This is a genomic window from Halopseudomonas sp. (assembly GCF_036961105.1).
In the GTDB taxonomy this organism is placed as follows: domain Bacteria; phylum Pseudomonadota; class Gammaproteobacteria; order Pseudomonadales; family Pseudomonadaceae; genus Halopseudomonas.
Genome location: NZ_JBALWW010000001.1, coordinates 114,520 through 172,190, shown reverse-complemented (window position 1 = coordinate 172,190; position 57,671 = coordinate 114,520). Strand labels below are relative to the sequence as shown.

Sequence of the window (57,671 nt, the reverse complement as noted above, 5' to 3'; positions counted from 1 at the left end):
GCATGAATGCCAATGTGCAGATGCTGGGTAACGGCGCGCTCGTAAAACGCTCCCGCGGCGCCCGGCAGCTTGATCTCGCTGTGTAGCGGTTTGTCGGAGACACACAGCAGCGTGCCGTAGGGCACCCGCAGCCGATAGCCCTGCGCGGCTATGGTGCCGCTCTCCATGTCGACTGCGATGGCCCGTGCCATGTTGATCAAGGGCCGCTCCTGCGCCCAGCGCAACTCCCAGTTGCGGTCGTCGTAGGTCAATACCGTGCCGGTGCGCAGCCGGCGCTTGAGGTCATCGCCCTGCTCGCCAGTCACTTCGGCAGCAGCCTGTTGCAACGCCTGCTGCACTTCGGCCAGCGCCGGCAACGGAATATTGGGCGGCAATACCCTATCGAGAATGCCATCGCGGCGCATATAGGCATGCGCCAGCACGTAGTCGCCGATGGTCTGAGACTGGCGCAGGCCACCGCAGTGACCAATCATCAGCCAGCAGTGTGGCCGCAGCACAGCCAGATGGTCGGTAATGTTCTTGGCATTGGATGGCCCTACGCCAATGTTGACCAGGGTAATCCCCTCGGCCGGGTTCTGGGCCTGCAGGTGGTAGGCCGGCATCTGGTAGCGATGCCAGAGTACAGATTCGATAAAGGCCTGCATTTCCCCTTCGGCCATACCGCGTTCGATCACCACATTGCCCGGCAGCACCATGCGCTGAAAACGTGAATCAGCCTGCAACATGTCGAGCCCGTGGCGGATGAACTGATCCACATAGCGGTGATAGTTGGTCAGCAGAATCCAGGGCTGCACATGCCGCCAGTCACTGCCGGTGTAATGCACCAGGCGGCGCAGCGAAAAGTCGGTACGTGCGGCATCAAACAGCGCCAGCGGCAGCGGGTCGATGTTTTCCCAGTCGTAGAGACCGTCGGCGGTACCGTCGTTGGCGGCAGAGAGGTCAGTGCTGGGAAAAACACGCGCCAGCTCGGCGGCGGTCACCCCGGAGGCGCCCAGCTCGTCGCCCTGCTCGACTACGTAGGGGTAGGGAATATTGGCCTGACTGGAGCCCACTTCAACGGTGACGGTGAAATCGCTCATCAGCGGGCGCAACTGGTCCAGCAGGTAATTGCGAAAGGCCGCCGGTTGGGTCACGGTAACGCTGTAGGTGCCGGGCACCTGGACCTTGGCGAAGGCGCGGGTGGTACTGGGCACTTCGCCCTGGCAATGGTAGGTCAGGCGTAGCTCCGGGTAACGAAAGGCGCAGCGGCCAATATCCGGGTGGACCCGGCTGTGCAGGTACTCCTTGAGCGCCTGGCGCAGGGCACCGGTGGCCTGATGATGCAGGGCGGCAAGGCGATCAACGGCCTCTTCAGGGCTGGAAACTACAACAAAGTCATCTGGGCAGGCTTGCATGCTGTACCTCGGCTGTTCGCATGAGGCTATCTTGCCTGCTGTAGTGCACCCGCGCCAAGCAGCAAAGAGATGAACAGGCCAACCCGCAGTGGTGATATGGCTGGCGCGGCGACAGCGCAACGCGCCCTCATCCATGGGCTTGAGGGCAGCTAGATTTGCAGCGTTGCCCCGCTCACCTGTGCCAATACCCCTGTGGTTTGGCGCTGGCGCCAGTGCGCTGGCGAGCAACCTCTCCAGCGCTTGAACGCACGCGAGAAGCTGGCCGCCTCGGTGTAACCCAGCTGCTGGGCGATAGCCTCCAGTTGCAGATCGGTATCGCGTAACAGTCGCTCGGCCAGACTGCAGCGCACCCGCGCATCCAGTAGCCTGAAAGCATGACCTTCCGCGGCCAGCCGCCGATGCAGGCTGCGCTCGGAAGTACCAAGCAACCTGGCCGCCTGGGCTGCCCCCATACTGCCACCGGTACGGCTCATCAACAGTTGCATGACCTGACGCGCCAGCGGCGTGTGTACGTCAGCCACACTGGCGCAGAGCTGTTGGCACAAACTCGCACAGGCTGCCTGCGTCATGGCGTTCGCCAACGGCAAGGGAGCATGCAGGTCTGCCTCGGCGATCAGCATGGCGTTGCGCCCCGCCTGCAGATCGATGCGGCAACCAAAATACTCGGCGTAGCGCTGCTCCGGGGCTGGCTGCAACAGATTCAGCTCAATACGCAAAGGCACGAAGGGACGCTGCAGCAGTTCACTGAACACCCGCAACCAGGCCGCCAAACCACGTTCGATAACCGTTGCCCGGGCATCGGCCGGCAATACCCGTTCGTCGAGCGACAGATAAAGGCCCAGAGTATCCGGCACCAGGCTTACCGGGCAGATCGACAGCGACAGCGCACGAAAACGGCTACTGACCTGCAGTGCATCGGCCAGTGAGTTACTGGCCAGCATGGTATATCCGAGCAGACCGAGGCTGGTGAGATGGTAGTGCTCACCCAGTAGCAGCCCCAGCCCCGGCTGCGGACAAGCGGTTACCAGGTTGCGAATGACCGCCAGCTCCTGCCAAAGCTCGATGCCCTCACCCGCCTGCAACCCGCGCTCGCTGAGACCGCTGGTCTGCAGGCAGATCTCGCTTGCCACGCCCAGATGATGGGCAGTCGTCAGCAGATAGTGCACATTGGTGTTATCGCGGCGCTCTCGCCAGTTCATCACTACTCCCCGAGTCACGGCCCGATGGCAGAAATTATCATTTTTTGGCAGTTTTGATCATGGCTGAGCGCCATGGCTTGGCGCAAGCTTTGTGCATAGCCCCCAACAACAATCACAGAGGTGAAGCCCATGCCTGAATTTTTCTACACCCACGGCGGCAACAATAAGGCCCGTCCCAGCGAGTATTTCAGCGTCAGCCCGGTGGCTGGTTCGCTCGGCGCCGACATCCACGACATCGATTTGAACAATCTCAGCGAGCCAGGTCAGGCGGCGCTGCGCCAGGCACTGATGGACCACGGCGTACTCTTCATTCGCGACCAGCAACTGAGCGTGGCGCAACTGGAGGCGGTAACGCAGCGCTTTGGCGACTTCGGTATCGAGCCTTACGTCAAACCCATGGCGGACCACCCGCATGTGGTGCATGTGGTCAAGGAGGCCAGCGAACAGACGCCCATCGTGTTTGGCGGTGCCTGGCACTCCGACTGGTCATTCCAGGAGCGCCCGCCTGCCTTCACCCTGCTGTATGGCAAGGACGTACCGGCGAGCGGCGGCGACACCCTGTTCAACAACATGTATCTGGCCTGCGAGTGGTTGTCCGATACCCTGCGCGACACGCTGCGCGGACTGGACGGCGTACACAGTCCCGAGTTTGGTTACGGGCCCAACGCCAAGCATAACGCCGGGCTGGAAAGCATGAAGATTGTCTACGGGGAAAGCGTGGAGAACGACGTGCGGAGCCATCCGCTGATTACCCGTCATCCGGAAACCGGCCGCGAGGTGCTGTTCGCCAATCCAGTCTATACCCTGGGCATTGCCGGCATGAAGGCGGAAGAGTCACGGCCCCTGCTCGATTACCTGTTCAGCGTTGCCACTGCCCCGGCGTTCACTTGCCGCATGCGCTGGACACCCGGCACCCTGGCGATCTGGGACAACCGCTGCGTCTGGCACCAGCCGGTATCGGATTATTTTGGTCAGCGCCGTGAGATGTTCCGCACCACTGTAGTGGGCGACAAACCCGCGCGAGGAGCAACCGCATGAGCCAGAAGGAGGCCAATCCACGACGCGCGGCCGAGCTGCTGCTCGCCGCCCGCGCCCAGCGCCAGCCCTGTGACGCCGTGGCAGCAGACTGTGGCATCAGCAACCTGCCCCAGGCCTACGCCGCGCAGCAGCAATGGCAAGCGCTGAGCCTGCAACAGGGCGATCGTGTCATTGGTTACAAGCTTGGCGTAAGCAATCCGGCGGTACAGGCCAAACTCGGTCTGTCGGGGCCGCTGGAGGGCGTGTTGATGGCCAGCGGCTTGCGCGAGGCAGGGCAACAATTGAACTCCCGGGACTTTATCGCCCCGCGTGCCGAGATCGAGGTGGCCATGATCTTCGCCCACGAGCTGCACGACCCGCAGCTTGACCGCGCGCAGCTGGTTGCCGCGCTGCAGAATGTGGTGCCGGCACTGGAAATCTGCGATTCGGCGATCGCCGGCTGGCCCAGCAGCCTGTTTGATGCGGTAGCTGACAATCTCTCATCCGGCGCCTTTCTGCTTGGTACGCAGCGCAATGATCCGAGCAATCTGGATGTCAGCCAACTGGCTGCGACGCTGGAGATCAATGGCAAGCCGGTAGCCGAAGGCAATACCGGCAGTTGTATGGGCGATCCATTGAACGCCTGTTTATGGCTGGTGCGCGAGCGCTTGCGCCAGGGCGGGACTGTCAAGGCAGGCGATATCATATTGACTGGCGCTTTGACCGGGTTGCATCCGGTTGCTCCGGGAGACCGGCTAGTACTGCGTATGGGCGGACTGGGGGAGGTGAGCTGTAGCTTTAGCGCTTAGCTGGAGGCTGGAGGCTGGAGGCTGGAGGCTGGAGGCTGGAGGCTGGAGTGTATGCCGATAGCTGAAGCTAAAAAGAAAAAACCCCGCCGAGGCGGGGTTTTGCAGAATAGATCCTGATCATCCGTAATGGCATTGCCTCTCCGAGGCGCTGTCCCTATTCCCTGTTGTTTGGTTCGCTTCCTGCGATGCTCCTAGCGCGATTGATAGTACGCAGGTTCTCAGGAAGTGCCCATAAGTCATTGTCATCACAGCGTGTAAGCATTTACTTACATTTGAGCGGCCCGGCTCACATAGAGCCGGGCACTGGCTCAGAACTGTGACGCATCCAGCTCGAACAGCGGGTCGCTACCGGCGCGTACCGACTCGCTCAGAGAATGAATGCGCGGCAGCAGGCGCTTGACGAAGAAGCGCGCCGTACCCAGCTTGGCGCTGTAGAAGCCGCTGGCGTCGGCGTCCATCTTGGCCAGTGCGACCTTGGCCATTTTCGCCCACATGTAGGCATAGGCGGTGTAACCGAACACGTGCAGATACTCGACCGAGGCGGCGCCTACTTCGTTGGGGTTACTCTGGCTGCGCTCAATCACTTCGGCCGTCAGGGCTTCCAGGTTGCTCAGCGCCTTGGCCAGCGGCTGGACGAACTCGGCCAGTTCATCAGCGCCGTTGTCTGCCACAAAGCTGCGCACCTCATCGGCAAACACCTTGAAGAAGGCGCCGCCGTTGGCTACGGTCTTGCGGCCCATCAGATCCAGCGCCTGGATGCCATTGGTCCCTTCGTAGATCTGCGCGATGCGCGCGTCACGGACCAGCTGCTCCTGCCCCCACTCACGAATGTAACCGTGGCCGCCGAAGACCTGCTGGCCGTGTACGCAGTTCTCGAAACCGATATCGGTGAAGAAGGCCTTGGCCACCGGTGTCAGCAGCGCCACCAGGTCTTCGCCTTTCTTCTTGGCGGTGGGTTCGTCCGAGTATTTGCTGATATCCAGCTGCATACCCACGTAGGTAGAGAAGGCACGGCTACCCTCGGTCATGGCCTTCATGGTCAGCAACATGCGGCGCACATCGGGGTGCACAATGATGGGGTCGGCGGCCTTCTCGGGCTGCACGGCACCGGTCGGCGCGCGGCTCTGGATACGCTCACGGGCGTAGTCCACTGCGCTCTGGTACGAGGCTTCGGAGCAGCCGATACCCTGAATGCCGATGGACAGGCGCTCGTAGTTCATCATGGTGAACATGGCGTTGAGGCCCTTGTTCACCTCGCCCACCAGATAACCACGCGCAGCGTCGAAATTCATTACGCAGGTGGCCGAACCCTTGATGCCCATCTTGTGCTCGATCGAGCCGCAGGTCACCGTGTTGCGCTCGCCGAGCGAGCCGTCGGCGTTGACCATGAACTTGGGCACCAGGAACAGCGAAATGCCCTTGGGGCCAGCCGGTGCATCGGGCAGCTTGGCCAGTACCATGTGGATGATGTTGTCGGTCAGGTCGTGCTCGCCACCGGTGATGAAAATTTTGGTGCCACTGACCAGGTAGCTGCCGTCGGCCTCGGGTACCGCCTTGGTACGGATGATGCCCAGGTCGGTGCCGCAATGCGGCTCGGTCAGGCACATGGTGCCGGACCACACGCCCGCATACATGTTGGGCAGGTAGGCCTGTTTCAGTACTTCACTGCCATGGGCGTCCAGCGCCAGACAGCAACCGGCGGTCAATGCCGGATAAAGCGCAAAGCTGTTGTTGGCGCCGTAGACCATCTCCTCAACCTGCACGCCCAAGGTCTTGGGCATGCCCAGTCCGCCGTATTCGGGGTTGCCGCCCAAACCGACCCAACCGCCCTCGGCGTAGGTCTTGAAGGCTTCCTTGAAACCAGCGGGCGTGGTGACCACGGTGTCGTTCCACTGCGCGCCCTCTTCATCGCCGCTGCGGTTCAGTGGAGCAATGGTCTGCGAGGTGATCTTGCCGGCTTCTTCCAGCATGGCATCGGCGGTTTCCGCATCAATGGCGCCTTCCAGACCCGGCAGGCTCTGCCATAGTGTATCGGCGTCGAATACTTCATTGAGTACGAAGCGGATGTCACGCAGGGGGGCTTTGTAATCGGCCATGCAAAATCTCCTCATCAACAGGTACGCCCGGGCCATACCGGAACAGGACGAGGATTGTAGCGCGACAACAAAAAAACCTATAGCGTCTTTTTGTGACTTTTAAATGCAAGATAGTCACCAAAAGACATGCCCCGCGCGACAGCCCACCTGATGCAGCGTGGCAGGCGATGCCTCAAGTGCATTCCTTCCTTTGCCGACAAAAGCTCAAACCGGCGGCGCCTGGGACCACCGGGTTCCATCCTGGCAGCGACGGCGCGGGTGCACGGTTGCACCTGCTGGTCGAGATGCCACTCGGCCTTCCCAGGAAAGGGCAACCCCGGCCACCTCATGAACAGGCGTATCACGAATATCCTGCTGCTGAACGGACATAAAAAAATCCGATGCCAGATATCTGGCATCGGATTTTCCAGGAAGCCCGACTGGGGCTCAAATGAACAACATCACCGCTCAGTCGGAGCTTCTGTCCCAGCTTGTAGCTTGTAGCTTGTAGCTTGTAGCTTGTAGCTTGTAGCTTGTAGCTGAGCTTAAAACTGCTCGGCAGTCATTTCCATCAGGGTATCCGCACCGGCATCCAGCGCTTCTACGTGGGCCTGCGCACGGGGCAGCAGACGCTTGAAGTAGAAGTTCTGAGTAGCCAGTTTAGCCTTGTAGAAATCTTCTTCGGTAGTGCCTGCGTCCAGTTTCTGCTGGGCAACCACGGCCATTTTCAGCCACATGAACGCGTGGATGACGTAGCCGGAGAACATCAGGAAGTCCATGGAGCTGGCGCCCACTTCTTCACGGTTCTGCATGGCGCGGCCGGCGATGCGCTGGGTGATCTCGCCCCATTGCGCGTTCAACTGGTTCAGCTTGGCAATCTCGCCAGCGAACTGGCTGTTGCCTTCGTTGGCCTGGCAGAACTTGTGCACTTGTTTGGTGAAGGCCGCCAGCAACTTGCCCTGGCTGCCGAGCACCTTGCGACCCAGCAGGTCGAGCGCCTGAATGCCGTTGGTGCCTTCGTAGATAGGGGCAATGCGGCAATCGCGCATCTGCTGCTCCTGGCCCCACTCGCGAATGTAGCCATGACCACCAAACACCTGCATACCCAGGCTGGTCACTTCCAGGCCGGTTTCAGTCATGAAGGCTTTACAGATAGGCGTGAGGAAGGCCAGTTGGGCTTCCGCCGCTGCGCGCTCGTCTTCGCTCGTGCTGTAATGCGCCTGATCCAGCAACTGCGCGGTGTAATACGTCAGCGCGCGATTACCTTCGTTGAAGGCTTTCATGGTCAACAGCATGCGACGTACATCCGGGTGCACTATGATCGGATCGGCGGCCTTTTCAGGCGCAGCCGGACCGCTCAGTGAGCGCATCTGCAGGCGATCCTTGGCGTAGGCCAGGGCCGACTGATAAGAGGCCTCACCGTGACACAGACCCTGCATGCCGGTACCCAGGCGGGCATGGTTCATCATGGTGAACATGCAGTTCAGGCCTTTATTGGCCTCGCCGATCAGATAGCCGGTGGCATCGTCAAAGTTCATCACGCAGGTGGCGGAGGCCTTGATACCCATCTTGTGCTCCAGCGAGCCGCAGATCAGGCTGTTGCGCTCGCCTTTCTCGCCGTTCGCGTCCAGCACGAACTTGGGCACGATGAACAGCGAAATGCCCTTGGTGCCAGCCGGCGCATCGGGCAGCTTGGCCAGCACCAGATGGACGATGTTCTCGGCCATGTCGTGCTCGCCGCAGGAGATGAAAATCTTGGTGCCGGTAATCTTGTAGCTGCCGTCGGCTTCCGGCACGGCGCGGGTCTTGATCAGGCCCAGGTCGGTACCGCAATGTGGTTCGGTCAGACACATGGTGCCAGTCCAGGTGCCGGGGGTCAGCTTGCTCAGGTACTGATCCTTCTGCTCCTGCGTGCCGTGCGCGCGTATGGCTGCGGCGCAACCGTGCGACAGACCGGGGTACATGCTGAAGGAATAGTTTGACGACGCTACCATCTCGCCGATCACCAGACCCAGGGAGGCGGGCAGCGCCTGGCCGCCATACTCGGCCGGACCGGTCATCGAGCCCCAGCCGTTGTCACAGTACTGTTGATAGGCCTCCTTGAAGCCCTTGGGCGTAGTCACTACGCCGCTCTCGATGTGGCAGCCTTCTTCGTCGCCGGTGCGGTTCAGCGGAGACAGCACGTCACGGGTGAACTTGGCGCCTTCTTCCAGAATGGCATTGACCAGATCCGGCGAGGCATCTTCCAGGCCATAGGCTTCATAGCCGGCGGCAAAGTCGAGCACTTCGTCCATCACAAAGTGCATGTCGCGCAAGGGGGCGTTGTATTCGGGCATATTGGCTCTCCAAAGGGCGGCCGGACCCATACCGGCGGCGGCTATTCATACAGGTGTTTGAACACTAGGGATGTGCAGCCTCAAGGTCAAGAAATCACGGCGACCATTACATCGCTTGATGCAGGGCCATAACACAGAGAACATGACTGCGCAGTCATGCGTTAGCATGGACACACGACTTTTAGCTGCGTAGGCACGCAGAAGGAGCATCCGTGGTACAGCTCGCAGACCTTGAGTTCGACAATCGCTTCGCCCGGCTCGGCGACAGTTTTTCCACTCGGGTGATTCCCGAACCGCTGAGCAATCCGCGCCTGGTCGTCAGCAGCGCCAGCGCGCTGCAACTGCTGGATATGGATGAGGGTGAAGCGCAGAGCGAGCTGTTCACCGAGTTGTTTGCCGGTCACAAGGTCTGGCGCAGCGCCGAACCGCGCGCCATGGTGTATTCGGGCCATCAGTTTGGCGTCTACAATCCCAAGCTGGGCGACGGCCGTGGGCTCTTGCTGGGCGAAGTGGTGAACCGCGCGGGCGAACACTGGGATTTGCATCTCAAGGGCGCCGGCAGCACGCCCTACTCGCGCATGGGTGACGGCCGCGCGGTGCTGCGCTCTTCGATCCGCGAGTTTCTCGCCTCCGAGGCTTTGCACGCCCTGGGCATCCCGACCAGCCGGGCGCTCTGCGTAACGCTGGGCGACAACCCGGTGTACCGCGAGCGCGAAGAACGCGCCGCCATGCTGTTGCGGCTTTCACGCTCGCACATTCGTTTCGGCCACTTCGAGTACTTCTATTACACCCAGCAGCACGATGCACTGCGTCAGTTGCTGGATTTCACCCTGAACACCTGCTATCCCCAGTGCCTGGGCGAGCCACAACCCGAGCTGGCGATGTATCGCCAGGTACTGCAGCGCACCGCAGAAATGGTCGCCTGGTGGCAGGCCTATGGCTTCTGTCACGGGGTGATGAATACCGACAACATGTCGATCTTGGGTATCACCTTCGATTTTGGCCCCTACGCCTTTCTGGATGCCTTCGATGTACGGCATGTGTGCAACCATTCCGACCACGAAGGCCGCTACGCTTTTCACCGTCAGCCAGCCATTGCGCAGTGGAATATGGCCTGCCTGGCGCAGGCGCTCACTCCCTTTATAGAAGTGGAGACGCTGAAGGCCGAGATCGCGACCTTCATGCCTGCGTTTGAGCAGCACTACCTGCGATTGATGCGCCGCCGCCTCGGCTGGCTGGGCGCAGAAGATGCCGACAAGGCCCTTATCGATCAGTTATTGCAGCTGATGCAGGATAGCGGCAGCGACTTCAACCTGAGCTTGCGCCTGCTGGCTGAAGGCAAGCCGGAGGTGCGTGACCACTTTATCGACCGCGCAGCCTTTGATCAGTGGCACCACGAGCATCATTCCCGCTTGGGCGGCGAGAACCAGTCAACGCAAGCGTTGCAGGCCAACCCGGTCTACGTGCTGCGCAATTATCTGGCGCAGAACGCCATCGCAGCCGCGGAGCAGGAGGATTTCAGTGAAGTGCGCCGGCTGCATGAGCTGCTCACGGCGCCCTTCAGCCGGCAGCCGGATGCGCAGAACTACGCTGCCGCGCCGCCGGACTGGGGCAAGCATCTGGAGATCAGCTGCTCTTCCTGAACAGCACTGAAGGGATGGCCTGTATATGCCGCTTGGTTATATAAAAATCAGTTTTAGTACTTGGACAAACTTATAAATCCCTCCTAATGTGGCGCCCAACCGGGTTCCGCTCGCTGGAGCCCCATACCTCACACGAGATTCGGGTAACCATGAGCTGGGATTCATTGCCATTGATCGGCGTTGCGCTGCTGTTGTGCTGGGTGTTCTACGCCTTCGCGCGGGAGAAGTTCAGCCCCGACGTCGTGGTCGGCATTGCCGTTGCCATACTGCTGGTCAGCCATCTGCTGTCGCCAACGGACGTGCTTGGCGTGCTATCCAACAGCGCCCCTATCACCATTGCCTGCATGTTCATTCTGTCAGCGGCACTGGAGCGCACCGGTTGCGTCGAGACACTTGGCAACTGGCTGTCACGCATGGGTGGCGGTAGCCCCTGGCGGACGCTGTTCAGCCTGATGATGACCGCAATGCTGCTGTCGACCTTCATCAACAACACACCGGTGGTCGCTATTCTGACGCCGGTGGCCATCGCCTTGGCTACCCAGGTCGGCAGTAAGCCCTCGAAAATGCTGATTCCGCTGTCCTATGCCACCATCCTGGGCGGCACCATGACCATGATCGGCACCTCCACCAACATTCTGGTCGATGGCGTTGCGCGGCAGATGGGCATGGAACCCTTCGGCATGTTCGACATCACCCTGCCCGGCGCCATACTGGCGTTGATCGGCATGGCCTTCATTCTGCTGATCGGCCACCGCCTGCTGCCGGAACGTGAAAGCCTGTCGCGCCAGCTGCGCCCGGATCAGGCGCGTACCTTCATGACCGAGCTGTTGGTACCGCACGACTCGCCGGTAATCAACCAGACCATCAGCCAGGCCAGCCTGAACGGCAACAGCGGCATCAGCGTGCTGAAGATCTTTCGCGGAGATGACGAGCTCTCTACGCCGCTGAACGATACCCTGTTGCGCGCCGGTGATCGCCTGGTGCTGCACACCAACATGCGCGACTTTGTCGAGCTGCGCGAGAACGGCCTGCTGGCGTTCAACCGCGACAGCAGCGCCAACTTCGAGACCATCTCGACCCGCGATGTAATGCTCGCCGAGGCCATTGTGGGCCGCAACTCGCGCTACAGCCACCGTCCCATGCGCGATCTCAACCTCACCGCACGCTATGGCATTCATGTGCTGGCCATTCACCGCCAGAACGAAAACATCCAGGACAACCTGGATGAATTTCAGCTGCAGTTCGGCGATGTGATGCTGGTGGAAGGTACGCCCGCGCAGATCAAGAAATTTGCCGATAACGGCGAGCTGATCAGCCTCAACTCGGTGCAGGAGCGCGCCTACCGCCGTAACAAGGCGCCCATTGCCATCGCAGCGGTAGTCGCCGTGATGCTGCTGGCCGCGCTCAAGATCATGCCGATTGAAGGCCTGGCCATGATTGCCGCTGCGATGGTGGTAGCCACTGGCTGCCTGGATACCGAAGACGCCTACAAGGCCATCGACTGGCGTATTCTCACGCTCATCTTCGGCATGCTGGCGATCAGCATAGCGATGAACAAGGTTGGGCTGGTCGATAGCGTGGTCGCCCAGGTGATGACGCTATCGCCGCTGCTGGGGCCGCTGTTCATGCTGTCGTTCCTGTATCTGCTGACGTCGATACTCACGGAGGTGGTCAGCAACAATGCCGTGGCGGTGCTGCTCACCCCCATAGCCATCGGCATTGCCCAGCAGCTGGGTGCGGATCCGCGGCCCTTCGTGGTGGCCGTGATGTTCGCCGCCAGTGCCAGCTTCGCCACGCCCATCGGCTACCAGACCAACACCTTCGTCTACAGCGCCGGCGGTTACCGTTTCAGCGATTTCATGCGCATTGGCGTGCCGCTCAACCTGCTGATGTGGGGCGCCAGCACACTGATCATCCCGCTGATCTGGCCGCTGTTCCCTTGATCGCATCCGGCAATCGCGTGAGGTAAAAGCCAAAAAGGCACCCGAAGGTGCCTTTTTGGTGGGCGCACTCGCTCACTGCGCTTCGATATGATCGTGCAGGGCCATGAACTGTTGCGTCAGCTTGTGCCGCCCGTCGAGGAAGATCAGCGGCGTAGACGCCTGGTGCGATTCACGCATGCGCACCGAGCTGTTGAGGTACACCGGCAGCACGGGCAAGCCCTCGGCGATCAGTTCATCGAGAATCTGCTGCGGCAGAGCGGCACGTGGCTGGAACTGGTTCACTACTATACCTTCTACCTGCAGATCCTCGTTGTGCTCTTCGCGCACATCCTCGAGTTCGGCCAGCAAGCCGTAGAGTGCCTGACGCGAGAAAGCATCACAGTCGAAGGGAATGAGCACCCGGTCGGCGGCAATCAGTGCCGACATGGTGTAGAAGTTGAACGAGGGCGCGGTATCGATGTAGATACGCTCGTAACTGTCTTTCAGATCCTTGAGCAACTTGCGCAGCTTCTGAATCTTGTAGCGTGACTCCAGCTTGTGCTGCAGGTCGGCCAGCTCGGGGCTGCCCGGCATCAACCACAGGTTCTCGAACGGCGTTTCCACCACGAACTGCTCGGCTTTCTTGCCAAACAGCCCGCTGGAGAGCGTCTGCGAGAAAAAGTCGGCGATGGTGGTATCAACATCCGCCATTCCCTCGCCCAGCAGGTAGTGGCTGGAATTGGCCTGCGGGTCCAGGTCCACCACCAGCGTCTTGTAACCCGCAGCAGCGCTGACCGCCGCCAGATTACAGGCGATACTGGATTTGCCGACGCCGCCCTTCTGGTTGAAAACCACCCTGCGCATACGTATCTCCTTCTACCTGTAGCTGTTGGTGAGCAACCCGCTCAGTATCGGGCTGCGCAGAGCGGCGGCGCAACCTTTGTCAGCCTACGATAGCAGCCGGATCATGATAAATGGCTGACATCTCGTGCACGGCCTCAATAAAGGCGCCGGCGTGCGCGGGATCCACTTCCGGGGTAATGCCATGCCCCAGGTTGAACACGTGGCCGCTGCCCTTGCCGTAACTCGCCAGAATCCGCGCCACTTCGGCACGAATGGCCGCCGGCTTGGCGTAGAGCACCGTGGGGTCCATGTTGCCTTGCAGCGCCACCTTGGCGCCTACCCGCGAGCGTGCCACGCCGATATCCATGGTCCAGTCCAGGCCCAGCGCATCGGCACCGGTCTCGGCAATACTTTCCAGCCAGAGACCGCCATTCTTGGTAAACAGGATGACCGGCACCTTGCGACCATCGTGCTCGCGAATCAGACCGGCCACAATCTTGCGCATGTAGGCCAGCGAGAACTTCTGGTAGGCATCAGCCGACAGATTGCCGCCCCAGGTATCGAAGATCTGCACAGCCTGGGCGCCGGCCAGGATCTGACCGTTGAGGTAGCTGATGACCGAATCGGCCAGCTTGTCGAGCAGCAGATGCATGGCTTCCGGCTGATCGTAGAGCATTGCCTTGGTTTTGCGAAAATCCTTGGAAGAGCCACCTTCGACCATGTAGGTAGCCAAGGTCCAGGGGCTGCCGGAGAAGCCGATCAAGGGTACCCGGCCATTCAGCTCGCGCCGGATGGTGCGCACCGCGCCCATGACATAGCCCAGATCCTGCTCGGGATCGGGCACGTTCAGCGCTTCAATATCAGCTGCAGTATTGATGACCTTGCGAAAGCGCGGGCCTTCCCCGGTCTCGAAATACAGGCCCTGCCCCATGGCGTCGGGGATGGTGAGAATATCGGAAAACAGAATGGCAGCATCCAGCGGGTAACGCTCAAGCGGCTGCAGGGTAACCTCGCAGGCCATCTCGGGATTGGTACACAGGCCCATGAAGTCACCGGCACGCGCCCGTGACGCGCGATACTCAGGCAAATAGCGTCCGGCCTGACGCATCATCCAGACGGGGGTGACATCAACCGGCTGGCGCTGCAGGGCACGAAGAAAGCGATCATTCTTGAGTTCAGACATGGGGAGGGTATCCAGTAACCGGGTCAGCCGGCATTGTACCGGGAATGGCCGCAAAGATCAGGGGCGTAGAAACGACAATGGCGCCCATCGGCGCCATTGTCACAAATCCAGACCTAGCCGAGTTAGAGCTCGAGATACTCGAGGATGCCTTCAGCTGCCTGACGACCTTCCCAGATTGCGGTGACCACCAGGTCAGAGCCGCGCACCATGTCACCACCGGCAAAGATCTTCGGATTGGTGGTCTGGAACTTGTACTGCCCTGCCTCTGGCGCCACTACGCGACCCTGACTATCCATGTCGATCTGCTTGTCGGCAAACCATTCTGCCGGGCTGGGACGGAAACCAAAGGCGATAATCACCGCGTCTGCCGGCAACACCTGCTCGGAACCGGGAATCGGCTCAGGACTCCGACGACCGCGTGCATCGGGCTCACCGAGACGGGTTTCTACCACCTTGACGCCCTCAACCCGATCTTCGCCAACAATGGCGATGGGCTGACGGTTGAAGAGAAACTTCACACCCTCGTCCTTGGCGTTCTTCACTTCCTTGCGCGAACCCGGCATGTTGGCTTCATCACGCCGGTAGGCGCAGGTAACCGCGTTCGCGCCCTGACGGATAGAGGTGCGGTTACAGTCCATGGCGGTGTCGCCACCACCCAGCACTACAACCTTCTTGCCCTTCATGTCGACAAAGTCCTGTGGCGACTTTTCGAAGCCCAGGTTGCGGTTAACGTTGGCAATCAGGAAGTCCAGCGCATCATAAACGCCCGGCAGATCTTCACCCGGGAAACCGCCTTTCATGTAGGTGTAGGTACCCATGCCCATGAACACGGCATCGTATTCAGCCAGCAGTTCGTCGATGCTGACGTCCTTGCCGACTTCCGTGTTCAGGCGGAATTCGATACCCATGCCTTCGAACACTTCGCGGCGACGTGACAGCACGGTTTTTTCCAGTTTGAACTCCGGAATACCGAAGGTCAGCAGGCCGCCAATCTCGGGATAACGATCGAACACCACCGGGCTGACACCGGCACGCGCCAGCACGTCAGCACAGCCCAGACCCGCTGGACCGGCACCGATGATAGCTACTCGCTTGCCCGTCGGCACGACGTTGGACAGATCCGGCCGCCAGCCCATGGCAAAGGCGGTATCGGTGATGTACTTCTCGACATTACCGATGGTCACAGCGCCAAAGCCATCGTTCAGGGTACAGGCACCCTCGCACAGACGATCCTGCGGACATACGCGGCCACAGACCTCGGGCAGCGTGTTGGTCTGATGCGACAGCTCGGCGGCTTCGAGAATATTGCCCTCGGACACCAGCTTCAACCAGTTGGGAATGAAGTTGTGCACCGGGCACTTCCATTCGCAATAGGGATTGCCGCACTCCAGGCAGCGGTGCGACTGCTCGGACGCTTCCTCCGGCTTGAACTGCTCGTGGATCTCCACGAACTGGGTCTTGCGCACGCGCAGCGGACGCTTCTTGGGGTCTTCACGACCTACATCGATGAACTGGAAGTCGTTACTCAAACGGTCTGCCATATCTAAACCTCATCAGTGCAGCGCAACATCACGTATCACGCTGCCGAATCTCTATCGCTGACCGGGCGGCTTCGCCTGCCCGGTCGCTGGAACCCCGTCTATTACTGCGGGTTGGCTATGGTGCTGCTCAAGAGTGCACGCAGGCTGGCAGCCTTGGGCTTGACCAGCCAGAAGCGACGGATGTAATCGTCCAGATTCTCCAGCACCTCGGCGCCCCATGCGCTGCCGGTCTCGGCCACATACTCGGTCAGCACCTGCGTCAGGTGGCTGCGGTAGACTTCCATCGACTCGCTGCTGATCCGGTGCAGTTCGACCAACTCGTGGTTCAGCTTGTCGAAGAAACTGTTGTCCCGATCCAGCACGTAGGCGAAACCACCGGTCATGCCAGCACCGAAGTTGTGACCAGTGCTGCCCAGCACGCAGACCATACCGCCGGTCATGTACTCGCAGCAGTGATCACCAGCGCCTTCAATGACTGCATGGCAACCGGAGTTGCGCACGCCAAAGCGCTCGCCAGCGCTACCAGCCGCAAACAGTTTGCCGCCGGTAGAGCCATACAGGCAGGTGTTGCCGATGATCGAGGTCTGCTCCGAGCGGAAGGGGCTGCCCTGCGGCGGCACTATGACCAGCTTGCCACCGGTCATGCCCTTACCCACGTAATCGTTGGCATCACCTTCAAGATACATGTGCAGGCCGCCGGCGTTCCACACGCCAAAACTCTGGCCGGCCGTGCCCTTGAAGCGGAAGGTGATAGGCGCGCCGACCATGCCCTGGTTGCCGTGTACCTTGGCGATCTCGCCGGATACGCGAGCACCAATGGAACGGTCACAGTTGGTCAGCCGCATTTCGAACTCGGCACCGGTGCGACCATCAATGGCAGCACGGGCCAATTCGACCATCTTCTCGGCGGTCTGACCCTGATCGAACGGCGGGTTGCGCGGCTGCTGACAGAACTGCGGCTTGTCGGCCGGCACGTCCTTGCTGAACAGCAGGGGCTCAAGATCCAGGTTCTGCTGCTTGCTGGTACTGCCAGGCAGAATTTCCAGCAGATCGGTCCGACCAATCAGCTCCTGCAGGCTGCTGACACCCAGTTTGGCCAGCCACTCACGGGTCTCGGTGGCAACATAGGTGAAGAAGTTCATCACCATTTCCACGGTACCGATGTAGTGATTGTCGCGCAGGTGTTCATTCTGCGTGGCAACGCCGGTGGCGCAGTTGTTCAGATGGCAGATACGCAGGTATTTGCAACCCAGCGCGATCATCGGCGCGGTACCGAAGCCGAAACTTTCGGCGCCCAGAATGGCTGCCTTGATCACGTCCAGGCCGGTCTTCAGGCCGCCATCGGTCTGTACCCGCACCTTGCCGCGCAGATCGTTGCCACGCAGCGTTTGATGCGCCTCGGACAAACCCAGCTCCCAGGGCGAGCCGGCATAGCGGATCGAGGTCAGCGGCGAGGCACCGGTGCCACCGTCGTATCCGGAAATGGTAATCAGGTCGGCGTAGGCCTTGGCCACGCCGGCGGCGATGGTACCAACGCCCGGTTCGGATACCAGCTTGACCGATACCAGCGCGGCCGGGTTGACCTGCTTGAGGTCGAAAATCAGCTGCGCCAGATCCTCGATCGAATAGATATCGTGGTGCGGCGGTGGCGAAATCAGCGTAACGCCGGGCACGGCGTAGCGCAGGCGGGCAATCAACTCGTTGACCTTGCCGCCGGGCAACTGCCCGCCCTCGCCGGGCTTGGCGCCCTGAGCCACCTTGATCTGCAATACGTCAGCATTGACCAGGTACTCCGGGGTCACACCAAAGCGGCCGGAGGCGATCTGCTTGATCCGCGAGGTGCGCTCGGTACCGTAGCGCGCGGGGTCTTCACCGCCTTCGCCGGAGTTGGAACGCGCGCCCAGGCGGTTCATCGCCTCGGCAATCGCCTCGTGGGCTTCAGGAGACAGCGCGCCCAGGGAAATACCCGCCGAGTCGAAGCGCTTGAAAATCTGTTCCAGCGGCTCGACCTGGTCCAGGGCGATCGGCTCCTGGGTATCGCTCACCTTGAGCAGATCGCGCAGCGAGGCCACCGGACGGTTATTCACCAGCGCCGCGTATTCGAGGTACTTATGGTAGCTGTCGCCCTGCACTGCGTCCTGCAACGCCCGCACTACATCGGGGTTGTAAGCGTGGTACTCACCGCCAAACACGAACTTCAACAGGCCGCCCTGCTGAATCGACTTGCGCGGATTCCAGGCTTCCTTGGCCAGCAGTGACTGCTCGGCCTGCAGATCCTGATAGCGGGCGCCCTGTATGCGGCTGGCCACACCCTTGAAGCAGACGTCCACAATTTCATCCGCCAGACCTACTGCTTCAAACAGCTGTGCCCCGCGATAGGAGGCAATGGTGGAAATACCCATCTTGGACAGGATCTTAAGTAGCCCTTTGGAGATACCCTTGCGGTAGCTTTTGAAGACTTCGTACAGGTCACCGATAACCTCACCGGTACGCAGCAGATCGCCGAGCACTTCGTAAGCCAGGTAGGGATAGACAGCGGTGGCGCCAAAACCAAGCAGCACGGCGTAATGGTGTGGATCGCGTGTGGTGGCGGTCTCGACCAGAATGTTGCACTCTGAGCGAATGCCCACGGCGGTCAGATGGTGGTGCACTGCACCCACGGCCAGCGCAGCGTGCACTGGCAGCTTGCCCTGCTGGATGGCGCGGTCGCTGAGGACGATCAACGACTTGCCTTCGCGTACCGCGGCTTCCGCCTGGGCAGCGATATCACGCACGGCTTCGCCCAGCGGCATAGACTCATCCGCATTCAGGTCGATGGTGTGCACGGCGAAGCCCGGGCGCTCCAGATGCATGATGGTACGCCACTTCGCCGGCGAAATGACGGGTGAACTGAGGATCGCGCGATTGGCGTGATCTGCGGTTTCTTCAAATACGTTGCGCTCGGCGCCGAGACAGGTCTCCAGCGACATCACGATGGCTTCACGCAGCGGATCAATCGGCGGGTTGGTTACCTGCGCGAACTGCTGACGGAAGTAGTCATACACCGAGCGTACACGTCCGGACAGCACAGCCATGGGCGTATCATCACCCATGGAGCCGACCGCTTCCTGGCCGTTCTCAGCCAGCGGGCGCAGCACCTGATCGCGCTCTTCAAAGGTGACCTGGAACATCTTCATGTACTGCTTCAGGCGCTCATCCGACAGGAAGTCGGAACCGTGGTCACGGTCATCCAGCTTGGCCTGAATGCGCAGGGCGTTCTCTTTCAACCATTTGCGGTACGGATGACGCGACTTGAGACGGTCCGCAATGTCATCGGTATGCAACACTTCGCCGGTTTCGGTATCCACCGCCAGAATCTGGCCAGGACCAACGCGGCCCTTGCTGATCACGTCTTCGGGCTGGTAGTTCCACACGCCGATTTCCGATGCCAGGGTGATGTAACCGTTCTTGGTGACCACGTAACGCGCGGGGCGCAAGCCGTTGCGATCAAGCAGACAGACCGCATAGCGACCTTCGGTCAGCACGATACCGGCCGGACCGTCCCAGGCCTCCATGTGCATGGAGTTGTATTCATAGAATGCACGCAGGTCGGCATCCATCGTCTCGACGTTCTGCCAGGCGGGCGGCACGACCATGCGAATGGCGCGGAACAAATCCATGCCACCGGTGATCAACAACTCCAGCATGTTGTCCATGCTGGAGGAGTCGGACCCGGTGGTGTTGACCAGCGGAGCCAGGCTTTCGAGATCGGGCATCAGGTCGTTGGTGAACTTGTTGCGGCGCGCGTGTGCCCAGTTGCGGTTGGCGGTAATGGTGTTGATTTCACCGTTGTGCGCGACCAGACGGAAGGGCTGTGCCAGCGGCCACTTGGGCAGCGTGTTGGTAGAGAAGCGCTGATGGAAGACGCTGATTGCAGTCTCCATGCGCTCGTCACCCAGATCCGGATAGAACTTGTCCAGATCCGCGGGCATCATCAACCCTTTGTAAGAGATGACCTTGTGCGACAGGCTGGAAACATAGAAGTTGGCGTCCGCCTGCATGGCAATTTCAGCCTTGCGGCGCACGTAGAACAGCTTGACGCCGAACTGTTGCTCGTCAAGGTCTTCGCCGGAGACAAACAGCTGCTCGATACGGGGCATGCTGCTCAAGGCCAAGGGGCCGAGCACGCTCTCATCCACCGGCACCTGACGCCAGCCAAGGCTGGTAAGCCCCTGATCAGCCAACGCATCGGCAAAAGCCTGTCTGGCCGCGGCAGTGCCAACTTCATCGGCGCTCATGAACACCATACCGACCGCGTATTGCGCCGGCAGCTCGACTGACAGTTGCTCTTGAGCCACCGAGCGCAGGAAGCGATCCGGCTTCTGGATAAGCAGACCGCAACCGTCACCGGTCTTGCCGTCCGCATTGATGCCGCCGCGGTGGGTCATGCATGTCAGGGCTTCAATAGCCGTCTGGAGCAAGTGATGACTGGGCTGACCTTCCATGTGGGCAATCAAGCCAAAGCCACAGTTATCCTTGAACTGATCAGGCTGGTATAAACCTGCTTTCATAGGCACACTCTCAAAAAACTATTGAATTCAAGCGCTTACAAGAATCAAACAAGAATTGATCTGGCTCGGCGCCGGACAAAAGGGGAGTAATTGTACACAGCAGCCCACATGGCCACAATTTTTTTTGAGGCCAGCATGCCGCATAGGCGTATTCAAATGTCGTAAATAGGCAACTTTGCGTTGCACTATAGTCCTAATCCCGACCTTCATCCACGCCTTTTTGAACCTGCAATACCGGCAGCAGAGGCCGCCGGCGCAGGGGCTGTCTAGCGCAAAGAGGCCTGAATATCTGCGAAACTGCGTGGCCAGGGCTTGCTGTTACGCAGCGCTTGCGGCAATCCGGCTACACCAGACTGCGCAGCCTGGCGGCCAGCATAACTCCCCTGAGTCACCACATACCAGGGCGCGCCTTGGTGCACGGTTTCGAAATAGCCGATGTCGCTTACCTCTGAAAGAGTTTTTACAAAGGCAATCGCGGCCTGCTCCGAGCGCGTCCCGAGAAGCTGCACGGCATAGTGACCGCCAGATTGCTGCCGATACCACTCGGCCTTGTGCACCGAACCCGTTGCCGCCACAGTCGCAGGCGTGGGCGCTACGGGTCGTTCTGCAGGAGTCTCTGCGGGTGCGGGTGCGGGTGCGGGTGCGGGTGCGGGTGCGGGTGCGGGTGCGGGTGCGGGCACCGCAGAGTTCGCCTGCACCCTGTTGGTCGCGTTTGCACCTGCTGTGCTTTCGTCACTGACCGCGCTGCCGCTGGCCTGCTCCGTCGCCGAAGGTGCAGGCGCCGTCACTGACAGATCGCTTGTCGGCTGCACGATTTCCGGCGCCGCCTCTGACCCAGTCACAGCGGCAGCAGAGCCTGTCTCCTGCGCCCCACCCGGCAGCGGAGGCGCTGGCGGTGCCACCGGTTCGACAGCGGCTTCACTGCTCAAGCGCACTTCGGGAACCGGATCAGGCAACGCCAGCACTGTCGTTTCCGGCTCTTTCGGCTGTTCGCCCATGTACCAGGCGACGCCCACACCTACTGCCACCAAGGCCAAAGCAATCAAGGTCCGTACCGGAAATCCACCGGCTTTGGCGCGAGCGGCGGCGGCTAACGGCGCCTGCTCCATTGCTTCCAGCATGACCTGCCTGGCCAGGGTATTGATAGCACCAGGCCAACCATGGGAGCCTTGATGAATGATCGCCACCTGCTCATCTGCCAACAACTCAAGGCCCTGACCCGCACCCTCGAGACGCTGGCCCAGGTAGTCACGGGTTTCCGCCAGATCCAGTGGTTGCAAGGCAGCCAAATGCACGGTGCCTTCGTCTACGGCACTGCGCAAGGTTTGCAAGGTTGGTGCGAAGGCGTCTTCGTCGGCGAACAGAAAAACCCGCGGCGCGTTCGGCCCCGCCTCGGCAATCTCCGCCAGCATACTGAGTGTCGATGGTTCCAGCTCCTCGGCATCATCGACTACCAGATAAAGCTGTATGCCGACTGCCTCGCTGGATTGCGCCTTGCGCAGCAGGCTGCCCACTTCACGGCCCTCGGCGCTGACCGCCTGACACACATAGCCAAGCAAGGCCTCTTCCGCCGCGAACTCTCTAGCCGACAACACCACACATTGCACGCTGTCCTTGTTGCTGCTGGCTACCAGAGCCTGGCGCAGCAGCGTCTTCCCGCTGCCTTCCGGCCCGGTTACAACCAGCAGTTGATTGCTATAGCGCGCCAGATGATGCAGTTCTGCCAAGACCGGCTTGCGCTTGGGCGTGAAAAACTTGAAACCCGGTGTGCGCGGCGCGAAGGGGTCGTGGGTGAACTGGTAGTAATCCAGCAAGCGATCAATGTCATTCATTGAGGTGAAAACCTCTTCCTTGTTTGGCTTCATGCTGGCGACATCGCCAAGCAGCCCGACAGCGCGTCGGCATCGTATTCGGCCGTAACCGTGGCCTCTCCCAGTGCTTTGAGCAGCACCAGGCGCAACTGACCATCCAGCACCTTCTTGTCCACCGCCATCAAACGCAGAAAGTCGGCCGGCGTCATATTGTCCGGGGGTGTAATCGGCAGACCAGCAGCAGCAATGAGGTTTCTGCCTCGCGCCAGCGCGTCAGCATCAATCCATCCCACGCGCGCAGACATATCAAGCGCCATGGCCATCCCGGCCCCTACGGCTTCACCGTGCAGCCAGCTACCGTAGCCCTGATGCGCCTCGATCGCGTGGCCGAAGGTATGCCCCAGATTCAGGATAGCTCGCACTCCCCCCTCACGCTCATCTGCGGCAACCACCTCCGCCTTGATCGCGCAGGAGCGCTGAATGGCCTGAGTAACGGTCGCAGCATCCAGTGCTCGCAGTGCCACCATGTTGACTTCCAGCCAGGCAAGGAATTCGGCGTCACGGATAAAACCGTATTTGATGATTTCCGCCAGACCGGCACTTACTTCTCGTGGCGGCAGCGTGCGCAGGCTGTCAGTGTCAATAAGCACTGCCTGAGGTTGATAGAAGGCGCCGATCATGTTCTTGCCGGCAGGATGGTTGATACCGGTTTTTCCGCCCACCGAAGAATCGACCTGGGACAGCAAGGTAGTGGGGATCTGGATAAAGTCCACACCGCGCTGATAACAGGCCGCAGCGAAACCGGTCATATCGCCGATGACGCCGCCGCCGAGCGCAATCAGCGTGGTCCTGCGGTCGTGGCGTTCGCTCAACAAGGCATCAAAGATCTGTTGCAGAGTGGCCCAGTTTTTATAAGCCTCACCAGTCGGCAGCACCACACTGGTCAGCTTGTAGCCGTGAAGCGTCTGCTCCAGCGCGTTCAGATAAAGCGGTGCGACGGTATCATCGGTAACAATACAAACCTGCTTGCCTTTAATATGCGCAACCAGCAGATCAGGATTTTCAAACAGGCCGGCACCGATGTAAATCGGGTAGCTACGATCACCAAGATCGACATTCAAACACTGCATCCAGCTTCTCCCTCTAGCATGCGCAAAGCATACAACATCCCCGCTGTACGCGGATATGCCGCGCAAGCAAATGCACGAGCGCCAAGGAGCACGGCAGATTGGTATGCGGGCAAGCTAAAGGAAATGGCAATCTAAGCGTACGCTGTGGCGAGCGTCAGTCTTCATGCAGTTTGGCGATGATGGCATTCACCACGGTTTTCGGACCGCGTTGGTCGGTCTCAATCACCAAGTCGGCTATTTCCAGATAGAGAGGATCGCGCTTGGCCATCAGATCACGCAATACCTTCTCCGGATCGGTAGTTTGCAGAAGCGGACGCTGACGATCCTTCGCAGTACGCTGCAGCTGTTGCGCGACACTGGTACGTAAGTAGACCACCAGGCCATTTTCCGCCAGTGCTGCACGATTGGTATCACGCATCACCACGCCTCCCCCGGTGGCCAGCACAATACCCTCTTCACGCACCAATTCAGCAATCATTGCCTCTTCGCGCTGCCTGAAGCCCTCTTCCCCCTCCACATCGAATATCCAGGGAATATCCGCGCCAGTACGCACTTCGATCTCGCGATCAGAGTCTTTGAAGGGGTATTTCAGCTCTTTGGCCAGAAGGCGCCCGATGGTGCTCTTGCCAGCACCCATCGGGCCCACCAGAAAAACGTTACTCAAGCGCATTACCTGGCAAGGGTAATTGCACCGTTGTTGATGATGCGCGGAGTCAGGAAGATCAGCAGCTCGCTTTTGCTCTCGTTGGTGACATCGCGGCGGAAGGCCTGTCCCAGTACGGGCAGATCACCAAGGAAAGGTACCTTTTCCTGAGCGGTTTGCGTGTCACTGCTGAACACGCCACCGATCACGATGGTTTCGCCGTCAGCCACCAGAATCTTGGCATCGACCTCATTCTTGCGAATGGTCGGTACGCCATTGACCTGGTTGGTGAAGTCCGGCTCATCCTTGGTCACAATCACTTCCATGATCACCTGGTTGTCAGGCGTAATCTGCGGAGTAACTTCCAAGGACAACACTGCCTCGGCAAAGGATGTAGTGGTGGCACCGCTGGAGCTTGCCTCCTGATAAGGAATCTCGGAGCCCTTGAGGATCTTGGCCGTTTCCTTGTCCGACGTGACCACCTTGGGCTGGGAAATGACTTCGCCATTCCCGGTGCTTTCCATGGCGGACAGCTGCAGATCCAGGATGGTGTTATCGGTCATGAAGCCGATACCGATACCGGAGGTCGCACCAATCACACCCATGTCTACAAAGGGTGTGCTAACGGTGGAGGAAAGGCCGTTGTCCCCATAAGTGCGCCACTTCTCACCCAAGGACAGATCACCGCTCCAGTTCACACCCAGCGCCTTGTCAAAACCCACACTGGCTTCAACAATGCGCGCCTCGATGAGTACCTGACGCACTGGAATATCCAGCTGAGTAACAATACGCCGCAATTCATCAAGCTTGTCCTGCGTCTCCAGCGCAATGATGCTGTTGGTGCGCTCGTCAACGGTCAGAGAGCCGCGCTGACTGTCGGCATCAGCCGAAGTGACCGAGGCGAACAACTGAGCAATATCGGCCGCATTGGCGTAGTTGACCTGGATCAGCTCGCGGCGCAGCGGAGCCAACTCGGAAATCTGCTTCTGAGACTCCAGCTCCTGACGCTCGCGTGCAGCGATCTCGTCCGCTGGCGCAACCAGCAAGACGTTGCCTACCTGACGCTTGTCCAGACCCTTGGTTTTCAATACCAGATCCAGCGCCTGATCCCAGGGCACATTCTGCAAGCGCAGAGTGATACTGCCCTGTACGGTATCGCTGGCTACCAGATTGAGATCGGTGAAATCGGCGATCAACTGCAGAACCGAACGGACTTCGATGTCCTGGAAGTTGAGTGACAGCTTTTCACCTGAATAGGTAAAGGAGTCCGCGCGGCGCTGCTCTACTTCGGCACGGCTGAGCGGCTTGAAGCTGACGGTCAGGCGATTGTCGGTCTGATAAACCAGGTGCTCGTATTGACCGGTAGGCTCGATGACGATGCTGGCGTTGTTACCGTTACTGGATGCATTGATGAAGTTCACCGGCGTGGCGAAGTCCTTCACATCCAGCTGGACACGCAGCTCGTCAGGCAGTCGGGTATTGGGGAAGTTCAGCTTTACCCGCCCGCCCTGCTCTTCAACGTCGACACGAATGGAGGGATCTGTCAGATCAACGATGACGTTGCCTTCTCCTTCGCTGCCACGCTGAAAGTCCAGACTGCTGATCGCGCGGCCGGATGTAGCGGCAGCCGACACCGCAGGCTCTGATTCTGCACGCCAGTTGCTGTTGCTGGCAACTGCCGGAGCGGCCGGAGCAGCTACGCTAGAGGCCGCAGCAGCACCACCAACGAGCACGAACAGGTTATTGCTTTCAGCGCGGGTGGTATAGGGCGCCAGATTGGAAAGATTGATGATCAGGCGCGTGCGGTCATTGGCCTCAACCACAGTGACGCTGCGCGCGTTGCCCAAACCCAGCTCGCGGTTGCGCTCACCCAGCTTGTTTTCCACGCCCGGCAAGTCGATTGCAATGCGCGCCGGCTCGTCAATGGTATAGCCTTTGGGGGATCCGCTAACCGGCTCGTCGAATGTCAGCTTCAGCTCGACACGATCGCCCGGCAGAGAGGAGACATCCATTTTCTGTAAATCGGCGGCCATGGCCAACGGGCTCACTAGCGCCATAAGGGCGGCCAGCGATATCTTTCTGGTTAGAGGCATTTGCTTGCGTTCCACGCGTGACTGTTTGCAGTTCATGTTTATCTCTCCCTGGTTGACCTATCCGCGCTCAGGCAAGCTGAGAGTCCGCGGTCGCTCCAACCAACCCCCTTCACCATCGGGCACGATCTCGACCACGTCGACTCGGTTTTCCTGAATCCCCGTAATGCGGCCATAGTTGCGTCCCAGATAGTCACCAACCTTTACTCGGTGCACGCTTCCTGCGCCCTGTACCAGAGCCTGCATGCCGTTGTTGTTGCTCAAAGTACCGACCATCTCGAAGCTTTCGATATTGAAGCCTTCCAGGAACTGCTTGACGCGATTCTCGTCCGGCTTGATGTCCTGCGAACCACGTTGGCGCTGGGTCAAATCGATGCGAATCGGCGGTTGGAACGGGCTTCTCAGCGACGCAGCGCTGTAGGTGAAAGCCTCGTAGGGCTCGAAACGCGGTAAAGGCTCGATCTTTCCGGCCGGCTTGGCGCGCGTCTCATCCATAAAGCGCTGCAGATCGGCAAACTCGTTGCTGCTACAGCCGGCGAGACCGATCGACCCCAGAAGGAATAGGCAGGTAAGGTGTTTGTTGATCATTATTGCTGGCCTCCTGCATCGTTATAGCGATAGGTCTTGGCCACAATATTCATTGTCAACAGGTCCGGATTTGCCGCATTGACCGGCTGGATAACAAAGTCGTTGAGGGTGACGATTCGAGGCAAGCCCGCCACACTGCTGACAAAGGTAGCCAGATCGTGATAGCTGCCACGTACGACGATGTTGATCGGCAGTTCCACATAAAACTGTTGAGCGACTTCCGGCTTCAGCGTAATCGACTCGAACTCGAGACCACTGTTGAGGCCCATCTGAGTGATATCTTCCAACAGACCGGGTACTTCGCTGTCCTTGGGCAGCTGCTTGAGCAGGCCACTGAACCTCTCTTCGATTTCGGCTAACTGTTCCTTGTATGCCTCCAGATTGGCCGCACGATAGGACTTGTCGGTGAAATCTTTGCGCAACGCAACCTCTTGCGCCTCAACGCGCTCCAGGCTTGCCTGAAGATCCTTGAGATGAAAGTGATAACCCAGTACCAGCAACACTACAAAGACGAATACGCATACGATCACTTTCAACGCACCCGGCCACGAGCCGATGTTGTTGAAGTCGAGATCACTGAGATCGACTTTCTTCAAGCTATCCATAGATTGAGAAAAACTCATGGCTGCTGCTCTCCCTCAGCGGCACCGGCACGCGGCTCGGTCTGCTTCACCGTCAACTCGAACTCGTTAGCCTGATCAAGCGCACCTGAAGTAACCGCTCTGACAGCGGTAAGGTTTGGTGCAACCAGCCACTCTGACGCGTCCATCTGACGCATGAGCTTGGAAACACGGCTATTGGACTCTGCTCCGCCCTTGACGCTGATCGAGGAGCCTTTCATCGTCAACGATGTGAAGTACACCCCATCCGGCAAGGTACGAGTCAATTCGTCGAATACCCTGACGATGATCGGCCGATTACCTTGCAGATCCTGGATGATTTTCATGCGATCCAACAATTGCGTACGGCGCGCCTGCAACTGCTCGATTTCCTTGATGCGCTTCTCCAGCAGGGTAATTTCCTTCTGCAGAAAAGCGTTACGTGCGTTCTGATGTTCAATTTTGCCATTCAGATGACGATCGCCCAGAAATACCAGGGCTCCGGCAAAGAGCACTACCAGTGCCAGAATGGTAAAAAATTCCTTTTTTCGTTCTTCCCTTAGCTGCTCGCGCCAAGGCAACAGGTTAATGCGAGCCATTAGTCAAAACTCCTCATTGCCAGACCACACGCAATCATCAAGGCAGGGGCGTCATTGCTGAGCGCCACAGCATCAACCTTGTTCGACAGGGTCATGTTTGCGAAGGGGTTGGCAACCAGAGTAGTAGTGCCGATCTTCTGCTGGACCAATTGATCCAGACCGGGAATCGAAGCAGTGCCACCCGCCAGCAGGATGTAATCGACATCGTTGTACTGACCGCCGGCAAAGAAGAACTGCAACGAGCGAGAGACCTGCTGCACTACGGCATCCTTGAACGGACCGAGCACTTCACTCTCGAAGTCGTCCGGCAGACCACCCTGCTTCTTGGCCAGACCAGCTTCTTCCTGCGACAGACCATAACGGCGCTGAATCTCGTCGGTGAGCTGCTTGCCGCCGAACAGTTGCTCACGGGTATAGATAATGCGCCCCTTGCTGAGCACGCTGAGCGTCATCATGGTTGCGCCAATGTCTATTACCGCAATGGTCAACGCATCATCACCGCCGTCGAGCTGATGCACCACCAGTTCGCAGGCCCGCTCCATCGCATAGGCTTCAACCTCGACCACCTTGGCGGTCAGGCCGGCCAACGCCAGGGCAGCCTCGCGAATGTCGACGTTTTCGCGACGACAGGCGGCCAGCAGCACTTCTTCGCGCTCGGCATTGCGAGGGGAAACACCTTGGACTTCGAAATCGATGGCGACTTCATCAAGCGGGTAGGGAATGTACTGATCGGCTTCGAGCTTGATCTGCTCTTCCATCTCGTCTGGATCCAGTCCGGCATCCATCTCGATGGTTTTAGTGATCACTGCCGAGCCAGCAACCGCGACAGCGGCCTGCTTTAAAGGCGTTCGCGAGCGCGCCAGGACTTTCTCCAAAGCCTGGCCGACACCCTCGAGTTCGACGATGTTTTTCTCGACCACCGCACCGGGTGGCAAAGGTTCAACCGCATAAGCTTCGACCTTATAGCGGTTCCCGGAGCGACTGAGCTCTAGCAGCTTCACAGTGGTGGAGCTGATATCGATACCCAGCAGCGTATTCGCTTTTTTCTTGAGGAGCCCTAGCACAGCCAATTTCCTATCAGCATCCGACACTTACGGACGGTTTATGTTTTCCTACATTAAATAACAGTCCTTGTACAAGCGCAAATAGCTAAATCAAAAAAAATACGCTTATAATGCAGACTGCTACAGCCATCAAGACCAGCAATACTGCTAACTTTCTAATTATTCAGGGAATTCCGCATCCCTTATGCGTTTATTAAAATTTCTCTTCTGGTCCCTATTAGCGCTGGCCTGCACCCCTGTTTTGGTGCTGAGCGGCGTGGCGCTCTATCTTAGCCCCGCTTTACCAGATGTTGAAACCCTGCGCGACGTCGAATTGCAGACCCCGCTGCGGATATATAGCACAGATAATAAATTGATTGCAGAGTTTGGTGAAATGCGCCGTTTCCCCATCACCTACGGCGAGGTGCCCGCCACCTTCGTCAATGCGTTGCTGGCGGCTGAAGACGATAACTTTCTGCATCATCACGGTGTTGATCCCGCAGGTCTGATCAGGGCTGCAGCAGAGCTGATCCAGACCGGACACATCCAGACCGGCGGCAGCACCATCACCATGCAGGTGGCGAAAAACTATTTTCTCTCCAGCAAGCGGGAGTTCTCGCGCAAGCTGAATGAAATATTGCTGGCACTGCAAATCGAACGCAATCTGACCAAGCAGGAAATTTTCGAGCTCTACGTCAACAAGATCTATCTGGGCAATCGCGCCTACGGCATTGAAGCGGCAGCACAGGTTTATTACGGCAAGTCCATCGATGAACTGCCCTTGGCTGATCTGGCGATGATCGCCGGCCTACCCAAGGCGCCTTCACGTTACAACCCGATTGCCAATCCGGATCGTACCAAGCTGCGCCGCGACTGGATTCTGCAGCGCATGCTGATGCTGGGCTATATCGATAAGGCCAGCTATGAAGAAGCAGTGGCCACGCCCATTACCGCACGCAATCACGGCGCCAATCCCGAGATGGAAGCGCCCTATATAGCTGAGATGGCTCGTCTGGAGGTAGTCGAGCGCTACGGCGACAAGGCTTACACCCAAGGTCTGAATGTGTACACCACTGTCAGCAGTGCGAAGCAGGAGTTGGCCAATCAGGCCCTGCGCAGCGGCTTGCAGGAGTACGATCAACGACACGGTTACCGCGGCCCCGAGGCGCGCAATCCCGACGTCACGCTGGAGCAGGGCGCGAGCCTGCTGAGCAAGTACCAAAGCCTGGGCGGCCTGGAACCGGCGCTGGTCACAGCGGTGCATCCCGACAGCGTGGAGCTGCTGTTCCGCCGCGACCCACCGGGCACCATCGCCTGGGACGACATGAAGTGGGCACGCCCCTATCTCAGCGCCAACAGCATGGGGCCGCGGCCTGGCAAGCCGGCCGACGTGCTCCAGCCTGGCGACATCATCCGAGTCAGCCGCGCCGAAGGCGAGAATCAATACCGCCTGGCGCAGCTGCCCAAGGCGCAGAGCGCCCTGGTGGTGCTGGGCCCACAGGATGGTCGTATTGAGGCACTGATCGGCGGCTTTTCCTTTGTCGAAAGCAACTACAACCGGGTTACCCAGGCGCGCCGCCAGCCAGGCTCCAGCTTCAAGCCGTTCCTCTACTGTGCGGCGCTGGACAATGGCTATACCCCTGCCAGCCTGGTCAACGACGCCCCTCTGGTGTTTGTTGACGACTACCTCGACTCGATCTGGCGGCCACAAAATTCGGGCGGCGACTTTCTCGGCCCGATCCGCCTGCGCGAAGCGCTCTATCGCTCACGCAACCTGGTGTCCATCCGCCTGTTGCAGGATATGGGCATCGACAATGCCATGACCTATATCGAGCGCTTCGGCTTTGCCCGTTCCGACCTGCCGCGCCACCTTGCCGCCTCGCTCGGGACCTCCGAGCTCACACCGCTGCAGATCGCCCAGGGTTATGCCACCTTTGCCAATGGCGGCTATGCCGTAAAGCCCTACCTGATTGATCGCATCGAAGACCGCTACGCACAGCTGGTCGATTACACTCGTCCAGCCGTCACTCCGGCGCAGGCCGAGCAGGAACAGGCACGCCTGGATGCTTATTACCTGCGCCAGCCCAACGGCCCGCTGCCGCAGGTTCAGCAAGCAGAGCAGGTGGTCGACCCGCGCACCATCTACCAGCTCAACAGCATGCTGCAGGACGTTATCCGCCGCGGCACCGCAGTGCGTGCACGGTCGCTGCAACGCAAGGATCTGGCGGGCAAAACCGGCACCACCAATGACCAGAAGGACGCCTGGTTCTCCGGCTATAATCCAGATCTGGTCGCCACCGTCTGGGTCGGCTTCGACCAACCCAGCACTCTGGGGCGCCGCGAATTTGGCGGTACCGCCGCGCTGCCAATCTGGATGAAGTTCATGGGTGCGGCGCTGGAGGGCGTGCCGGACCAGGAGCAGCGCATGCCGGAGGGCTTGCTGACCGCGCGCATCGACCCGGAAACCGGTCGCAGTGCACCGCCAGGCAGCAGCAACGCCTTCATGGAAATATTCAAGCAGGAAGACGCGCCGCCGCCCTACAGCGAACTGGAGCTGGGTGGCTACGACAGCGACGGTGCCGTAACCCCGCTGGAGCTGTTCTGAGCCAACTCACAAAGTTGCTGGCGCAGCCAACGGTTGACCGGATCATGCTCGGCGGACTCATGCCAATACAGATTGAGTCCGATCGAGGGTAGCGGCACCGGCAGCGCCAGCAACTGATTATCCAAAGCAGCGTTGACCAGTTCCGCATGGCGCCGCGACATGGTCAGCAGCAGATCGCTCTGCGCTACCACCAGGCTCGCGGCCTGGTAGTTCTGGCATTGCTGCACAACTCTACGCATCAGGCCCATGTGCCCCAGTGCCAAGTCCTCGTAACACAAACCGCGCCGCCAGGATGCCACCGCGATGTGCGGTGCCTGCAGATAACGCTCGGTGGTCAACTCACCCGTAAAGCTCGGCCCCGCGACCACACACAGGGGCTCCGACAACAATTGCATCTGGCGCAGGTTGGCATCCGCCGGACGCGCAATCTGTACGGCAAGATCGATGCGCCCGGCCGCCATCTCCAGCTTCAATTCCGACCACCGCAGCCCCGCCGTGCGCACCTTGCAACGGGGCGCACATTCACGCAGATGCGCCAGCAGCGGCGGCAGTAGCACCAGCTCCAGCTGTTCCGGCAGACTCAGGGTGAAGGTGCGCTCGTCGCGCAGCGGGTCAAAGTCATGCAAGCCGTCCAGACTGCGTTGCAGGCGCGCCAGACTGTCGCTGATCACCGGCGCCAGCCGCTGTGCCAACGCCGTCGGCGCCACCCCACGACCTTCCCGCACAAACAGCGGGTCGGCAAAATGCTCACGTAGCCGCGCCAACGAGTGGCTTACCGCAGACTGACTGACATGCAATATCGCCGCAGCGCGAGTCAGATTGCGCTCCCTGAACACCACCTCGAAGACCCGAAACAGATTCAGGTCCATGCGGACAGTCGATACCAAACCATTCATTTCATTCATGTAAAGCAGTCTCTCAGCGGCAATGCAGCACAATTCACGGAGGTTTGCAGTAAACCATGAGCAGTGCTCATGGTAATAGATGAATAACCTTCGCTTCTTCCTTGCGCCGCCGCAGCCTAAGCTGCTCACTACAAAACCAACAATGGAGGACAGCGGTATGCAGGAGTCAGAATATCTGAGCAGGCTGGGCGACTTGCAGGCAGCTGCCTGGCCGAAGGGCGCGCCTACCCAGCCGGTCTATCCGCTGGGCGAACAGCCGCTGACCCGCTACCTGCAACATTGGGCCCAGACCCAGCCTGAGAAAACCGCGATCCATTTCTATGGCCACCAGCTCAGCTACGCCGAGCTGGATGACCTCAGCAGCCGCTTCGCGGCCCTGCTCTACCAGCAGGGTATCCAGCCCGGCGACCGGGTTGCCGTCTTCATGCCTAACTGTCCCCAGCTGCACATCGTCTTCTACGGCATCCTCAAGGCCGGTGCCATACACGCCCCTGTCAGCCCCATGGCCAAGGGCCTGGAGCTGAGCTATCAACTCAACGATTGCGGCGCCAGCGCCATTGTCTGCTTCGACCAGTTGCTACCGGTGGTGCGCGAAGTGAAAGCGCAAACCGGCTTGCAGCTTGTGATCAGTACCAGCCTGTCCGAGCTTTGCCCTGCCGCACCGCCCATTCCCGTGCCCGACCTGCTGCAGGCCCCCAAGCTGCCGATTACCGATAGCCTCGACCTGCTACCAGCATTGGATGATCTCGCGCCCGCCGATAATCTGCCTGAGCTGCAGCTCGACGACATTGCCGCACTCAATTACACCGGCGGCACCACCGGCCTGCCCAAGGGCTGCATTCATACCCATGGCGACATGCTCTACACCTGCGCCAGCTTCCTGCCGGTTGCGCTGGGGCTGGACACGGACCGCATCAGCCTCAACTTCATGCCCGAGTTCTGGATTGCCGGCGAGAACGCCGGCCTGCTCTACCCCGTTTTTGCTGGCACCACGCTGGTCTTGCTGGCGCGCTGGGACGCCCTGACCTTCATGAGCGCGGTGCAGCACTACCGCGTCAAGCAGACCGGACTGCTGGTCGACAGCGCCTCCGAGGTGCTCGACCATCCGGAGGTGAACAGTTTCGACTTCAGCTCGCTGCAAACCACCAGCTGCGTGTCCTTCATCAAGAAGCTGACCCCCGAATACCGCCACCGCTGGCGCGCACTGACCGGCTGCACGCTGTTTGAAACCAGCTTCGGCATGACCGAAACCCATACCTGCGATACTTTCACTGCAGGTTTGCAGGAGAACGACTTCGACCTCAAATCCGCCCCCACCTTTGTTGGCTTGCCGGTGCCCGGCGCCGAGTTCAAGGTCTGTGATTTCGCCAGCGGCGAGCTGCTGCCGTTGGGCAGCGAGGGCGAGCTCTGCGTGCGCACGCCATCCTTGCTCAAGGGCTACTGGAACAAACCCGAGGCCAGTGCTGAAGCGCTTCGCGATGGCTGGCTGCACACCGGCGACAGCGGCGTCATTACCGAGCAGGGCTTTATTCGCTATCTGGGTCGGCGCAAGGAAATGCTCAAGGTCAACGGCATGAGCGTTTTCCCCAGCGAGCTGGAAGCCATGCTCGGTCAGCATCCGGACATCCTCGCCTCGGCCGTAATCGGCCGGCCGGATGAGCAACGTGGACAGATGCCGGTGGCCTTCATCATCTGCAAGCCCGGCTGCCAGGCTACCGCAGAATCCCTGCGCGACTGGTGCAAGGGCGCCATGGCTGTATTCAAAGTGCCGGAAATCCGGCTGGTCGACTCACTGCCGATGACCGCCACCGGCAAGGTCAAAAAACAGGAACTACAGGACTGGATCAACTGAACATGCCTTTCAACAGCGTACTGATCGCCAACCGCGGCGAAATCGCCATTCGTCTTGCCCGCGCCCTGGCGGAAATGGACATCACCAGCGTCGCGGTCTATGCCGAAGACGATGCCGCGTCACTGCATGTGCGTCGCGCCGATCAGGCCATAGCGCTACAAGGCCAGGGCGCAGCAGCCTATCTGGATATGGACCAACTGGTAGGCATCGCCCAGGCGCAGGGCTGCGATGCCATCCATCCCGGCTACGGTTTTCTCAGTGAAAATGCCGAGTTCGCCCGCCGCTGCCAGGCTGCCGGTATCACCTTCATTGGCCCCGCGCCAGAGGTACTGGAAACCTTTGGTGACAAGGCCAGCGCGCGGCGGCTGGCGCTGCAGCAGGGCGTGCCCCTGGTGCAGGGTACCAATGAGCCGACCACGCTGGAGCAGGCCCGCGAGTTCATGCTGTCTTTGGGCGGCGGCGCAGCCGTCATGCTCAAGGCGCTGGCCGGCGGAGGCGGTCGCGGTATGCGTGCGGTGCGCAACCTGAGCGAGCTGGACGACGCCTTCACACGTTGCAGCTCCGAGGCGAAAAGCGCCTTCGGCAACGACGCGCTCTACATCGAGCGCCTGATCACTCGCGCCCGGCACATCGAGGTACAGATCATCGGCGATGGCACGGCAGTCAGCCACCTGTGGGAGCGCGACTGCACCCTGCAACGGCGTAACCAGAAGCTGCTGGAAATCGCCCCCGCCCCCTCGCTCGACGCCGGCATTCGTAAGCAATTGCTAAGCGCCGCCAGGACCCTGACTCAGGCGGTTGGCTATCGCGGCCTGTGTACGGTTGAGTTTTTGCTGGACGAAGACGCCGGCGACTTCGTGTTCATGGAAGCCAACCCGCGCATCCAGGTCGAGCATACGGTTACCGAAGCGGTGACCGGCATCGACCTGGCGCAAACCCAGATTCGTCTTGCTGCCGGCGCCAGCCTTGCCGAGCTCGGGCTACAACAGGCGCAGATTCCGGCCGCCAAGGGCTTTGCCGTGCAGCTGCGCATCAACCTAGAAAGCATGGACAATGACGGCAGCGCGCGCCCCGCTGGCGGTACCCTGAGTGCGTACGAGCCACCCAGCGGCCCCGGTGTGCGGGTAGACGGTTACGGCTACAGTGGCTACACCACAAGCCCGCGCTTCGACTCGCTGATCGCCAAACTGATCGTGCACGCCAACGACAGCTACGCCGGCGTACTGCGCCGTGCCTATCGCGCGCTCTGCGAGTTCCGCCTCGAAGGCGTGACCAGCAACCTGCAATTTCTACAGAATCTGTTGCAGCATGCCGCCGTAACGGCCAACGATGTGAGCACCGGTTTTATCGAAAGCTATGCCGCCCAGTTGAATAACGCCTCCGGCACCGACCATCCGCACCGCTACTTCAGCATCGCCAACAACGCCGGGGCCGAGCAGACCTCACAAACCGACGCCCCGCCAGGCACTGAAGCTGTGACCGCACCAGTCCAGGGTGTGCTGGTCAGCCTGGATGTGCAGCCCGGCGACGCGGTAGCCGCCGGCCAGCAGGTCGCAGTCCTTGAAGCCATGAAAATGGAGTTTGTGGTCAGGGCCGCACAGAGCGGCATCGTTCGCGCACTCGCGGTCGAACCCGGCGCCAGCCTGTTCGAGGGTAGCGCCCTGCTCTACCTTGAACCGGCGGAGGTTGCCAGCGATCAGCAACTGAGCGAAGAGACCATCGACCTGGAACACATTCGTGCCGACCTGCGCGAAGTGCTGGAGCGCCAAGCCGACCTGACCGACGAACGCCGACCCACTGCAGTGGCCAAACGCCGTAAGACCGGCCAACGCACCGCGCGGGAGAACCTTGCCGATCTGCTCGACGATGGCAGCTTCATGGAATACGGCGGTTTTGCCCTGGCCGCCCAGCGCACACGTCGGACCCATGCCGAGCTGCTGGAAATGAGCCCCGCCGATGGCCTGATTACCGGCATTGGCACCATCAACGCCGCGCAGTTTGGCGCCGAGGCCGCACGCTGCATGGCCCTGTCCTACGACTACACGGTATTCGCCGGCACCCAAGGCGTGACCAACCACAAGAAAACCGATCGGATGCTGGAGCTGGCCGAGCAATGGCAGCTGCCGCTGGTGTTCTTCACCGAGGGCGGTGGCGGCCGGCCCGGCGATATCGACAAGGTCGGCGTGGCTGGCCTGGATTGCACCACGTTCATGCGCATGGCGCGCCTGTCCGGCATGGTGCCAACCGTGGGTGTGGTCTCCGGGCGCTGCTTTGCCGGCAACGCCGCACTGCTCGGGTGCTGTGATGTGATCATCGCCACCGAGAACGCCACCATCGGCATGGCCGGCCCGGCGATGATCGAGGGTGGGGGCCTGGGCCGCTTCACGCCCGAGCAGGTGGGCCCGGTCAGCATGCAAGGCCCCAACGGCGTAATCGACGTGGTGGTGCCGGACGAGGCGGCCGCCACGCAGGTGGCCAAGCAGTACCTCTCCTACTTCCAGGGCGACCTGCCCGTATGGGAATGCGTCGACCAGCGCGAACTGCGTCATCTGATCCCTGAGAACCGCCTGCGGGTGTACGACATCCGCCAGGTGATCGAGAAGCTGGCCGATGCCGGCTCGGTGCTGGAGCTGCGTCGCCAGTTTGCGCCCGGGTTGATCACCGCGCTGATTCGCATCGAAGGCAAGGCCTTTGGCCTGATCGCCAACAACCCCATGCACCTGGGCGGCGCCATTGATGCGGCGGCCGGCGACAAGGCTGCACGCTTCATGCAGCTGTGCCAGGCGCACGGGCTGCCGATGGTCTCGCTGTGCGACACCCCCGGCTTCATGGTCGGCCCGGACGCAGAGCAGCAGGCGACTGTGCGCCATGTCTCGCGCATGTTCGTCACCGCCGCCAGCCTGAGCATTCCCTTCTTCACCGTGGTACTGCGCAAGGGCTACGGCCTGGGCGCGCAGGCCATGGCCGCCGGCAGTTTCCACGCGCCGCTGTTTACCATCGGCTGGCCGAGCAGCGAGTTTGGTGCCATGGGTCTGGAGGGTGCAGTGCGGCTGGGTTACGCCAAGGAGTTGGCAGCGCTGGAGGACCCGGCTGAGCAGCAGGCGTTTTTCGACAAGATGGTGGCCGAGCTGTATGCCCGCGGCAAGGGCATCAGCATGGCCAGCTTCCTAGAGATTGATGCGGTAATTGACCCGCTGGAGACGCGTGACTGGCTGCTGCGCGGCCTGAACGCCGCGCCCGCCGAATCACGCTGCAAAGGCACTCGACCGTTCGTGGATACCTGGTAGTCCGGCTTAGTTCATCGTCAGCTGCAGCCGCTGAGCCTGTTCCAGCTCCAGCGGCTGATGGCTGACAATCACCAGCATGCCGCTCGCCTGGCGCCGCAACAGCGCGGCCAAGACCTGCTCGCGGGTCACGGCATCCAGGCCGGCAAAGGGTTCATCGAGCAACAACACCGGGCGCTGCGCCAGTAGCAGTCGCGCCAATGCGATACGCCGCGCCTGGCCACCGGAGACCTGCGCTCCGTACTCGCCCAACGTGGTATCCAATTGTGCTGGCCGAGCACGCGCCCAATCCGCCAGCGCAACATCCTCCAACAATGCCCAGAGCTGCTGCTCTGTAGCCATTGGCTGGCCCAACCGCAGGTTTTCAGCCAAGGTCATATCAAAAATGTCCAGCTGCTGCGGCAGATAACCAATCACTGAGCGCCATTGCCAGTGCTCGTATGCCTTACCGTTCAACAAGCGCTCGCCACTATAGGCCGGCGGTTCGCCGGCCAGTACTTCCAGCAGGGTAGATTTGCCGCAACCGGAGGGGCCGCTCAGCAATAGTACGTCGCCCGCCTTCAGCTGCAGATCAACCTGCTGCGGACCGCTCAGCGCTCCCTCGTGCCGTGCGCTCAGACCACTCAGACTCAAGCTGCACAACTCGGTCAGTGCCGCCGCACCCTGCTCTGTCTGCTTTGCCGGCTCGCTGGTCAACTGGTTCAGTCGGTCGCGCGCGGCCTGGCTCAACCCCAATGCAATAAAACTCTGCGCCAGCGGCAACAGAACCTCCGTCAAGCCCAACAGCCCCAGCACCGCCGCCAACAGCAAAGGCAAACTAAGTTCGCCAGCCTGCACCAGCAAGCCGCCCTGCCAGAGCATACCCAACAAACTCAAGGACAAGCCAAGCTGTTGCCCCGCAGCAATCAGGCTGACCCATTGCTGCTGTCGCAGGCGCTGCGCGCTGAAGCGCTGATCTTCACCAGCAAACACCGCCTGACGTGCCGACCAACGCTGCCAAAGCAGCAGCGGGGTCAGCATCTGCAGATTATCCAGCAACAGAATGCGCCGCTGCTCGGCGAGCCCGACGTCGGCCCGTGCCAGTCGAGCAGCGTGCCGCCCCGCCAGCAAGGGCAACAGCAACCAGGCCAGCAGCACACCCGGCAGCGCAGTCAACGCCAGCAAAGGCGCCAATAGATAACAGCCACCCAGCAACACCGCGGTTAACAGCGACGCCCAAAACCAGGGCGCGACCACCCGCAGGGGAAAGAAGTCGAGCAGATCAATATCCGCTACCAGACGATGCATAGCGCTGCTGGAGCGGGTCACTGAGCTGTGACCGCGTCCCGCGACACGGGCGAACAGGCTGATGCGCAAATCCTTTAGCAAGCCGAGTGCTGCGTGGTGCGATGCCAGCCGCTCGGCGTAGCGTCCACCAGTGCGCACAATGGCGCAAAGACGAATCAGTGCCGCCGGCCGAAAATAGTCAAAGCCGTAAGCCGCTGTAGTGGTCAAACCCGCCAGTGCCGCCGCGCTGATAAACCAGCCGGATATTGCCAGCAACGAGATGGCAGCAAACAGGGTGCAGCCCCCCAGAAACAGCGCCAGATTCCACTCACCCATACGACTACGCAACAAGCCGCGCAGCCGTATCGAGTTCAGTTTCAGATTCATGCTGTCACCTGCGTTACGCTGGGCGCATCCAGACTGACGACCCGGTCCACCCACTCCAGGCCAGCCAGTTCATGACTGACCAACAGCACAGTGCGCCCCTGACTGAGGCGCTCCAGCAACGCGTTGATATGCGCAGCTGTTTGCGGATCAAGGTGCGCCGTAGGTTCATCCAGCAGCCAGACCGGTGTGTCACGCAGCAACAGCTGCGCCAGTGCCAATCTGCTCAGCTGACCACCCGACAACCCCAGCCCACGCTCACCCAGGGGCGTTTGCAGCTGCAAGGGTAGCTGGCGGATAAGCGGCCAAAGGGCGACCTGATCCAGTACCGCGACCAATTGCGCATCGCTGGCTTCGGGGGCCGCCAGACGCAGATTGTCTGCCAGATTGCCGTGCAGGAGTTGTGGCTGCTGTGACAGGAAGCCGAGCTGTTGATGCCAATCTGCGCGCCGCAGAGTCAACAGCGATTGCTGATTGATGCGAATCTCACCACCGTAGGGTAGAAAACCGAGCACAGCCTGCAGCAGGCTGGACTTGCCACTGCCGCTGGCACCCTGCAGCACTACTCGCTCCCCCGCAGCCAGCTGCAAGTTGAAGGGTGCCAGGCGCTGGGCTATGTCGAGCTGGTGAAAAGCCAATGACGGCGCCGCACTCAACTGCAACGGCTGCTGCCCCGGATGCTGCCAAACCTGCAACTCCAGCAGCGGCATTAGCTCACTCAGTGCGGCCTCGGCTTCGGCCTTGGCGTGATAGTCCGAGCCCAACTGACGCAACGGGTTATAAAACTCGGGCGCCAACAGCAGAATGAACAAGGCGCCCTGGTAAGGCACCGGAATACTACCCTTGGCCCAGGGCAGTATTCCCAACAGACCGAGGCCCAGGTAAAGCGCCACCAGCGCGATAGCCAGCGCTGAGAAAAACTCCAGTACCGCGCCAGACAAAAAGGCGATACGCAGCACGCCCATGGTGCCGGCACGGTAGTGCTCGGCCGCCCGGGCCACCTCAGCCTCGGCTTGCGGTACCGCCTGCAGATGCTGAAGCGTCTTCAAGCCACGCAACAAATCCATAAAGCGGCCACTCATACGCGCCAGGGCAACAAACTGCTTCTGGCTGGCAGCGGCGGCCGCCTTACCCAGCAGAACCATAAAAAGCGGCACCAGCGGTGCCGTAACCAGCATCAGGATGCCAGCCAGTGGGCTGTAATAGAAAATGCAGAGCAGCAGCGTGAGCGGCACCAACACCACCAGATAGCGCTGCACGTGATAGCGGCTGATATAACCATCCAGCGCATCAACCTGCTCCAGCAGGCGACTACCCAACACAGCATCGGCGCCCAGCGCCTGCCTTCCTGGCCCCAGCGCGGCCAACTGTGCCAACAACTGGTCACGCAGTCCGCTGCGCGCTCGCAGGCTGGCCTGCTGACAGAGCCGTTCGCGGCCATACTGCAACAGCGGGCGCAGCAGCAGACACAGCAGCAACCAGGGCAGCAGATCGCGCAATAGAGTTACATCCAGCGCGACCGCGCCGTGCTGCTGCCAGACCACCAGCCAATCGGCAAACAAGAGCGCCAGCAACCAGCTTTGCCAGACCAGCAGCAAGGCGGCGAGATAGGCCAATATCAGCGCAGCGTTCAGCAGTGGCTTGTGCGGCGCCAGCACCTGACGCAGCCAGTGCTGAACGCCGCCGCGAAAGGCCTCAGTCGCTCTGATCTTCTTCACCCACGTAGCCGTTGAGTTCCAACCACATCGCATTGACGATGGCGAAGGAAGACGCCAGCAGCACACCCAGAATCCAAGCGAAATACCACATTGCGTTCTCCTCAATACATGCTGTGAGTGTTGTCACGAATTTGCTGCTCATTGAGGCGACCGCGCATCACGAAATAACCCCAGGCGGTGTAGGCCAGAATCAGCGGCACAAACACACAGGCCACCACAAACATGATCGACAGCGTGGTTTCACTGGCGGTGGCATCCCACATGGTCAAACTGTGATTAGGCATCAAGGATGACGGCATAACGAAGGGGAACATGCTGATGCCAGTGGTAACCAGCACCATCGCCATCGCCATCGCCGAGCTGACAAAGGCCGACACGTGCCAGGCCAACCGGCTGAACAGCGCGCACAATACGAAGCAGATGGCCCCCGACGCCGGCACCAGCCACAGCAAGGGTTGCTTACCGTAGTTATGGAACCAGCCACCCGCTACCACCTCCACTACCTTGTCGGTTGTATGGTTGGCGCCGTTGGTGTCAATCACACTGACCAACTGGTAACCATCAACCCCCAACCACAGCCAGACGCCGCCAAGTACGAAGAGTACGGCGCAAGTCAGCGACAGCAGACTGGCAATGCGCTCGCTGCGCGCCTTGATCTGCCCTTCGCTCTTGAGTTGCAGATAGGCTGCGCCATGATTGACGAACATCAGCAGGCTGAGTACGCCGGCCAGCAATGCAAAGGGGTTGAGCAAGCCCAGCAGGTTGCCGGTGTAATCCAGTCGCAACAGGTTATCGAACTGAAAGGGCACGCCCTGCAACAGATTGCCAAAGGCGACGCCAAAGATCAGCGCTGGCACAGCAGAGCCCAGCGTCAATAGCCAGTCCCAGCGGCTACGCCACTGCTCATTGTCGATCTTGGAGCGATACTCCAGCGCCAGCGGGCGCAAGAAGAGTGCAAATAGCGTCAGCATCATGGCCAGATAAAAGCCACTGAACGAGGCGGCATAGACCGGCGGCCAGGCGGCGAAGAGCGCGCCGCCAGCCGTCACCAGCCAGACCTGGTTGCCATCCCAGTGTGGGGCTATGGTGTTAATCATTACGCGGCGCTCGTCGTTGCTCTTGCCCACGACCTTGAGCAGCGACGCCACGCCCATATCAAACCCGTCGGTGACCGAGAAGCCAATCAGCAGCACACCAATCAGCAACCACCAGATAAACCGCAGCGCTTCATAATCCATGATCAAGCCTCCTGTACAGGGGTGGTTTCCAGGTCATAGCGACCGGTATGCAGGCTGGATGGGCCCTTGCGTGCATATTTGGTCATCAGCCATACCTCGATAATCACGAAGATGCTGTACAACACTGCAATGGAAACAAGCGTGAACCACACCTCGCTGACTGAGAGGCTCGACACTGCCAAATGGGTTGGCAGAATTTCACCTATGGCCCATGGCTGGCGCCCGTACTCGGCAACAAACCAGCCGGTTTCACAGGCGACCCAGGGCAGCGGCAGGCTGAATATGGCGAATTTGAGCAGCCACTTGGGCTTGTCCGGCGTGCGCCGTGCGCTATGCCAGAAGGCGCAGGCAAATAGCAGCAACATCAGCATCCCGCAGCCGACCATCACACGAAAACTCCAGAACAGGGGCCACACCTTGGGCACGGTGGCCTCCACTGTCGCCGCAATCTCTTCCGGACTGGCGTTTAGCACATCGTCGGTATAGCCACTGAGCAGCAGACCGAACCCGAGGTCATCGCGCACCGCGTTGAAGGCCACCAGCGTGGTTGCGGATTTGTCGCCGGCACGAATACGCTGCATCAAATCGTAGGCTTGCTGCCCACGTACGATTCGCTTCAGGTTGTTCTCCTTGATCTCACGCAGGCCGGGTACCTGTTCGTCCAGCGAACGCGTAGCAATCAAGCCCAGTACCGCAGGAATCTTGACGGCATAATCGGTGTGCTGCGCCTCTTCGTTGGGCAAGCCAAAGAGGGTGAAGGCCGCAGGTGCTTCCTGGGTTTCCCACTCCGCCTCGATTGCGGCCAGCTTCACTTGCTGCACCTCACCGACCTCATAGCCAGATTCGTCACCCAGAACGATGACCGACAGTACGCCGGCCAAACCAAAGGCCGATGCAATGGCAAAACTGCGGCGGGCAAACGGCATATCACGTCCCTTGAGCAGATACCAGCTGGAAATGGCCAGCATGAAAACAGCGCCGGTGACATAGCCAGCTGAAACGGTATGTACAAACTTGACCTGCGCGACCGGGTTCAAAAGCACCTCAGTGAAGCTGGTCATTTCCATGCGCATGGTTTCAATATTGAACTCGGAGCCAATCGGGTATTGCATCCAGCCGTTGGCGATCAGAATCCATAGCGCAGAGAGATTGGTTGCGATCGCCATCAGCCAGGTCACAGCCAGATGCTTGACCTTGCTCATGCGCTCCCAGCCAAAGAAGAACAGACCAAAAAGCGTAGACTCCAGAAAGAAGGCCATCAGCGCTTCAATCGCCAGCGGGGCGCCAAAAATATCGCCGACATAGTGGGAGTAATAGGCCCAGTTGGTACCGAACTGGAATTCCATTGCCAAGCCGGTGGTGACGCCGAGGGCGAAGTTGATACCAAACAACTTGCCCCAGAACTGAGTCATGTCGCGGTAGATGGTTTTGCCGGTCATCACGTAGACCGACTCCATGATGGCCAATAGAAAAGCCATCCCAAGCGTGAGCGGTACAAACAGAAAGTGAATCATGGCAGTCAGGGCAAACTGCATTCTGGAAAGATCAACAATGTCCATCTGCATGCTCCGTAGCAGCGTGGAAGAACGGGAAAATCATTTACACCCTTGGCTGCGCTCGCCTGGCCCCGTACGGTAGAAGTACGAAGCCAGATAGAGAGGACTGATGCATCACCTGCCGGCGAGGCGCCCCTGAAGCATTGGGCAAGCCTGAGTGCGCTTCAAGGATATAAGGAGCGGGATGATGGCAGGTTGACGTACGTCAACACTGTACTAGTGCGGCTGCGGCAAGGCGTCGCAGCGGCGTGCAGCTGTGGCACGGCAGAGAAGAGTCATGCGCAGGGGATAATAGCCCCGCCGTCCAATTGAACAACCCGATTCGCCCTGGGCAGTTGCGCCGCATCGTGCCCCAGCAACAGCACCGTGCGCTCAGTCAGCCAGGGCTCTATGCGGGCGCAAATACGCTCCCGCGTGGCGGCATCCAGTCCATTGAAAGGCTCATCCAGAATTACCAGCGGTGCGTTCTTCAACAACACCCGGGCCAAGGCCAGCCGGCGCCCTTCACCGCCGGAAAACTGTTTGCCCGACTCGCCGACCCAGGTGTTCAACCCGGCCGGCAGTGCCTTGACCAACTTATTCAGATCGACCATTTCGAGTACCTGCCAGAGCTGCTGGTCGGTCGCTGCCGGGTTGCCCAACAGCAGGTTGGCGGCGATGCTATCGTGCAGCAGTTCAGTCTGCTGCGTGAGATAGCCCAGTTGGGCACGCCATTGCAGCAGAGGCAGCTCGCTCAATGCAACATCGCCAGCGCGCATCACCCCCGCATCCGGATCGAGCAGACGTGCGGCCAGTGCCGCCAGCGTCGACTTGCCACAACCGGAACGTCCGACCAGGGCCAGGCGTTCACCCATTGGCAAGCGCAAATCCAGCCCGTACAGACCAGCGTGTTGCACTGTCACGCCCTGCCAGCGTAGCGTCAAATCCTTAGGGATGGCCGCCGGCTGCGCCGGCTCCAGCAATGCACTGCTCATTGCCACTTGCTGGTTCAGACGCGCCGCTGCAGCGCGCGTGCCACCAACATGCGCAAAAGCCGCCGGCAAACCGGCAAAGCCTTCGCCCAAGGCCATCAGGGCCAGCGCGATCATCACCGCCACCGGGCCAGAGAGCAGTCCGGCGGTGTAGGCGTGCAGCGCACCGAACAGGCCCACCAGCACGCTGCCACTGACACCCAGGGTGGCCATTGCCTGGCCCATAGCGATACGCCCCTGCAGCGCCAGTTGATCATCGAGCATCTGCTGACTGGCCTCGAGCAGCTGCTGGCGCTGCCACTCCAAGGTGCCGGCGGCGCTCAGCTCCGCCAGGCCCTGCAGCTGCTGCACGGCGCTCACTCGCAGGTCATCCAGCTGCTGCACCCGGCGCGAACTGTAATGCAGCCCCAGCAGCGCCATGCCCAGGGTCAGACTCAGCAACAGTGTCAGCAGGAGCGCGCCGAGCAGCAAGGCCAGCGACAGCTGGAAGAAGGCGATCAGCGCACACACCAGCATTATGCCCAGCAAGGCCACCAGCGGCGGCGCCAGCAGGCGCAGGTAAAGGGTATCCAGGGTATCGATATCGGCGGTCAGCCGATTGAGCCACTGCGCCGCACGCAGGCGACCCAGTGTGGCGCCATCCAGCGTTGCCAGGGCCGCAAAATGGCGCCCCCGCAAATCGGCCAGCAAGCTCAACACCGTGTTGTGGTTGAACACCCGCTCGGTATAGCGCGCCACGGTCCGGGTGAGCGCAAAAAAGCGAATGCCGCCACCAGGCACGTAGACATCAAACATCACCTTCTGCCCGGCCGCCCACAACAACGCCGTGAGCCCGGTGGCGGTAATGAACCAGCCGGACAGCGCCAGCAGACCTATGGCGCTGAACAGCGTGAGCGCCAACAGCAGCGCACCCAGTACCAAACGCGCGCGGCGCTGCAGGATCAGTCGGAGCCAGGGGCGCAGCTCAGACATGCACCAGCCTCCCCTGCTCAAGCAGGCAGCGATGGTCGGCCAGCGCCAACACCGCCGGATGATGGGTGGCGACAATCAGGGTCTTGCCGCTATCGGCCAGGGCGCGCAGCGCGGTTATCACCTCCGCCTCGCTGTGTGCATCCAGGCTGGCCGTTGGCTCGTCCAGCAGCACCAGTTCTGCCTTCGACAGCCATACCCGAGCCAGCGCCAGCCGCTGCGCCTGTCCGCCAGACAGCCCCCGTCCGCCCTCGCCCAAGGGGGTATTCAGCCCTTGCGGCTGCGCTGCCAGCAAAGCGCCGAGCCCTACCGCCTCTATCGCTTGCAGCATGGCATCATGTTCGGCCTGCGGCGCAGTCAGGCGCAGGTTCTCTGCCCAGCTCCCATGCACCAGCCATGGTCGCTGCCCGAGCCAGGCAATCGGCTGTTGGCCGGGTTGCCGAGCAAAAATATGGATGCTTCCCTCACTCACGGGCACAAAGCCCGCCAGACAATGCAACAGGCTGGATTTGCCCGAGCCAGAGGGCCCGGTTATGGCCACTACCGCGCCCCGCGCAACAGTCAGGGAAAGGTCATGCAGCACTCGCCCGCGGCCGGGATAGTCCAGCGCCAGGCGCTCTATGCTTATGCCGTGGGGGTCGCCAGCAATGCGATCCTCGTCTTGCACAGAGCCAGCTTCGGCTGATTGCAGTTCAGCCATCACATCCGCTGCCGCCAGCGCCGCGGCGCGGTCATGGTATGACTGCGCCATAGTGCGCAGCGGCTGAAAGAACTCCGGCGCCAGCAGCAGGATCAGCAGCCCGCTGAACAGCGTCAACTGCGGCGCCGGGCCGTAATCGATATAGCCCAGCAGGCCAAAACCGATATACATGGCGACGACCGCGATGGCCACAGAGGAAAAAAACTCCAGCACCGCAGAGGAAAGGAAGGCGATGCGCAGGGTGCGCATGGTCACGGCGCGATAGCGTTCAGCGGCCTGCTCTACCGACAGGGTTGCCGCCGCGACCTGTCCGAACAGCTGCAGGCTGGTGAGATTGCGTACCCGGTCGAGAAAGTGCCCAGCCAACCGCCCAGCCTCGAGCACATGTTGCTGGCTGACCTTCTCGGCGCTCATACCCACCAGCGCCATGAACAGCGGAATCAGCGGCGCTGAGACGAGCAGAAACACCGCAGCCAGCCAATCGAGCCAGAACACCAGGAGCAGAATCATCAAGGGAGAGAGTAGCGCCAACCATTGCTGCGGCAGATAACGTGCGTAATAGCCGTCCAGCGCTTCCACCTGCTCGACCCACTGGTTGGTCAGGGCCGCACTGGAACGGACGGCCATGCGCACCGGACCAAGTACTGCCCAGCGCATGGCGACCTGTTCGCGCACGTTCTGGCGCACCCGCACACTGGCGTGCTGGCCGCAACGCTCCTGCGCTGCCTGCGCCAGCGCGCGAAACCCTATTGCCAACAGCAGGGCCGCACCCGGCCAGAGCAATTCAGCGTAAGGAAGCTGCGCCACCAGCACAGCCTGCACCAGCCAGGCGATCAGGGCCATCTGCACAATCACGCTCAGGGTATGTAAAAGCCCCGCGAATACCGCAGCCCGCAGCCAGGTCTTGACGCCCAGCCCTTGCTGCCGCAACCAGAGCCGGCTGCGGCGCGCGGGCTCAGTGATAGCCTTCACCCACGCGGACCTTGCCGCGGAATACCCAGTAGGTCCAGGCGGTGTAGGCCAGGATGATCGGAATCACAAAGAGCATGCCGAGCAGCAGAAACAGCTGTGAACCCGGCGCCGAAGCGGCATCCCAGAGCGTGAAGTTGGGCGGAATCACATAGGGCCAACGGGTCCACAACAGGGCGAAATAGGTCGAGAAGAACATCGCCATGGTCGCCAGGAAGGGCACCACCTCCTTGCGTTTACGCAGCCCGCTCCAGATCTGATAGGCAAAGAACAGTGCCAGCGCCGGGAAGATCCAGATCCAGCGTACAGTCGCGAACCAGCGCTCGAATGCGCTAGGGTCAACCGAGGGCGTCCAGATACTGATGATGCCGAATACCGCCAGCACTGCCGCCAGCATCCAGGGTGCCACCCGGTAGGCCCACTGCTGAATATAGCCTTCGGACTTCATGATCAGCCAGGTGCTACCGAGCAGGCCGTAACCCGCCATCAGGCCAATGCCTGTCATCACCGTAAAGGGCGTCAGCCAATCAAAGGGGCCGCCGGCATAGGCCAAGCCTTCGGTCTCGTAACCCTGTACGTAGCTGCCAACCACCACGCCCTGGGCGAAGGCGGCGAGATAAGAGCCTCCGGCAAAAGCCCAGTTCCACAGGTAGCGGGAGGTTTTCGCCTTGAAGCGAAACTCGAATGCCACACCGCGGAAGATCAAGCCGGCAAGCATCAGAAATACGCCGATATACAGCGCCGGCAAGAGGATGGAATAGACCAGCGGGAAGGCGCCCAGCAAACCTGCTCCGCCCAGTACCAGCCAGGTTTCGTTGCCGTCCCACACTGGCGCGACCGAGTTCATCATCACGTCACGGGCATCTTCATCCGGCGCAAAGGGGAAGAGCATGCCCACACCCAGATCGAAGCCGTCCATCAATACATACATGATCACCGCAAAGGCAATGATCATGGCCCAGATCATCGACAGGTCAAAGATTTCCGATTCCATGCTCAGGCCCCCTTGTGCTCGAATGTCACGTCGCTTCCCGACAGCGGACGTGCCGGCCGGTGCACGTCATCGTCCTCCTCGCCATGCAAGGCGTCGACTTCAAGCCCGTCCTGCAATACCCGCATCAGGTAATACAGGCCTGCGCTGAAAATCATCGCGTAGACCGTGATGTAACCCAGCAGGGTGAACAGCGCCATGCCGCCGGTAAGCGACGGCGTCACCCCCTCGGCGTGCGTCATCAGGCCGTACACCAGCCAGGGCGCGCGACCGGTTTCAGTCACGACCCAGCCTGCCAGCACTGCGATAAAGGGCGTTACGCTCATCAATCGCAATGTTTGCAAGAACCAGGGGGTTTGCCAGTAACGCTGCTTGCGGCGCAACAGCAAACCGGTAAAACCCGTCGCAATCATCAATAAACCCAACCCGACCATGATACGAAACCCCCAGAACACAAACGGCACCGGCGGCTGCTCGGCTACCGGCACGTCCTTGAGCCCGGGTACTTCGCCCTCGAACTCGTGCGTGAGAATCAGACTGGCCACATTGGGAATACCCACTTCAAACAGGTTGCTCTGGCTTTCCCGGTCAGGCCATGCGAACAGCAATAGAGGAACGCCCGAAGCCGTCTCCCAGTTACCTTCCATGGCAGCGACCTTGGTCGGCTGGTGCTCCAGCGTATTCAAGCCGTGAAAGTCGCCCACCACCGCCTGGGTAGGCGCCAGAATCAGAATCAACCACAGGCACATCGACAGCGCCTTGCGATTGACCTCCACCTCGCGCCCGCGCAACAAGTACCAGGCGCTTACCCCGGAGACCACGAAGGAACCGGTCAGGAAGGAGGCCAAGACCATGTGCGCCAGCCGATAGGGGAACGACGGGTTGAAGATAGCCTCACTCCAGGAGGTTACAAAAAACACGCCGTCGCGCAGTTCAACGCCCGCAGGGGTATGCATCCAGCTGTTGGCGGAAAGAATCCAGAAGGTGGAGATCATGGTGCCCAACGCCACCATGCAGGCAGCAAACAGATGCAGCCCCTTGGGCACCCGATTGCGGCCAAACAGCAGCACGCCAAGAAAGGCCGCCTCGAGGAAGAAGGCGGTAATCACTTCGTAGCTGAGCATCGGGCCGAGAAAGTTCGCCGCCGCGTAGGAGTAGTTGCTCCAGTTGGTGCCGAACTGGAAGGACATGACAATGCCCGACACCACGCCCATCCCGAAGACCACCGCAAACACCTGGACCCAGAACTTGGACAGGCGCTCCCACACGGCGTTACCGGTTTTGAAGGACAGCATCTCCAGAAAGGCAATAAAGGACGCAAGACCAATACTGAACACCGGAAAGATCGCGTGAAACGACACCACAAAGGCAAACTGGATGCGTGACAGCAGGAGAGGATCCAATTCCATGCGCGCTATTCCTTCTTGGAAAAAGGTGATACCGGTTACCGGTAGACAGCTTGCGGTCAGCTATAGGGTCTTTGGCTGTGACCCTGCTACCGCCTGAATCGTTCCACAGCCCAGTGTGCCTGAGTCTTGCTACACCTGGCATCTGACCATTTGCCGCAGGCCAGCCAAAGGCCGCTGCATAGCGCGCGCCCCAGGATTGCCGCGCAGAGCCTGCTCGGCTAGAGCATGGCCCATAAAGAGACGGCCAGCGGTAATAAAAGTGCGGTTGCCATGCCCATCAGACTCATCGACAACGCGGCAAAGGCGCCCGCCTCCTCGCCCTCTTCCAGCGCACGGGAGGTACCCACCGCATGCGCGGTCATGCCCATCGCCATGCCCCATGCCGCAGGGTGGTCCACCTTGCACAATCGCAACAGCCAGGGTCCGAAGATGGCACCGAGTACACCGGTGAACATCACGAATACCGCTGCCAGCGCTGCCACCCCCCCGATCTGCTCGGCCACCAGCATGGCAATCGGCGAGGTAACCGACTTTGGCGCCAGGGTCATCATGATCATCGGCTCGGCGTCCAGCAGCCAGGCCAGCAACACTGTTATCAGCGTAGCAAAGCCGCCGCCCACCAGCAGACAAATCACCACCGGCCAGAAGAAATTGCGGATTCGTCGCAGGTTCAGATACAGCGGCACCGCCAGCGCCACGGTGGCCGGCCCCAGCAACACCAGCAGCGGCATCACCGCTTCGCGATACCGTGCATAGTCTTCTCCGGCGGCCAGCAGCAGCAAGACCAGCACCAGGGTGGAAACCAGCACCGGGTGAAACAACGCCAGGCGCGTGCGCTCGTACAGCGCCAACCCCAACTGATACGCCGCCAGGGTCATACCGACCCAGAACAAGGGATGATGGGCGACCGCCTGCCAGGCTTGCGCAAAACTCCCCATCAGGATTCCTCGCTGCCTTGCTGGGCGCGAATCAGGCGCTGCATCAGCCACCCGCACAGCGGCAGGCTGACGGCCAGAGAGATAACCAGAGTAAGCATAATGGCACTGGCATCGGCTGCTATCTCGGCGCCATAGACCATGATGCCCACGGCTGGCGGCACCAGAATCAAGGGCAGGTACTTGAGCAGACCGCCAGCAGCCAGGCTGATCGATTCGCTGACCTCACCACGCAGGCAAAGATAAATCACCATCAGCACCATACCGATAATCGGCCCGGGCAGGATCGGCAGCAGCAATACATTCAACCAGGTGCCCAACAGCTGAAAGAAAATCAGCCAGGTCATTCCGCGTAACAACATGATCGCGCCCTTTGCTCAAACAGAACGCTCAAGGTTAAACAGTCAGACGCAAGGTGCCTAGCCCTGCGATGGTAGCAATTGGTAAAGAAGCGAGATGCAGGCTGCCCAAGGCCGCGACTGCTACCAATAAATTGGTCTGACCAAAAATAGAAGCGCCCGCGTACTCGGATGCACGCGGGCGCCTGGCAGCCATGCCAGCTTTGACCAGCCGGCGAGCGTTAGCTGCAGCGGCAGGTAACCTGTTGCCTCAATAACCCCGCAGCTGCGCGAAACGGTTGGCGTGATAGCGATAGTCGCCAAACAGCGCCTGCACGCAGCGCGCGCGCTTCATGAACAGGCCGATATCAAACTCATCGGTCATGCCCATGCCACCGTGCATCTGCACCCCTTCGTTGGTCGCCAGCTCGGCGACTTCGCAGGCCTTGGCCTTGGCCAGGCTAACCAGTTGAGCGGCGTCTTCAGCGCCGGCATCCAAGGCCATCAGCGCCTTGAGAACCGCGGATTTCACCAGCTCGATCTCGCTGAACAGGTGTGCACAGCGATGCTGCAGCGCCTGAAAGGAGCCGATGGTGACGCCGAACTGCTTGCGCTCCTGCAGGTAGGCCACGGTGCGCGCGAAGGATTCCAGAGAAATGCCCAATAGCTCCGCAGCCAGTTGGCCATTGACTACGTCCAGCGTCAGCTCCAGCGCAGCAAAGCCCTGGCCCGGTTGGCCCAGCAGGTCGTCAGCAGCAACCTGCGCCTGGTCGAACGTGACCAGCGCTGCATTGCGGCTGTCGGCCATGCTCACGCGCTCGACGCTGACGCCGGCAGCGGTGCGGTCGACCAGCACCAGGCTGATACCTTCACGCTCGTTCTCTGCACCAGTGCTGCGCGCGGAGACGATCAATTTGTCGGCCACATGGCCGTCGACCACAAACTGCTTGCGCCCCGAGAGCACATAAGCGTCGCCCTTGGCTTCCAGGCGGGTGCCGACCTGCGCCGGGTTATGCCGTGGGGCTTCATCCACTGCCAGCGCCAGCAGCAGTTCACCGGCGGCCACCTTGGGCAGCAGAGCCTCCTGCTGCGCGCTGGAGCCGGCCAGCATCAGCGCGGCCACACCGCCCACCGCGGTAGACAGCAGCGGCGAGGCACTGAGATTGCGACCGGCCTGCTCGGAAACCTGGCCCATGCCCACGTAGCCAAACTGCGAGCCACCCAGGGCTTCGGGAATCAGGGTGCCGACAAAACCCATCTCGACCATGCTCTGCCACAACTCGCGGGAAAAGCCGGTTTCATCGTTGTTGTCACGCAAGGCGCGCAACTGGCTCACCGGCGCGCTTTCGCTCATGAAGCGGGTGGCCGCATCCTTGAGCATCTGTTGTTCTTCGTTCAATACCAATGCTGACATGACGTGGTCCTCTAACCGGTTACTGGAGCCCGAGAATGTTGCGGGAGATGACGTTGAGCTGAACCTCGGTGGTGCCACCCTCGATGGAGTTGCCCTTGGAGCGCAGCCAGTTACGCGGGATCGCGCCACCGCGGTGCGCCTCCCCTTCCCACACCAGACCATCACTGCCATGCAGCGCCACCAGCAGTTCCTGCCGGCGCTTGTTCAGTTCGGTGCCGTAGTACTTGAGCATGGCTGAGGCCGCACCTACACCCTGCCCGGCCTTGGCTTCATCCAGTACCCGCTCTGCAGTCAGCGCAAAGGCAGCCGAATCCAGATCCCAGCGGACCAGTTCGCCGCGCAGGATATCGTCTGCCAGCTTGCCGCCGTCCAGTCCGACGCATTCCACCGCCACCTGTGACAGGGTCTTCTGACCTGCCGCTGTGCGGCCCATACCGCCAATCATTTCGCGCTCGTGGGTCAGCAGGTACTTGGCGATGGTCCAACCGGCGTTGATCTCGCCCACCACCTGATTCTTCTCGACCCGCACGTCGTCCAGGAAGGACTCGCAAAACGGCGAGTTGCCGGAAATCAGCTTGATCGGCCGCGTGCTGACGCCAGGGGTAGTCATGTCGAACAGCACCAGGCTGATACCCAGCTGCTTCTTGGCCTCCGGGTTGGTGCGCACCAGACAGAACATCCAGTCGGCCTTGTCGGCATAGGAGGTCCAGATCTTCTGGCCATTGACGATAAAGTGATCGCCCTCATCGACCGCACGGGTCTGCAGCCCGGCCAGATCGGAACCGGCGCCCGGCTCGCTGTAGCCCTGGCACCAGCGAATTTCGCCGCGCACGATGGGCGGCAGGTGCTGGCGCTTGAGCTCTTCGGAGCCAAACTTGAGGATCGCCGGACCGATCATCCACACGCCAAAACTGGACAGTGCTGGGCGGGCACTGATGCGCGCCAGTTCCTCGCGCAGCACCTTGTGCTCTTCCTGCGACAGGCCGCCGCCACCGTATTCGGTGGGCCAGTCGGGAGCGGTCCAGCCCTTGGCGGCCATGCGCTCCAGCCAGAGCTTCTGGTCTTCGCTGGCAAAGGTGAAATTGCGCCCACCCCAGCATTGGTCAGCTTCGCTGGTCATGGGTTTACGCATGCTCTGGGGGCAATTTTCTTCCAGCCAGGCGCGGGTTTCTTGACGGAACGCGTGTAGATCAGCCACGGCAAACTCCTATTGTTCGACAGGTGAATACAGCTCAGCCCCCAAAGATACTCCGCGCAGCGGTCGTGGTGAGCCGCCTTTGGTCGGCGGAATGAGGACTTATCAGTGTGACTGATGGCGTGCCTGCGCGGCGATGCTCAGACCGACGCCCGCAATGAGCGAAAGCGCCGCGGCGGCACGCCTTTCCAGCGCTTGAAGGCATGAATGAAATTGGATAATTCGCCGTAGCCCAAACGCAGGGCCACCGCCTCCAGCGACAAACCCTCTATTGCCAGTAGCTCTTCGGCCAGTGCCTGCCGGCTTTCATCCAGCAATTGCCGAAAGCTGATCTGCTCGCTGGCCAGCCGACGGCGCAGGGTGCGCTCACTCATGTGCAAGCGGCTGGCGAGCTGCGGCATGCTAGGCACCTGGCCTGGCTGGCTCAGCAATAGCTCACGTACCTGCCCTGCCAGCCCGGCGCGGCCGCGATGACGCTGCAACATCTGCCGGCACTGCATTTCACAAAGCTTTACCGTGCTGGCGTTACCCCCGGCCAGCGGCAGATCGAGCAACTGCGGGTTCAGCTCGATCCGACTCTGCGGCAGACCGAAGTCTGGCAGGCAACCGAGCGCTTGCTGGTACAGACCATGCTCGGCAGCGTCAGGCGAGGGCTGCGTTAACTGTACCGCAGCAAAGGGCGCAGACTGGCCAGTCAACTCCTGCTGAATCAGCGCTATGGCTGCACAATCACGCAGCAATACGAACTGGCGCAGCGGCGCGGGTACCGCGCTCGCATCAAGCTCAAGATATTCCCGAGCGCCCTCGGTGTGCAGCACTATGCGGCTGAAGGCGAAGGTCAGATCCAGGTAGCGCAAGCCCAGCTGCAGCGCCTCGCGCAGATTACTGCTGCTGAGCAGCGCGTAGCCCCAGATGCCATAGTGGGCCAACTGATAACGCCTTCCGGCTTCCAAACCCAATGCCGACTGGTTCGGCAGCGCCTGCAGCAGATTGGCGATAACCTGTAGTTCCTGACTGGCCAGAATGTCCTGCTGAGGGTTGGCCAGCGCCAGCACTGTCAACCCGGTTTGCTGCAGACACTGATCCAGCGAGAGCCCCTTGTCGGTGCCGAGTTGCGTCAGAAGTTGCACGCTGGTGATACGCCGAAGGGTAGGCCAGGGTGAAAGTTGCATGCGCTGTCCGAAAATCACAATTTGATGACCGACTATGCCATAAACTTGGCGTGGGGCAAGGGCTAAGATGCCAGCAGATACAGGAGAACAACAACAATGGATAACCCAAACGCATCAGCGCAGGTGCTCAGCGCCATCATCGTCGGCAGCGGCTTTGGCGGGATCGGCATGGCCATTCAACTGGACCAGGCTGGCATCAGCGACTACCTGATCATCGAAAAGGCCGAAGAGGTGGGTGGCACCTGGCGCGACAACCACTACCCGGGCGCCGGCTGCGATGTGCCCTCGCATCTCTACTCCTACTCCTTTGAGCCGCGCACGGACTGGCCGCACAAATACGCGCGCCAGCCGGAAATCCACAGTTACATCCAACACTGCGTGCGCAAATACCACCTGCAGACGCGACTGCGGCTGGGCTGCGAACTGAGCAACGCCGAATTTGATGCCGCTACCGGCGTATGGCAACTGACCACAGCCGCAGGCGAGACGTTGCGCTGCCGGGCACTGATTACCGCGTGCGGCCAACTCAATCGGCCATTGATGCCCAGCCTCGAGGGCATCGACAGCTTTGCCGGGCCGGCCTTCCATTCCGCCCGCTGGCGGTCCGATATCGACCTGACTGGCAAGCGCGTAGCGGTCATAGGCACTGGCGCCTCAGCCATCCAGTTTGTGCCGCAGATAGTGCCGCAGGTAGCCCGCCTTGAGCTATTTCAGCGCAGCGCCCCCTATGTGATACCCAAGGACGATTGCGAATACGACGCGAGAAAGCGCGCCCGCCTGCAGCGCTTTGGCTGGCTTCACCAATTGGACCGCGCCTGGCAATACTGCACACACGAAGTCCGCGCGCTGGGGTTTGTCTACTTTCCGTCGCTGGTCAAACAGACCGAAAAGTCTGCCTTGAGTCATATGCGCAAGCACATCAGCGATCCGCAAAAGCGCGCGGCCCTGACTCCCGACTACCCGATGGGGTGCAAACGCATTCTGATCAGCAATAACTATTACCCCGCGTTGGCGCAGGACAAGGTCAGCCTGGTGACCGATGCCATCGACTGTGTGGTCCCCGAAGGCATAAAGACCCGCGATGGCCAGGTGCACCCCGCCGACGTCATCATCTACGGCACCGGCTTTGCCGCCACCGAGTTTCTCGCGCCCATGCGGATCACCGGACTGCACGGCCTGGATCTGAACCAGGCCTGGCAGCAGGGAGCAGAAGCCTACAAGGGCATTTCCGTTAGCGGCTTCCCCAACCTCTTCATGCTCTACGGGCCCAATACCAATCTGGGCCATAACTCCATCATCTACATGCTGGAAAGCCAGTACCGATACGTAGTGCAGTGCCTGCAGACCTTGCAGCGTCGCCGCCTGCGCTATCTCGACGTACAACCCCAGGCGCAGTCCCGCTACAACCAGCACCTGCAGCGACAGGCCAAACGTACTGTTTGGGCACAGGGCTGCAACAGCTGGTACCTTACGGCCGAAGGCAAGCAAACGGTCAACTGGCCCGGCTTTACCTTTGTCTACCGCTTCAAGACCCGCAAACCCGAGCTGAGCGACTATGACTGCGTACGTTGACCAGAGCTACAAAGACCCCGCCCAGCCGCGCCTGCGTGCTTTCCTGCGCGGCATGCTGCGCATCTTCTTTCGCGGGCTTATCCGCCCACCGGTGCCCATTGGTTTGCAGCGCCTGGTCCTGGCCATATTGACCAGCGCCATGCCGATACCAAGCGGGGTGAGCCGGCGTCGCGAGCAGATCGCCTATCGCCCCTGCCTCTGGCATCGCCCCAAGAGCGGAGGTGACGGCCGTGTATTGCTGTATCTGCATGGCGGTGCCTTCATTCTGGGCTCCCCGGCCACCCATCGCGCCCTGTGTTCGGCACTGGTCAAGTTCGGCCAATGGGACCTTTGCGCACTGGACTACCGACTGGCGCCGACCTATCCCAGCCCGGCAGCGCGGGACGATTGCATAGCCGCTTACCAAGCCCTGCTGACCCGAGGTTATCAGCCAAATCAGATTACGCTTGCCGGCGACTCGGCTGGCGGCAATCTGGTGCTGGTGACCGCCCTGCGCCTGCATGAGTTGGGCCTGCCGCTACCCGATTCGCTGGTGTGCTTTTCACCCGTCACCGACTTTGCCGGCGAGCAACTGCATAACCCGCCCGCCGGCGACCCGCTGATTCATCCGGCCTGGATGGACCTCGCCCGCGATGCCTACTGCCAACCGGGGCAGGATCGCAGCGACCCGGCGGTCTCACCCTTGAACGGCAACCTGGCGACCCTGCCACGGCTGCTATTGCAGGTGGGCGAGGACGAGTTGCTATTGAATGACAGCCTGCGTCTGGCCGAAAAGGCGCGCGCGCAAGGAGCCCAGGTGCGTCTGGAACGCTATGAGCAGCTCTGGCATGTTTTCCAGGCGCATACCGGTTTATTGAAGGTGTCCGACGAGGCGTTGCAGCGGGTAGTGGATTTCGTCCGACAGCATTGAGCACGAACCGAGCGTAGCGGCGGGGAACAGCTACCAGCTGTCGAATGGAATGTCGTGGGTATCGAGGTAGTGTTGCGCACGCTCGCTGGGCGGGCGGTAATACTCGCCGCCTGATGTGCCGCCATAGGGGCCTTTTGGCTCCACTACGGCCTCGAAGCGGCCGATGTCCATATGCTCAGAACAGTCACCCTGTAGCCAAGCTTTAGCGACTCCACCGGGTGCCAGCCCAATAGTGACTACTTTTCGATAATCCTGAATATACTTTCCGTCAAACCGGCAATAGGCAGAATGTTGAGTGACCAT

Annotated in this window: 41 protein-coding genes (2 of these 41 only partly in view); 9 read left to right on the top strand and 32 right to left on the bottom strand. The window is 60.5% G+C overall.

The genetic code is table 11. From position 1 onward, the window contains the following. Positions 1 to 1,394, bottom strand: partial view of an AMP nucleosidase gene (amn, locus tag V7756_RS00745; RefSeq protein WP_335608251.1) — the 5' portion only. It extends 79 nt beyond the left edge of the window; 1,394 of the gene's 1,473 nt are visible here — the first part of the coding sequence; the start codon lies at positions 1,392 to 1,394; its stop codon lies beyond the left edge, outside the window. Between the two features lie 149 nt (positions 1,395 to 1,543). After that, positions 1,544 to 2,593, bottom strand: coding sequence for an AraC family transcriptional regulator (locus V7756_RS00740; protein WP_335608250.1), 1,050 nt, complete (start codon positions 2,591 to 2,593; stop codon positions 1,544 to 1,546). 129 nt (positions 2,594 to 2,722) lie between these two features. On the opposite strand from V7756_RS00740, the gene V7756_RS00735 reads away from it, so the two are divergent. Next, positions 2,723 to 3,631: a TauD/TfdA dioxygenase family protein gene (locus V7756_RS00735; protein WP_335608249.1), complete on the top strand. Its 909-nt coding sequence runs from the start codon at positions 2,723 to 2,725 to the stop codon at positions 3,629 to 3,631. Further along, entirely contained in the window at positions 3,628 to 4,419 is a 792-nt protein-coding gene (locus V7756_RS00730; RefSeq protein WP_335608248.1) for a 2-keto-4-pentenoate hydratase, read from the top strand. Before V7756_RS00735 ends, V7756_RS00730 begins: the two co-directional genes overlap by 4 nt. Positions 4,420 to 4,727: 308 nt before the next feature. On the opposite strand, the gene V7756_RS00725 is transcribed toward V7756_RS00730, so the two are convergent. Next, positions 4,728 to 6,515: an acyl-CoA dehydrogenase C-terminal domain-containing protein gene (locus V7756_RS00725; protein ID WP_335608247.1), complete on the bottom strand. Its 1,788-nt coding sequence runs from the start codon at positions 6,513 to 6,515 to the stop codon at positions 4,728 to 4,730. A 524-nt stretch (positions 6,516 to 7,039) separates the two neighbouring features. After that, the gene (locus V7756_RS00720) at positions 7,040 to 8,830 is read right to left on the bottom strand and encodes an acyl-CoA dehydrogenase C-terminal domain-containing protein (protein WP_335608246.1); all 1,791 of its coding nucleotides are present in this window, start codon (positions 8,828 to 8,830) and stop codon (positions 7,040 to 7,042) included. Positions 8,831 to 9,042: 212 nt separating this feature from the next. Between V7756_RS00720 and selO the strand changes: the two genes are divergently transcribed. Both selO and V7756_RS00710 read left to right on the top strand, forming a co-directional pair. Further along, the gene (gene selO / locus V7756_RS00715; RefSeq protein WP_335608245.1) at positions 9,043 to 10,473 is read left to right on the top strand and encodes a protein adenylyltransferase SelO; all 1,431 of its coding nucleotides are present in this window, start codon (positions 9,043 to 9,045) and stop codon (positions 10,471 to 10,473) included. An 86-nt stretch (positions 10,474 to 10,559) separates the two neighbouring features. Then, on the top strand, positions 10,560 to 12,416 hold the full coding sequence (locus V7756_RS00710) for an SLC13 family permease (RefSeq protein ID WP_335608244.1): 1,857 nt from the start codon (positions 10,560 to 10,562) through the stop codon (positions 12,414 to 12,416). A gap of 72 nt (positions 12,417 to 12,488) precedes the next feature. On the opposite strand, the gene V7756_RS00705 is transcribed toward V7756_RS00710, so the two are convergent. From V7756_RS00705 to V7756_RS00650, 12 genes are all read right to left on the bottom strand, one after another. Then, positions 12,489 to 13,259 carry a ParA family protein gene (locus V7756_RS00705; protein ID WP_335608243.1) on the bottom strand — a complete coding sequence of 257 codons (771 nt, stop codon included), beginning with the start codon at positions 13,257 to 13,259 and terminating at the stop codon, positions 12,489 to 12,491. 79 nt (positions 13,260 to 13,338) lie between these two features. Further along, the gene (hemE, locus tag V7756_RS00700; RefSeq protein WP_335608242.1) at positions 13,339 to 14,421 is read right to left on the bottom strand and encodes a uroporphyrinogen decarboxylase; all 1,083 of its coding nucleotides are present in this window, start codon (positions 14,419 to 14,421) and stop codon (positions 13,339 to 13,341) included. Between the two features lie 122 nt (positions 14,422 to 14,543). Beyond that, entirely contained in the window at positions 14,544 to 15,962 is a 1,419-nt protein-coding gene (locus tag V7756_RS00695) for an FAD-dependent oxidoreductase (RefSeq protein ID WP_335608241.1), read from the bottom strand. 101 nt (positions 15,963 to 16,063) lie between these two features. Then, positions 16,064 to 20,512: a glutamate synthase large subunit gene (gene gltB, locus V7756_RS00690; RefSeq protein WP_335608240.1), complete on the bottom strand. Its 4,449-nt coding sequence runs from the start codon at positions 20,510 to 20,512 to the stop codon at positions 16,064 to 16,066. A gap of 266 nt (positions 20,513 to 20,778) precedes the next feature. Beyond that, positions 20,779 to 22,344, bottom strand: a complete 1,566-nt coding sequence (locus tag V7756_RS00685) for an AAA family ATPase (protein WP_335608239.1) — start codon at positions 22,342 to 22,344, stop codon at positions 20,779 to 20,781. A gap of 29 nt (positions 22,345 to 22,373) precedes the next feature. Further along, on the bottom strand, positions 22,374 to 23,453 hold the full coding sequence (gene aroB, locus V7756_RS00680; RefSeq protein WP_335608238.1) for a 3-dehydroquinate synthase: 1,080 nt from the start codon (positions 23,451 to 23,453) through the stop codon (positions 22,374 to 22,376). Positions 23,454 to 23,607: 154 nt separating this feature from the next. Beyond that, positions 23,608 to 24,117, bottom strand: a complete 510-nt coding sequence (gene aroK / locus V7756_RS00675) for a shikimate kinase AroK (RefSeq protein WP_335608237.1) — start codon at positions 24,115 to 24,117, stop codon at positions 23,608 to 23,610. A gap of 5 nt (positions 24,118 to 24,122) precedes the next feature. Continuing rightward, positions 24,123 to 26,189 (bottom strand): type IV pilus secretin PilQ, encoded by a 2,067-nt coding sequence (gene pilQ / locus V7756_RS00670; protein WP_335608236.1) that lies wholly within the window; start codon positions 26,187 to 26,189, stop codon positions 24,123 to 24,125. A 57-nt stretch (positions 26,190 to 26,246) separates the two neighbouring features. Further along, on the bottom strand, positions 26,247 to 26,774 hold the full coding sequence (gene pilP, locus V7756_RS00665; RefSeq protein WP_335608235.1) for a type 4a pilus biogenesis lipoprotein PilP: 528 nt from the start codon (positions 26,772 to 26,774) through the stop codon (positions 26,247 to 26,249). Continuing rightward, a complete protein-coding gene (locus V7756_RS00660; protein ID WP_335608234.1) occupies positions 26,774 to 27,397 on the bottom strand; it encodes a type 4a pilus biogenesis protein PilO in 624 nt (207 codons plus the stop codon). The genes pilP and V7756_RS00660 overlap by 1 nt, the downstream gene beginning before the upstream one ends. Beyond that, positions 27,394 to 27,972 carry a PilN domain-containing protein gene (locus tag V7756_RS00655; protein ID WP_335608233.1) on the bottom strand — a complete coding sequence of 193 codons (579 nt, stop codon included), beginning with the start codon at positions 27,970 to 27,972 and terminating at the stop codon, positions 27,394 to 27,396. Before V7756_RS00655 ends, V7756_RS00660 begins: the two co-directional genes overlap by 4 nt. Continuing rightward, positions 27,972 to 29,036 (bottom strand): pilus assembly protein PilM, encoded by a 1,065-nt coding sequence (locus V7756_RS00650; RefSeq protein WP_335608232.1) that lies wholly within the window; start codon positions 29,034 to 29,036, stop codon positions 27,972 to 27,974. The genes V7756_RS00655 and V7756_RS00650 overlap by 1 nt, the downstream gene beginning before the upstream one ends. A gap of 184 nt (positions 29,037 to 29,220) precedes the next feature. On the opposite strand from V7756_RS00650, the gene V7756_RS00645 reads away from it, so the two are divergent. After that, positions 29,221 to 31,620: a penicillin-binding protein 1A gene (locus V7756_RS00645; RefSeq protein ID WP_335608231.1), complete on the top strand. Its 2,400-nt coding sequence runs from the start codon at positions 29,221 to 29,223 to the stop codon at positions 31,618 to 31,620. Here the strand turns inward: V7756_RS00645 and V7756_RS00640 are convergent. Next, the gene (locus V7756_RS00640; protein WP_335608230.1) at positions 31,578 to 32,525 is read right to left on the bottom strand and encodes a LysR family transcriptional regulator; all 948 of its coding nucleotides are present in this window, start codon (positions 32,523 to 32,525) and stop codon (positions 31,578 to 31,580) included. The two genes, V7756_RS00645 and V7756_RS00640, sit on opposite strands and share 43 nt — an antisense overlap. A 157-nt stretch (positions 32,526 to 32,682) precedes the next feature. Between V7756_RS00640 and V7756_RS00635 the strand changes: the two genes are divergently transcribed. Beyond that, the gene (locus V7756_RS00635) at positions 32,683 to 34,377 is read left to right on the top strand and encodes an AMP-binding protein (RefSeq protein WP_335608229.1); all 1,695 of its coding nucleotides are present in this window, start codon (positions 32,683 to 32,685) and stop codon (positions 34,375 to 34,377) included. A gap of 2 nt (positions 34,378 to 34,379) precedes the next feature. Beyond that, positions 34,380 to 37,664 carry a carboxyl transferase domain-containing protein gene (locus V7756_RS00630; RefSeq protein ID WP_335608228.1) on the top strand — a complete coding sequence of 1,095 codons (3,285 nt, stop codon included), beginning with the start codon at positions 34,380 to 34,382 and terminating at the stop codon, positions 37,662 to 37,664. A 6-nt stretch (positions 37,665 to 37,670) separates the two neighbouring features. On the opposite strand, the gene V7756_RS00625 is transcribed toward V7756_RS00630, so the two are convergent. The 14 genes from V7756_RS00625 to V7756_RS00560 form a co-directional block, all read right to left on the bottom strand. Further along, positions 37,671 to 39,314, bottom strand: coding sequence for an amino acid ABC transporter ATP-binding/permease protein (locus V7756_RS00625; RefSeq protein ID WP_335608227.1), 1,644 nt, complete (start codon positions 39,312 to 39,314; stop codon positions 37,671 to 37,673). Continuing rightward, positions 39,311 to 41,029, bottom strand: a complete 1,719-nt coding sequence (cydD, locus tag V7756_RS00620) for a thiol reductant ABC exporter subunit CydD (protein WP_335608226.1) — start codon at positions 41,027 to 41,029, stop codon at positions 39,311 to 39,313. Before cydD (V7756_RS00620) ends, V7756_RS00625 begins: the two co-directional genes overlap by 4 nt. Next, complete coding sequence (gene cydX, locus V7756_RS00615) at positions 41,007 to 41,120, bottom strand: cytochrome bd-I oxidase subunit CydX (RefSeq protein WP_335608225.1); 114 nt, start codon at positions 41,118 to 41,120, stop codon at positions 41,007 to 41,009. The genes cydD (V7756_RS00620) and cydX overlap by 23 nt, the downstream gene beginning before the upstream one ends. 10 nt (positions 41,121 to 41,130) lie before the next feature. Then, positions 41,131 to 42,270 (bottom strand): cytochrome d ubiquinol oxidase subunit II, encoded by a 1,140-nt coding sequence (gene cydB / locus V7756_RS00610; protein WP_335608631.1) that lies wholly within the window; start codon positions 42,268 to 42,270, stop codon positions 41,131 to 41,133. Beyond that, a complete protein-coding gene (locus V7756_RS00605) occupies positions 42,270 to 43,826 on the bottom strand; it encodes a cytochrome ubiquinol oxidase subunit I (RefSeq protein WP_335608224.1) in 1,557 nt (518 codons plus the stop codon). Before V7756_RS00605 ends, cydB (V7756_RS00610) begins: the two co-directional genes overlap by 1 nt. A 272-nt stretch (positions 43,827 to 44,098) precedes the next feature. Beyond that, complete coding sequence (gene cydC / locus V7756_RS00600; RefSeq protein WP_335608223.1) at positions 44,099 to 45,766, bottom strand: thiol reductant ABC exporter subunit CydC; 1,668 nt, start codon at positions 45,764 to 45,766, stop codon at positions 44,099 to 44,101. Beyond that, positions 45,759 to 47,435, bottom strand: coding sequence for a thiol reductant ABC exporter subunit CydD (gene cydD, locus V7756_RS00595; RefSeq protein ID WP_335608222.1), 1,677 nt, complete (start codon positions 47,433 to 47,435; stop codon positions 45,759 to 45,761). The genes cydC and cydD (V7756_RS00595) overlap by 8 nt, the downstream gene beginning before the upstream one ends. Next, positions 47,419 to 48,426, bottom strand: a complete 1,008-nt coding sequence (gene cydB, locus V7756_RS00590) for a cytochrome d ubiquinol oxidase subunit II (protein WP_335608221.1) — start codon at positions 48,424 to 48,426, stop codon at positions 47,419 to 47,421. Before cydB (V7756_RS00590) ends, cydD (V7756_RS00595) begins: the two co-directional genes overlap by 17 nt. Positions 48,427 to 48,428: 2 nt before the next feature. Then, complete coding sequence (locus V7756_RS00585) at positions 48,429 to 49,832, bottom strand: cytochrome ubiquinol oxidase subunit I (protein ID WP_335608220.1); 1,404 nt, start codon at positions 49,830 to 49,832, stop codon at positions 48,429 to 48,431. A 218-nt stretch (positions 49,833 to 50,050) separates the two neighbouring features. Continuing rightward, positions 50,051 to 50,770 (bottom strand): LrgB family protein, encoded by a 720-nt coding sequence (locus V7756_RS00580; protein ID WP_335608219.1) that lies wholly within the window; start codon positions 50,768 to 50,770, stop codon positions 50,051 to 50,053. Further along, a complete protein-coding gene (locus tag V7756_RS00575) occupies positions 50,770 to 51,129 on the bottom strand; it encodes a CidA/LrgA family protein (protein ID WP_335608218.1) in 360 nt (119 codons plus the stop codon). The genes V7756_RS00580 and V7756_RS00575 overlap by 1 nt, the downstream gene beginning before the upstream one ends. Positions 51,130 to 51,376: 247 nt before the next feature. Further along, positions 51,377 to 52,519: an acyl-CoA dehydrogenase family protein gene (locus tag V7756_RS00570; protein ID WP_335608217.1), complete on the bottom strand. Its 1,143-nt coding sequence runs from the start codon at positions 52,517 to 52,519 to the stop codon at positions 51,377 to 51,379. Between the two features lie 19 nt (positions 52,520 to 52,538). After that, entirely contained in the window at positions 52,539 to 53,717 is a 1,179-nt protein-coding gene (locus tag V7756_RS00565; protein ID WP_335608216.1) for an acyl-CoA dehydrogenase family protein, read from the bottom strand. A 137-nt stretch (positions 53,718 to 53,854) separates the two neighbouring features. Then, the gene (locus tag V7756_RS00560; RefSeq protein ID WP_335608215.1) at positions 53,855 to 54,886 is read right to left on the bottom strand and encodes an AraC family transcriptional regulator; all 1,032 of its coding nucleotides are present in this window, start codon (positions 54,884 to 54,886) and stop codon (positions 53,855 to 53,857) included. 96 nt (positions 54,887 to 54,982) lie between these two features. Here V7756_RS00560 and V7756_RS00555 point away from each other — a divergent pair, with 96 nt between their 5' ends. Together V7756_RS00555 and V7756_RS00550 are read left to right on the top strand one after the other, a co-directional pair. Next, positions 54,983 to 56,458, top strand: coding sequence for a flavin-containing monooxygenase (locus tag V7756_RS00555; RefSeq protein ID WP_335608214.1), 1,476 nt, complete (start codon positions 54,983 to 54,985; stop codon positions 56,456 to 56,458). Then, positions 56,442 to 57,368, top strand: coding sequence for an alpha/beta hydrolase (locus V7756_RS00550; RefSeq protein WP_335608213.1), 927 nt, complete (start codon positions 56,442 to 56,444; stop codon positions 57,366 to 57,368). Before V7756_RS00555 ends, V7756_RS00550 begins: the two co-directional genes overlap by 17 nt. Positions 57,369 to 57,398: 30 nt before the next feature. Here V7756_RS00550 and V7756_RS00545 read toward each other — a convergent pair whose 3' ends face one another. Next, positions 57,399 to 57,671: the 3' end of a DUF2931 family protein gene (locus V7756_RS00545; RefSeq protein ID WP_335608630.1), read on the bottom strand. It continues 369 nt past the right edge of the window; 273 of the gene's 642 nt are visible here — the last part of the coding sequence; its start codon lies beyond the right edge, outside the window — the gene reads right to left on this strand; it ends in the stop codon at positions 57,399 to 57,401.

What these genes read in the sequence shown, in the direction of transcription:
- cydX (WP_335608225.1), bottom strand. Translation starts at nt 41,120, where the DNA reads ATGTGGTATTTCGCTTGGATTCTGGGTGTGCTGCTGGCGTCTTCCTTC.
- V7756_RS00550 (WP_335608213.1), top strand. Translation starts at nt 56,442, where the DNA reads ATGACTGCGTACGTTGACCAGAGCTACAAAGACCCCGCCCAGCCGCGC.
- V7756_RS00570 (WP_335608217.1), bottom strand. Translation starts at nt 52,519, where the DNA reads ATGTCAGCATTGGTATTGAACGAAGAACAACAGATGCTCAAGGATGCG.
- V7756_RS00605 (WP_335608224.1), bottom strand. Translation starts at nt 43,826, where the DNA reads ATGGACATTGTTGATCTTTCCAGAATGCAGTTTGCCCTGACTGCCATG.
- V7756_RS00725 (WP_335608247.1), bottom strand. Translation starts at nt 6,515, where the DNA reads ATGGCCGATTACAAAGCCCCCCTGCGTGACATCCGCTTCGTACTCAAT.
- V7756_RS00685 (WP_335608239.1), bottom strand. Translation starts at nt 22,344, where the DNA reads ATGAATGACATTGATCGCTTGCTGGATTACTACCAGTTCACCCACGAC.
- aroB (WP_335608238.1), bottom strand. Translation starts at nt 23,453, where the DNA reads ATGCAGTGTTTGAATGTCGATCTTGGTGATCGTAGCTACCCGATTTAC.
- V7756_RS00585 (WP_335608220.1), bottom strand. Translation starts at nt 49,832, where the DNA reads ATGGAATTGGATCCTCTCCTGCTGTCACGCATCCAGTTTGCCTTTGTG.
- pilQ (WP_335608236.1), bottom strand. Translation starts at nt 26,189, where the DNA reads ATGCCTCTAACCAGAAAGATATCGCTGGCCGCCCTTATGGCGCTAGTG.
- V7756_RS00695 (WP_335608241.1), bottom strand. Translation starts at nt 15,962, where the DNA reads ATGGCAGACCGTTTGAGTAACGACTTCCAGTTCATCGATGTAGGTCGT.
- V7756_RS00625 (WP_335608227.1), bottom strand. Translation starts at nt 39,314, where the DNA reads ATGAATCTGAAACTGAACTCGATACGGCTGCGCGGCTTGTTGCGTAGT.
- hemE (WP_335608242.1), bottom strand. Translation starts at nt 14,421, where the DNA reads ATGTCTGAACTCAAGAATGATCGCTTTCTTCGTGCCCTGCAGCGCCAG.
- V7756_RS00555 (WP_335608214.1), top strand. Translation starts at nt 54,983, where the DNA reads ATGGATAACCCAAACGCATCAGCGCAGGTGCTCAGCGCCATCATCGTC.
- pilP (WP_335608235.1), bottom strand. Translation starts at nt 26,774, where the DNA reads ATGATCAACAAACACCTTACCTGCCTATTCCTTCTGGGGTCGATCGGT.
- V7756_RS00640 (WP_335608230.1), bottom strand. Translation starts at nt 32,525, where the DNA reads ATGAATGAAATGAATGGTTTGGTATCGACTGTCCGCATGGACCTGAAT.
- V7756_RS00635 (WP_335608229.1), top strand. Translation starts at nt 32,683, where the DNA reads ATGCAGGAGTCAGAATATCTGAGCAGGCTGGGCGACTTGCAGGCAGCT.
- V7756_RS00630 (WP_335608228.1), top strand. Translation starts at nt 34,380, where the DNA reads ATGCCTTTCAACAGCGTACTGATCGCCAACCGCGGCGAAATCGCCATT.
- V7756_RS00730 (WP_335608248.1), top strand. Translation starts at nt 3,628, where the DNA reads ATGAGCCAGAAGGAGGCCAATCCACGACGCGCGGCCGAGCTGCTGCTC.
- cydC (WP_335608223.1), bottom strand. Translation starts at nt 45,766, where the DNA reads ATGTCTGAGCTGCGCCCCTGGCTCCGACTGATCCTGCAGCGCCGCGCG.
- V7756_RS00720 (WP_335608246.1), bottom strand. Translation starts at nt 8,830, where the DNA reads ATGCCCGAATACAACGCCCCCTTGCGCGACATGCACTTTGTGATGGAC.
- V7756_RS00580 (WP_335608219.1), bottom strand. Translation starts at nt 50,770, where the DNA reads ATGGGGAGTTTTGCGCAAGCCTGGCAGGCGGTCGCCCATCATCCCTTG.
- V7756_RS00710 (WP_335608244.1), top strand. Translation starts at nt 10,560, where the DNA reads ATGTGGCGCCCAACCGGGTTCCGCTCGCTGGAGCCCCATACCTCACAC.
- V7756_RS00705 (WP_335608243.1), bottom strand. Translation starts at nt 13,259, where the DNA reads ATGCGCAGGGTGGTTTTCAACCAGAAGGGCGGCGTCGGCAAATCCAGT.
- V7756_RS00660 (WP_335608234.1), bottom strand. Translation starts at nt 27,397, where the DNA reads ATGAGTTTTTCTCAATCTATGGATAGCTTGAAGAAAGTCGATCTCAGT.
- V7756_RS00740 (WP_335608250.1), bottom strand. Translation starts at nt 2,593, where the DNA reads ATGAACTGGCGAGAGCGCCGCGATAACACCAATGTGCACTATCTGCTG.
- V7756_RS00645 (WP_335608231.1), top strand. Translation starts at nt 29,221, where the DNA reads ATGCGTTTATTAAAATTTCTCTTCTGGTCCCTATTAGCGCTGGCCTGC.
- gltB (WP_335608240.1), bottom strand. Translation starts at nt 20,512, where the DNA reads ATGAAAGCAGGTTTATACCAGCCTGATCAGTTCAAGGATAACTGTGGC.
- V7756_RS00655 (WP_335608233.1), bottom strand. Translation starts at nt 27,972, where the DNA reads ATGGCTCGCATTAACCTGTTGCCTTGGCGCGAGCAGCTAAGGGAAGAA.
- cydB (WP_335608221.1), bottom strand. Translation starts at nt 48,426, where the DNA reads ATGGAATCGGAAATCTTTGACCTGTCGATGATCTGGGCCATGATCATT.
- V7756_RS00560 (WP_335608215.1), bottom strand. Translation starts at nt 54,886, where the DNA reads ATGCAACTTTCACCCTGGCCTACCCTTCGGCGTATCACCAGCGTGCAA.
- V7756_RS00735 (WP_335608249.1), top strand. Translation starts at nt 2,723, where the DNA reads ATGCCTGAATTTTTCTACACCCACGGCGGCAACAATAAGGCCCGTCCC.
- V7756_RS00575 (WP_335608218.1), bottom strand. Translation starts at nt 51,129, where the DNA reads ATGTTGTTACGCGGAATGACCTGGCTGATTTTCTTTCAGCTGTTGGGC.